Origin of the sequence: Bradyrhizobium sp. SZCCT0231 (genome assembly GCF_018130245.1) — a bacterium.
GTDB lineage: Bacteria > Pseudomonadota > Alphaproteobacteria > Rhizobiales > Xanthobacteraceae > Bradyrhizobium > Bradyrhizobium japonicum_F.
Map to the genome: position 1 here is coordinate 1 of NZ_JAFCKP010000002.1, position 56,256 is coordinate 56,256.

A 56,256-nucleotide genomic window follows, 5' to 3' on the forward strand; every position below is an offset into this window, starting at 1 on the left:
CTGGAATTTGGCGCCGCCGCACGAAAGCCGTCGTCTGGCGCGCACTCGTCTCAAGCTGCTCAGCTCCACCCAGCTGCGCAACCACTCTCGTCCAGTCCTCGTTCAGAAGCGATTCGTCTGCCATGCCCCTTGGAATCACGTGTGATTCCAACACTCAAGAATAAACTTAACGCCTATGCGGCCTTCCCTGCGCCCTCTTTCAATCGGGGGTGAGGCGACGAAGAAAAGCTCGGGCGAAAGATGCCGCGAGGATGCGAAGGTGTATCTGCAATGAAGATGCGAATGAATGGAGCGACGCCGTCACCACGCACTCCGTCATTGCGAGCGCAGCGAAGCAATCCAGAATCTTTCCGCGGAGGGATCCTGGATTGCTTCGCTGCGCTCGCAATGACGAGTTGGAGACAGATACGTCTGCAATGACGGGGCACCCAGACATGAGAAAGCGCCCGTGGGGGGCGGGCGCTTTCTGTAGTCGACTTGGGGTTGGGGTCGTCTACATATCCACGTGGCGACTTTGGGGGGCTGGTAAAGAGCCGCGTGAATTCACAAAACTCGTCAGATCTCCTCAGCGAACGAGGGACGCGTTCGAACTGGTGACAACGACCGGCTTGCCGGCCTTGATGACGCGGGCAGTCTGGGTCAGGCCTTCATCCGAACCCGAGCGCGCCGTCATGCTGAAGCCCGCTACCGCGATCCCTGCGACGAGCGCCACGACCACAATCTTCAGATGGGTCGAGCGATCTGCGCTGTAGATCGAGTGGTTCATGGAAGCCTCCTGCCGCCATCTACCCGAAGTAGTCGCCCGCCCGTTCAGGCAGGTTCAAGCTTCCGGTGCCCAACAACCTAGTATTGGGGGGATTCGTTCCCAAGGGGCTATCACAAGAGCGTGATATGACGTGAAAGGTCGCGATCAATAGCGACCCTGGATCGTGCTTTTTTATAATTATTTCAAAGCAGTAATGTGCCTGTCACCCGCTTTCTGGGTCCTTGGTCGACAAGGCGCCAGGAACCCAAAAACCATTTGCCTGTGACCGAAAAACACACGGCTTCTTAAGGCAAATCAGATGCTTCCGACCGTTTTCAACCTCGCCCTAGGGTGGATTTCAGCCTGCGACAGCACGGTGGTCTGGGCCCGGAACCGCTCCACCAAGGACCGCACGAACGGACGAATTGCCGCAGAGGTGACCAGCACCGGCGCCTCGCCTTCGCGGGCGGCGCGCTCGAACGCCTCGCGCACGGCGGTCATGAACTCCGACAGTTTCGAGGGCTGCATCGCGAGGCTGCGCTCCTCGCCCTGGCCGATGATGGACTCGGCGAAGGCCTGCTCCCACTTCGCCGACAGCGCGATCAGCGGCAGGTAGCCGGCGTAGGAGGTGTTTTGGGCGCAGATCTGCCGCGCCAGACGCGCGCGGACGTGCTCGACCATGGTGGCGGGGTTGCGCGAGAAGGCGAGCGAATCCGCGATGCCTTCGAGGATGGTGGAGAGGTCGCGGATCGAGATGCGCTCGGCCAGCAGCAGCTGCAGCACGCGCTGGATGCCGGAGACCGTGACCTGGCCCGGGACGATGTCCTTGACCAGCTCGCTCTGCTCCTTCGGCAGCTCCTTGAGCAGCTTCTGCACCTCGCCATAGGACAAGAGGTCCGACATGTTGGCCTTGAGCAGCTCGGTGAGATGGGTCGAGAGCACGGTCGCGGCGTCGACGACGGTGTAGCCCTTGAGCGAGGCCTCTTCCTTGAGGCTGGCGTCGACCCAGGTCGCGGGCAGGCCGAAGGTCGGCTCGGTGGTGTGGATGCCGGGCACCTGCACCTGGGCGCCGCCGGGGTCCATGACCATGAACTGGTTCGGCCAGATCTTGCCGGTGCCGGCGTCGACCTCCTTGATCTTGATGATGTAGGTGTTGGCCTCGAGCTGGACGTTGTCGAGGATGCGCACCGCCGGCATCACGAAGCCCATCTCGATCGCGAGCGAGCGGCGCAGCGCCTTGATCTGCTCGGTGAGGCGGTCAGTGCCGTCGGGGCCGTTGACCAGCGGCAGCAGCGCATAGCCGAGCTCGATCTTGAGGTCGTCGATCTTGAGCGCGGCCGAGATCGGCTCTTCGGTCGCGGCAGCGCCCGGTGCACCCGGCATGCCCGGCGCCGGCGCGGCCTTGGCGGCTTCCTCGGCCCTGACGGCGGTCCTTTTGTGGTTGCGGGCGTTCCAGGCCAGCGCACCGGCGCCGGCGCCGAGCGCGAGGAACGGAATGGTCGGAATGCCCGGCAGCGCCGCCAGCACCAGCATCACCGCCGAGGACATCGCGAGCGCCTGCGGATAGCCGGAGAACTGCTTCATCAGCGCCTTGTCGGCGGCGCCGGAGACGCCGGCCTTGGAGACGAGCAGGCCGGCCGCGGTCGAGACGATCAGTGCCGGTACCTGGGTGACGAGGCCGTCACCGACCGTCAGCAGCGTATAGCTGCGCCCTGCGTCGGCGAAGGACATGCCCTGCTGCGCGACGCCGATGATCATGCCGCCGACGACGTTGATGAAGACGATCAAGAGGCCGGCGATGGCATCGCCCCGGACGAACTTGGAGGCACCGTCCATGGCGCCGAAGAAGCCGCTCTCGTCCTCCAGCTCCTTGCGCCGCTCCTTGGCGACCTTCTCGTCGATCAGGCCGGCGGAGAGGTCGGCGTCGATCGCCATCTGCTTGCCGGGCATGGCGTCGAGGTGGAAGCGCGCGGCGACTTCGGCGATGCGGCCCGAACCCTTGGTGATGACGACGAAGTTGACGATGATCAGGATGGCGAAGACGATGATGCCGATGACGAAATTGCCGCCCATCACGAAGCTGCCGAAGGCCTCGATGACGTGACCGGCGGCGGCCGTGCCCTCGTGCCCGTGCGACAGGATCAGGCGGGTCGAGGCCATGTTGAGCGACAGGCGCAGCATGGTCGAGATCAAGAGGATGGTCGGGAAGGCCGAGAATTCGAGCGGCGCCTGGATGAACAGCGACGTCATCAGGATCAGGATCGACAGCGTGATCGAGATCGCCAGGAACAGGTCCAGCACGATGGCGGGCAAGGGGAGGATCAGCACCACCAGGATGGTGAGGATGCCGAGCGCCAGCGCGATGTCGCCGCGCTTGAGGATGTTGACGATCTCGTTGAGGGAGGGGATGCCGGGCTTCGCGCTGCCTACGCCCTGTCCCGCCGTGACGTCGACCATGGTAGCTGCCTCCCCGCGCGACTGCCGTCCGCGCGCCCCAAACGTCTGCGCGGCGGCCGAAGGGCCGCCGTTCCGAAAGTGAGGCACCGCACTGGCGTCCACGGGGTTCCTCCCGTTCTACGCGGCCGACGACACTCGACTTCACCCGGCAATTTTTGCCCGGTGTATGGTTAGCAAAGGGTTAACGAAGGGGGTGGGAAGGGGTGCGGGACGGGTGTTTTGCCCGTCATTCCGGGGCGCGCGCAGCGCGAACCCGGAATCCATCGTGCGGCAGGTGACGTGGAGACATGGATTCCGGGCTCGCGCCAAGGGGCGCCCCGGAATGACGGCTGAAGAGCGGCCGCCTACTTCGCCTTCTGCATCTTGGTCACCGTGTACCCCGACGCCGCCTCCTCGGCCTCGAAGGTCACCTTGTCGCCGACCTTCACCTGCTTGAGCATCGCCGCGTCCTTGACACGATAGACCATGGTCATGGGGTCCTCCATGCCGAGGCTCTTCGCCGGACCGTGCTTGAGCGTGATCTTGCCGGCGCCTTCGTCGATCTTCTTCACCTCGCCGCTGATCGCGGCGCCCTCGGCTGCGAGAGTCCCGGTTGCAAGGCCGACAGTCAGCGCCAGCGCAGCGGTGATACGGATGATGCGGTTCATGGCAGTCTCCTTCGTTACTTCACGGTGACGTGGCCGATCATGCCGTTGTCGCGGTGGTCGGGAATGAGGCACGAATATTCGAACGTGCCGGCCTTGCTGAACTTCCAGAGGATCTCGGCCGTCTTGCTTGGGGCGAGGCGCACACCGTTGGGATCGTCATGCTCCATGTGCGGATGCTTCTTCATCTCGACCGCATGCGCGAGATTCTCCTTGGTGGTGGCGAGCAGGAATTCGTGGTCCTCCTTGCCGACATTGCGCAGCACGAAGCGGATCTGCTCGCCACGCTTGACCTCGATCCGGGCGGGTGAGTAGTCCATCTCGTTCAGCAGGATCTCGATCGTGCGCGCGGGCTTCTTGGGGTCGCCGGGCTCGCCGGCCGAAAAGCTCGCGTGGGCGTGCTTGTCGTGGGCGAGGGTCGGCGCGGTCGAAAGTGCGGCCAGCGCGAGGCCGAGTTTGATAGCTTTCATCGTCATCTCCAGTTGGTGGTTCATCGAAACGCTCACATCTTGTGCTTCATCGGCGGACTGCCGGATTTGTGCCGGGCCGGCTCCGAGGCGGGTGCGGCCACCTCGTAGGCGACGGTGCCTTGCGGGAATTTGTACGGACCGGGATCGCGGTAATCGTCGCGCGCGAGGTCCTCACGGATCTTCATCACCGTGAACATGCCGCCCATCTCGATCGGCCCGAACTGGCCGGTGCCGGTCATCATCGGCAGCGTGTTGTCGGGCGCGGGCATCTCCATGTTGCCCATCGCCATGCCGGTCGAGCCCATGGCCATGCCGTCAGGCGCGAGCTTGCCGACGGCCCTGGCGAGATCCTTGCGCGACACGCCGATGAGGTTGCGCACGTCGTGCCCCATCGCGTTCATGGTGTGGTGCGACTTGTGGCAATGGAACGCCCAGTCGCCGGGATTGTCGGCGAGCACGTCGAACACCCTGATGGCGCCGACCGGGACGTCGGTGGTCGTCTCCGGGATCTGCGCGCTCTCCTGAATCCAGCCGCCATCGGTGCAGGTCACCGCAAAGCTGTGGCCATGCAAATGGATCGGATGGTTGGTCATGCTGAGATTGCCGATGCGCACGCGCACCTTGTCGCCGAGCCTGACCGGCAGCGGATCGATCCCGGGAAAGACCCGCGCATTCCAGGTCCACATGTTGAAGTCCGTCATCTCGTTGACATGCGGCAGATAGGTGCCGGGGTCGACGCGATAGGTGCTCATCACGAACACGAAGTCGCGGTCGACGGCGCGGAAATTCGGATCGCGCGGGTGCACGATGAACATGCCCATCATGCCCATCGCCATCTGCACCATCTCGTCGGAATGCGGGTGGTACATGAAGGTTCCGCTCTTCTTCATCTCGAATTCGTAGACGAAGGTCTTGCCCGGCTCGATGTGCGGCTGGTTCAGTCCGCCGACGCCGTCCATGCCGCTCGGAATGATCATGCCGTGCCAGTGCACGGTGGTGTATTCGGGCAGCTTGTTGGTGACGAAGATGCGGACCTTGTCGCCCTCGACGGCCTCGATGGTCGGGCCCGGCGATTGCCCGTTATAGCCCCAGAGATTCACCTTCATCCCCTCGGCGAATTCGCGCACCACCGGCTCGGCGACGAGATGGAATTCCTTCCAGTCGCCGTTCATGCGGAACGGCAGCGACCAGCCGTTCAGCGTGACCACGGGGCGATAGTCCGGGCCGCTGCTCGGATGCAGCGGCGGCTGCATCACCACCTTGTCCATGGTGGGTGCTTCCGGAATCGAAGCGGCCTGAACGCGGCCGCTGATGGCCGACGCGCCGGCAAGCGCGGCGCTGCCCAAAAATCCTCGGCGGGAAAACATCTTGGCCTCCATCTCAGTGGCCGCCGCCATCGGCAGGTGCTGCCGCGGCGATGGTGGTTGGATTGTCGCTGCCGGCCGCCGGCGCGCCGCCGCCATTGACGGCGGTCTGCAAGTCGGCCTGGGCGAGGAAGAATCTCTGCCTGGCGTCGATCGCGCCGCGCAGCGCCGCGAGGCGCTGCCGCGCTTCGGTGAGCAGCGCGAAGATATCGACCTGCATGCTGGAGAAGCGCAGCTGCATCTCCTCGGTGATGATCTTGCGCAAGGGGATGATCTCGCGCTGGTAGTGGCCGGCGATGTCGTAGCTGGAGCGATAGACGCGATAAGCATCGCGCGCCTCGGAGCGCACGTTCACGGCGCGCTCGGTCAGGCGGTTGAAGGCGAGATTGTAGGTCTCGGCCGCCTGGCGCACGCGCACCTCGCCGCCGTCGAAGATCGGGATCTGGAACTGCACGTCGAAGCCGCGTTCGCGGAACGGCGGCCCTTCCGGATCCTGGGTGCGGCGGGAAATGCCGGCGAGATCGAGCAGCGTCACGAAACGCGTCGCCTCGGTGAGGTTCAGGGCCTTCGCCAGCGCCGCCAGCTCCAGCCGCGCGATTTGCAGATCGATGCGATGCGCCACGGCATCGGCCTCGATCGAGGGCAAGGCTTGCGGCCTGCGCGGCAGCGGCGGCAGTTGATTGGGGAGGCGGAAGTCGAGACCGTCGTCCCACAGCCCCATCAGGCGCGCCAGCCTTTCGCGCGCGCTCGTCGCCGTCTGCCGCGCGGTGGCGAGGTCGGCAGTGGTCTCGGCGTAAAACACCTGCTCGCGGGCCTGGTCGAGCTTGTTGAGCGAGCCGGTCTCGCCGAGCTTGACCGCGAGCTGTGCGGTCGATTCCGCCGTCGCCTTCGCGTCGGTCAGCAGCACCACCATCTCGTTGCCGGCAACACTGCGCCAATAAGCGCGGCGAACGTCGGCGGCGAGCCGCAGCGTCGCCAGGGCGGCGCGCAACTGCGCGCCGCGGAAGCGGTCGCGGGCGATGTCGGAGCGGAACGGCAGGGTGGCGAGCGCGAGGATATCGCCGACCACCTGGCGCTCGATCTCGCTGGCGCCATTGCCCGATATCCGCGAGACCGCGAACACCGGATTGGGCGGCAGGCTCTGCTCGACGAGATCGGTCTCGGCCAGCGCCAGCTCGTTATAGGCGGCTTGCAGTCCCTTGTTGTTGAGCAGCGCGATCTGCACGGCGGCGTCTGCGCTGAGCGTGCGCGAGAGCAGCTGGCGGACGCGCGCGTCGACCGCGCTGGCGCCCTCGGCCGTTCGCACGAAGGCGACGTCCTTGTTGATGGCCTGGCTCGTCAGATCCGAGACACCAGTCATGCCGCTGTCGGGCGAGAACGCGGCGCAGCCGGAAACGCTGAGCGCAGTGATGACGAGGAGGCCTCGCGCAAGATGGCGTGTCATGGCGCGCTCCTACCGGTCTTGCTTCGGCTGCGGCGTCACCGCGTCGTTGCGGCCGCGCCACGGCGCCGGCGTCGCGGGCCGCAGGCTGGTATAGGGCGCAATGGTCGAGCGATAGCCGATGCGCGCCACCTTCGCCGCCGGATCGGCGGGGTCGGCACTGGCGACCTGTGTCGTTGCCGGCATGCAGCCGGACAGCGCCAGCGCGGCAAAGGCGAGCAGCGGCCAATTGAATCGAAAATGTCGTCGACCCACCGCAGATGCGGCGGACTTCGCCCCGGAAAGCGTAAACATGACCAGTCCTTGATCTGAAGACCACAGGTTCGCGCGCGCAGAAGCGCGCTCGAAACCGACGCCGTCGTATCAGATCAGGCGATGGGGGGGCGGTAGTGCTGGGGCGGCGCGGCGCTGTGCAGGCTGGGCACGATCTCGGGCGCGCAGGTCGACGTCGGCTGGACCGGCGTGGCGACGCTGGGCAGATCGGCCGGCAGCGCGCTGACGCACATCATTGCACAGCACGGGCCCACTGTTCCCTTGCCGCCGTGATGATGCGGAGCGGGTGCGTCCTTCGCGGCGGTCTGGGAATCAGTTCCCGCATGCTCGTGCGGGGCATCGCCATGGCTCGCAGCCATGTGGTGATGCGCCGGAACGAGATCAGCCAAGGCGTCGTCGCCAAGGCAGGGCGCAGCACTGCCCCAGGCAAGGCTTGCGGCTGGCGCGAGCACGCAGAACAGATAGGCGAGGGCGATGATTCGCCCCACCCTGATCCGCACCGATCGCGTCAATCGCAACAACATACCGCCGATAGGCTCCTCGCGCGGCAATGTCGCACGCACTTATTGCAAACTAATGGCAAAAGACGCGTTCGCCAAGAGCTTATTACCGCAGTGCACCGCGCATGCCCAATATCGCGGCACGCTGGTTGACCATGTGGCGGTCCGCGAACATGGTCCGGCCCGTGCACGCGCCAAATCATCCAGGACAAACACCTGACACCTTCACCCCTGATTCCCGTCAGGCCTGGGTGCGACTCGTCATTGCCCTTGTGATCGGCTCGATCGGCGCCGTCGGCATGTGGGCGGTCGTGGTCGTGATTCCCGTGGTGCAGGCCGAATTCGCTGCCACGCGCGGCGCGGTGTCGCTGGCCTTCACCCTCATGATGTTCGGCTTCGGGCTTGGCGGCGTGATCGCCGGCAAGATCACCGACCGGTTCGGCATCGTGCCGGCGATGGCGATCAGCATCGCCTTCCTCGGCGTTGCCAATGTGCTCGCGGGCCTGTCGGGCCAGCTGTGGCAGTTCGTGGCGGCTTATTTCCTCATCGGGCTCGGCACCTCCGCGACCTTCGCGCCGCTGATGGCCGAAGCCTCGCACTGGTTCGAGCGCTATCGCGGATTGGCCGTGACCATCGTTGCCAGCGGCAATTATGTCGCCGGGACGATGTGGCCGCCGATCGTGAGCTGGGGCACGCAGGAGATCGGCTGGCGCTACACCCATATCGGCATCGGCATCGTCTGCGCGAGCACGATGGCGGTGCTGGTGCTGATCCTGCGCGCGCAGATGGGCAACGACCATATCCGCGATCATGCCAACGCACCGCCGCCGCGGGTCGATCTCAAGCTGTCGACGAATACGCTCACGGTGCTGCTCTCGATCGCCAGCATCTCCTGCTGCGTGGCGATGGCGATGCCGCAGGTTCACATCGTCGCCTATTGCGGCGATCTCGGTTATGGCGTCGCGCGCGGCGCCGAGATGCTGTCCCTGATGATGGGTTGCGGCATCGTCAGCCGGATCGGCTCCGGCTATCTGGCCGACAAGATCGGCGGCATCCGCACGCTGCTGGTCGGGTCGCTGGCGCAGGGATTTGCGCTGGTGTTCTATCTGTTCTTCGACAGCCTCGCCTCGCTCTATCTGATCTCCGCGATGTTCGGCCTGTTCCAGGGCGGCATCGTGCCGAGCTACGCCATCATCGTGCGCGAGGCGATGCCGGCGCGCGAAGCGGCGACCCGCGTCGGCATCGTGATCTTTGCGTCCGTGTTCGGCATGTCCTTCGGCGGCTGGGTGTCCGGCGTCATCTTCGATGCCACCGGCTCGTATGCCGCGGCATTCGCCAACGGCGTGGCGTGGAACGCGCTGAACATCGGCATCGTCGTGTTGCTCTTGATCCGCGCGCGGATGGGCTCGGTCAAAACCGGCCCGGGTTTTGCGACTTAAACGGATTGTCCCGCCTTCAGCAGCGAGCAGCCGGTGATCTTGTAGCTGCCGTCGCCCTGCTGCTCGAGCGTGTAGAGCGCCTCCCAGGCCTCGCCATTGGCATCGACGATATGGACGCGCTGGGCGATCCAGCCGCCATCGGTCTTGCTCTCGCCAAATTCAAAACTCTTGTGACGATAGACCGGCGCGTAGCCGTTCTGCACCATGGACATGAAGATGTCGGGTGCGGGAAAGATTTCCTTGATCGAAGGTGCCGCATAGGAATAGGCCGCCGCCGCATCGTCGCGAACGAACGCCTGCTCCTGGGCGCGGATGACGCTCTGGGCCGTCGCGACATCGCCGGCAAACGCTGCGTGATGACAGACAACAATGAGAGCGACCAGCAAGGCTGCGATGCGCATGACAGGCTCCGCGTTGAGATCCCGGCGGAGGCGATCCTAGCACATCTGCGCCGCCAGGGCGTGCACTCATAAATCACGCGCTCGGCTTGGGTGCTCCAGATGCCCGCTCATCCCGCAACGGCGGCACAAACAGCAGACATCGTTGCAGGTCGCCGATGGGCTACTTGGTGACATCAAGCTCAGTCTGATATTAAGGAGGTCGCCCGCACGAGAGCGACCATGCAGACGATACAACTCGATGCCAGCAGTTGGACAACTGCTAACGATTTTCGATCAGCCCTCAAGACAGCAATAGGAGCGCCGGAATGGCATGGTGATGGAGTAGGTGCCTTTTTGGATTCAATTTTCGGCGGTGGCATGAACGTCCTCAAGCCTCCTTACATCATCAAGGTCGTGAATACGGCGCACCTCGCACCAGAGCTTAAGGAGTTGATCTGCGATCTTTCGGCGGCGATGGAGGGGACGCGAATGCGTCGGCTTGCCCGTACAGGTGAGGACGTTTCGGCTAGTCTTGAGATCGCGAACTAGGGCACTCATGGCCAACGTCGGCCGTTTGGTCCGCTTCGGGTCACAAGCATTAATGCTCTGGCCGATCAGCAGATTTCCGCTCGGCCCTCAGGAGCCGACATTTCTTTTGCGAGTACACGTCGCTACCGCTTTCGCTTCGTGGCCGGCTTCGTGGTCTTGGACGCGCGCGCCTTGACCTTGCTGGGCGGCTGCACCCTCAAGCCGTCCACGAACACATCGAGCATCCGCAGCACCGAGGATTGCCAGCCGGGCTGGTCGTGCATGTAGCACATGCCGACAAGCGCCCGTAGCAGGTCCTCCGGGCTGATATCGGCGCGCATCTGGCCGGCCGCGACCGCGCGGTCGAGCAGCGAGCCGATCGCCTTGGTCAGGCGGTCCATCGAGAACGCCGCGAGCTCCGACGAACTCTGGAACGTCAGCGCCAGCGCGGCCGACATGCCTTTCTTGGTGGCGACGAATTCGACGTTCGAGCGTAGCCAGCGCCTGAGCGCATCGACCGGGTCCTTCGCATTCTTCAATTGTTCGGCAAGTTCGCTGAGCTGCTCGACCTCGCGGCGGTACACCGCCTCGAACAGATCCTCGCGCGTTGGAAAATGCCGATAGAGCGTGCCGATGCCGACGCCGGCGCGTTTGGCCACCGCCTCCAGGCTCGCCTCGGGTCCGCCGGCGTTGAACACGGCCTTCGCCGCTTCGAGCACGCGCTCGCGATTGCGCACGGCATCGGCGCGGGGCTTGCGGGTCTGGTCGGTGTGGTCGTCCATATCAGGCAATGTAGATCACGAATTGGTTAGATTGAACCCTTGCTTGAACCCTTGTGGGCTGCATCGCGTTGGTGACGCACGGGCTTTTGACGAATTCCAAATATTTCCTGGCGGCCCTTGTTAAGCGGAGGGTGCCTCCGTATCTTTGCCCCACGCGTCGGCCACATCCTGTTCGGGCGGCGCGGTATCGACGGCGGCCACGGCGGTGGCGCACCGCGCGATCACTCATGTCCATATCTGATCGGAGCCTTGTATGAACCACTCCATCAGCCTCACCGTGAACGGTGCGCGGCGCGACTTCGTCCTCGACGATCCGCGCGTCACGCTGCTCGATCTCCTGCGTGAGCGCCTCCATCTGACCGGAACCAAGAAGGGATGCGACCGCGGCCAGTGCGGTGCCTGCACCATTCTCGTCGACGGCAAGCGCATCAACTCCTGCCTCGCGCTCGCCATCAGCCATGACGGCGCCGACATCCTCACCATCGAAGGCGTCGCGCGCGGCGACCAGCTTCATCCCGTTCAGGCCGCCTTCATTGCCCATGACGGCTTCCAGTGCGGCTTCTGCACGCCCGGCCAGATCATGAGCGCGATCGGCATGATGCGCGAAGGCCAGGCCGGCAACGATCCCGAACGCGTCCGCGAATGCATGAGCGGCAATCTCTGCCGCTGCGGCGCTTATGCCGGCATCGTCGATGCCGTGCTGGAAGCGCAGGCCGGCATGGATGAAACCAATCAGAGGCGCTCCGCATGAAACAGTTCGATTATGTCAGGCCCGGCACGATCGCTGAAGCCGTTGCTGCCGCGGCCCGGCCGGGCGCCGTCTATCTCGCAGCCGGCACCAACCTGCTCGACCTGATGAAGGGCGGCGTCAGCCGCCCGGATCGGTTGGTCGACGTCACGCATCTCGATGGGCTCGATGGCATAGAGACTCTCGCGGACGGGTCTTTGCGCATCGGCGCGCTCGTCGGCAACGCCGATCTGGCGCACGATGCCGAATTCGCGAGATCCTATCCTGCGGTCACCGAAGCGCTGCTCTCCGGCGCGTCGGCTCAATTGCGCAATGCCGCGACCGTCGGCGGCAATCTCCTGCAACGGACACGCTGTGCGTATTTCTACGACACCGCCAGCCGCTGCAACAAGCGCGAGGCCGGCAGCGGCTGCGACGCCCGCGACGGCGAGAACCGCAGCCATGCCGTGCTCGGCTGGAGCGAGAGCTGCATCGCCACGCATCCGTCCGACTTCTGCGTGCCCTTGGTCGCGCTCGACGCGGTCGTGGAGATCGAGGGCAGGAGCGGCCGGCGCGAGATCGCGCTCGACGAGCTGCACCGCCTGCCGGGCGATGCGCCCGAGCGCGAATCGGCGCTCGAGCCCGGCGATCTCATCGTCGCGGTGCGCCTGCCGCCCGCCGCGCGCGGCTTTGCCGCGCATGCGCGCTACCTCAAGGTTCGCGAGCGCACCTCCTACGCCTTCGCCGTGGTCTCGGCCGCCGCTGCGCTGCGGATCGAGAACGGCAGGATCGCGGAGGCGCGGCTTGCACTCGGTGGCGTCGCCGCAAAGCCCTGGCGCGCTCGCGCAGCAGAGGACGTGCTGAGGAATGTTGTGCCCACGGCAGACGCGTTCCAGGAGGCGGCCTGGCGTGCGCTCGAGGGCGCAAAGCCGTCCGGCGACAACGCCTTCAAGATCGAGCTCGCGCGCCGCATCGTCGTGCGCGCGCTGCTGCTCGCCGCCGCCGGTACGCCTGCGCGTATGCCCGCGCTGCCGGCCTCTCCCTTTGCCTCGACCTCCGGAGCCATCCATGCCTGAGCTCAACTTGACCAGCGCTCCCGCCCATCTGCGGCACGGCTCGAATATCGGCCAGCCGCTGACCCGCCGCGACGGCATCCTCAAGGTCAAGGGGCAGGCGACCTACGCCGCCGACAATCATCCGCCCGGCATGCTCTTTGCCGTGATGGCTGTCTCGAGCATTGCGCACGGCCGCGTGGTCTCGCTCGATGTCGCAGCAGCCAAGCGCCATCCCGGCGTGGTCGACGTCATGACGCCCGACCACAAGCCGCAGCTCGCGATCGACCCTGACATCAAGACCAATCCGTTCGTGTTCCGGATGGAAGTGTTGCAGAGCAATGAGGTCCGCTACGCCAACCAGCCGATCGCCGTTGTGATCGCTGAGACGCTGGAGGGCGCGACCGAAGGCGCGGCGCTGCTGGCGCCGCGCTATGAGGTGCTGCCGGCGCTGGTCGGCCTCGATGCCGGCGAGAGCTACGTGCCGCCGGTCGTCGGTGTCGGCAACCCCGCGGAGCATCACCACGGCGATGTCGAGGCGGGCCTTGCCTCGGCCGAAAGGCAGATCGAGGCGGTCTACGAGACACCGCCGCAATATCACAACGCGATGGAGCCGCATGCGATCGTCGCATCGTGGGACGGCGACAATCTGTCCGTCGACATGCCGACCCAGGGCTTGATGCTGTCTTTGGCGCGCATCGCCGAACTGTTCGGCGTCACGCACGACAAGATCCATATCCGCAGCCCGTTCCTCGGCGGCGGCTTCGGCTCCAAGGGGCTGATGGCCGGCCCGCCGACCCTCGGCATCATGGCTGCCAAGCTGGTCGGCAGGCCAGTCAAGCTCGTGCTGCGCCGCGAGCAGATGTATGGCCCGGTCGGTCATCGCGCGCCGACCCGCCAGCGGCTGCGCCTCGGCACCGATGGCGAGGGACGTCTGACTGCGCTCGATCATCACGCCAGGACGGTGTCGAGCATCTTCGACGATTTCTACGAGCCCGCCGCCGATGCTTCGCACACGCTCTATGCGGCGCCTGCGATCCGGACCTCGCACGATGCCGTGCGCGTCAACACCGGCACGCCGCTGTTCATGCGCGCGCCGGGCGAGGCAACGGGCTCGATCGCGCTCGAGAGCGCGATCGACGAGATGGCCTCAGCCTGCGGCATGGATCCGCTCGCGTTCCGCCTCAAGAACTACGCCGAGGTCGAGCCGATGACGGGAAGACCCTTTTCTTCAAAGGCGCTGCGGGCCTGTTACGAGCAGGGCGCCGCGCGCTTCGGCTGGGCGAAGCGTCCGGTTCAGCCGCGGCAGATGCGCGACGATGCCGGCCTTCTGGTCGGCTGGGGCATGGGCACCGCGACCTTCCCGGCGCTGATGTTCCAGGCCGAAGCGCGCGCGGCGATTCGCCGCGACGGCTCGGGTGTGATGGAGATCGGCGCGCACGACATGGGGCAGGGCGCCTGGACGGCGCTGGCCCAGATCGCGGCCGATGCCGTCGGTCTCGATATCGACCGCGTCGAATTCAAGGCCGGCACGTCCGATCTGCCTGACGCCGGCATCGCCGGCGGCTCGGCGCACACGGCAACTGCAGGTGCGGCGATCCACAGCGCCGGCGCGGCCGTGATCGCTGAGCTCGCCGATCTCGCCACCAATGACGAACGCTCGCCACTGTTCGGTGCCGGCAATGCCGGTGTGATCGCGCGGGAGGGCAGGCTGATCCGCCGCGACGACGAGAGCCGCAGCGAGAGCTATGCCGAGATCCTGGCGCGCGCCGGCGTTGCCGAGATCGAGGCCCGCGGCACCGGCGCGCCGAATCCTGCGGCGATGGAGCAATATGCGATGCATGCCCACGGCGCGGTGTTCGCGGAGGCGAAGGTCGATCCCGAGCTCGGCCAGGTCCGCGTCACCCGCATGGTCGGCGCCTTCGCCGCCGGGCGCATCGTCAATCCGCGCTTGGTGCAGAGCCAGCTGTTCGGCGGCATGATCTGGGGCCTGTCCTTCGCGCTGCACGAGGAGGCCGTCACCGACCGCCGCAGCGGCCGGATCATGAATGCCAATCTCGGCGAGTACCATATCCCCGTGAATGCCGACGTGCCGCCGCTCGACGTCATCACGGTCGAGGAGCACGATCCGCATGTGAATGCGCTCGGCATCAAGGGCGTCGGCGAGATCGGCATCACCGGCAGCGCCGGCGCGGTTGCCAACGCCGTCTGGCACGCGACCGGCGTGCGTGTCCGCCGCTTCCCGATCCGGATCGAGGAGTTGCTGACGCAGCGTTGAGGCAGCAGGCGGGGCGAGATCTTCTCGCTCCGCCGCGCCTCGTCAATGCAGCTTCTTGCGGAGCGCCCTGAGCGCCTCGCGCTGGATCTCGATGTAGTCGGCGATGGCCTTGCGCAGCTCGCGCGAGTGGAGCTTCTCGGCATCGCGCTGGACTTCGTCGAGCGCGGCTTCTGCATTGGCGAGCGTGATCTTCATCTGCGAGCCCTTTAACGAAGCGGCCCCGGAGTGCCCAAGGAAATCTCACGGGTCCGGGGCCATAACCTCAGCACCTTTGCGCGAGGCTGCTCGGCTACGGTTCGCAATATATAGCGGTTTGGCCCGCGGAAATTGAGGTGGCTCAAGCTCCGTAAGATATCGGTGGCTCCGTAATATCCCGGATGCGCCGACCGCGCCTTCAGAACGTCGGCGGCGTGCAGGCCGAGATCACCTCGCACGGCTTGCCGCCGACGCAGCGGAAGCGGTGCGGGCGGCGGCTCTCGAAGTAATAGGCATCGCCCGGGTTGAGGATGCGGCGCTCGTCCTCGACGGTGACTTCGAGCTTCCCTGATATCACGATGCCGCCTTCCTCGCCGTCATGGACGAGAGGCACGCGTCCGGTGTCGCTGCCGGGCTCGTAGCGCTCCTTCAAAATCTGCAGGCTGCGGCCGAACAGATTATCGCCGACCTGGCGATACGAGATCGGCTTCTTGCCGACCTCGGTCAGCTCCTCGGCGCGGTAGAAGATCTTGCGCCTCGACTCCGGCTCCAGCGCGAAGAACTCGGCGAGGCCCATCGGGATGCCGTCGAGGATGCGCTTGAGCGCGCCGACCGAGGGGTTCATCTGGTTGGATTCGATCAGCGAGATCGTCGAATTGGTGACGCCGGCACGCTTGGCCAGCTCGCGCTGGGACAGCTTGTGGCGCGCCCGGATGAATCGAAGCCGTCCACCGATGTCGACGCTCATAGCCCAAGCCCTGTTGCAGGTGTTGCGGATCGCGCAAATATGGACCGGCAGCCCCAGTTAAATCAATGGTTTGCAGGTCGCCAGAAAAGGACTTGTTGCGGTTTCGAAGCCGTGGCTCAGCTATGGAGTCAGCAAAGGAGCGCGGCCGTGACCCTTCATCAGATTCCGAACACCATCAAGACCGATTCGTACTGGATGCCGTTCACGGCCAACCGGCAGTTCAAGAAGGCGCCGCGCCTGTTCTCCTCGGCCGAGGGCATGTACTACACCAGCGTCGACGGTCGCCAGGTGATCGACGGCTCCGCCGGCCTCTGGTGCGTCAATGCCGGCCACGGCCGCAAGCAGATCGCCACCGCCGTCGAGCGGCAGCTGATGACGCTGGACTTCGCGCCGTCGTTCCAGATGGGCCATCCGCTGGCGTTCGACTTCGCCGAGCGTCTCGCCGAGATCGCCCCGAAGGGCCTCGACCGCGTCTTCTTCACCAATTCCGGCTCCGAATCGGTCGATACCGCGCTGAAGATCGCGCTCGCCTATCACCGCGCCAACGGCCAGGCGAGCCGCACGCGGCTGATCGGCCGCGAGCGCGGCTATCACGGCGTCGGCTTCGGCGGCACCTCGGTCGGCGGCATGGTCGCCAACCGCCGCGCTTTCACGACCCTTCTGCCGGGCGTCGACCACATCCGCCACACCCATGATCTCACCCGCAATGCCTTCGCCAAGGACCTGCCCGAGCATGGCGCCGAGCTCGCCGACGATCTCGAGCGTCTGGTCGCCCTGCACGGCGCCGACACCATTGCCGCCGTCATCGTCGAGCCGGTGCCGGGTTCGACCGCGGTGCTGCCGCCGCCGAAGGGCTATCTGCAGCGCCTGCGCGAGATCTGCGACAAGCACGGCATCCTCTTGATCTTCGACGAGGTCATCACCGGCTTCGGCCGCCTCGGCACGCCGTTCGCCGCCAATTTCTTCGGCGTCACGCCGGACCTGATGACGACGGCCAAGGGCATCACCAACGGCACCGTGCCCTGCGGCGCCGTGTTCGCGAGCCGCAAGGTGCACGACGGCATGATGACCGGCCCGGAGAACCAGATCGAGCTGTTCCACGGCTACACCTATTCGGCACATCCGGTCGCCTGCGCCGCGGGCATCGCGACGCTCGACATCTACAAGGACGAAGGCCTGCTCACGCGCGGTGCTTCGCTCGCCGAATACTGGCGCGATGCGCTGCATTCGCTGAAGGGTCTGCCGAACGTGGTCGACATCCGCAATTGCGGCCTGATGGGCGCGGTCGAGCTCGCACCGCGTAACGGCGCGGTCGGCGCACGCGGCTACGACATGCTGGTCGAATGCTTCAACAACGGCCTCTATCTGCGCACCGGTGGCGACTCCGTTGCGATGTCGCCCCCGCTCATCGTCGAGAAGAGCCACATCGACCAGATGATCTCCATCCTCGGCGACGCCATCAAGAAGGTGGCCTGATAATTGCTCTCGCCGTTGCGAGTTGTGTCCTTGCAGCGGCGAGCGCCGCGGGAGTTTGACGAAGCGTGAAAGTTCTGATCCTCGGCAGCGGTGTCATCGGTGTCACCTCTGCCTACTACCTCGCGCGTGCCGGTCATGAGGTGACGGTCGTCGACCGTCAGCCGGAGCCGGCACTGGAGACCTCTTTCGCCAATGCCGGCGAGGTGTCGCCCGGCTATTCCTCGCCCTGGGCCGGTCCCGGCGTGCCGGTGAAGGCGGTCAAGTGGCTGTTGATGAAGCACGGCCCGCTGGTGATCCGGCCGAAGCTCGATCCCGTGATGTGGGTCTGGCTGCTCAAGATGCTGCGCAACTGCACCAGCGAACGCTACGCGGTCAACAAGAGCCGGATGATTCCGATCGCGGAATACAGCCGCGATGCCTTGCGCGATCTGCGCCGCGACATCGGCATCCAGTATGACGAGCGGTCGCAAGGCACGCTGCAGCTTTTCCGGCACCAGGCCCAGCTCGACGGCACGGCCGAGGACATCGCCGTGCTCAAGCAATACGGCGTTCCCTTCGAGGTGCTGAGCCGCGAGGGCTGCATCGCGGTCGAGCCGGCGCTATCAGGCGTGAAGGAGAAGTTCGTCGGCGGGCTTCGCCTGCCGCAGGACGAGACCGGCGACTGCCATATGTTCACGCAGTCGCTGGCCAAGCATGCCCAGGCGCTCGGCGTGCGCTTCATGTTCAACACCGGCATCGACCGCATCGTCACCGAGGGCGCGCGCGTCAGCGGTGTCGCGACCGGCGCCGGCCTGTTGCAGGCCGACGCTTACGTGCTCGCGCTCGGCAGCTGGTCGCCGCGGCTGGCGGCGCCGCTCGGCATCTCGCTGCCGGTCTATCCGGTGAAGGGCTATTCGATCACGGTGCCGATCAAGGACGCCTCCGGCGCGCCGGAATCGACCGTGATGGACGAGAGCTACAAGGTCGCGATCACCCGGCTCGGCAATCGCATTCGCGTCGGCGGAACCGCGGAAATCTCGGGCTATTCGGACAAGCTCTACGATGCCCGCCGCGCCACGCTCGATCATTCCCTGACCGACCTGTTCCCGCGCGGCGGCGATCTCGCCAAGGCGACGTTCTGGAGCGGCCTGCGCCCGATGACGCCGGACGGCCCGCCGGTGATCGGCCCGACCCAATACGCCAACCTCCACCTCAACACCGGCCACGGCACGCTGGGCTGGACCATGTCCTGCGGCTCTGGGCGCGTGCTCGCCGACATGCTGTCGGGCAAGAAGCCGGACATCGACGTCAGCGCGCTGACGGTGGATAGGTACAATCACCGGTTCGGGTGATTTCTTCGCCTCTCCCTGCGTGCGGGGAGAGGCCGGAATTTGCGCAGCAAATTCCGGGTGAGGGGGAGCCTCCGCGAGTTCCGCTGTCACCGTTTTTGCGGAAGCGGCCCCTCACCCCAGCTCTCTCCCCGTAAGCACGGGGAGAGGGAGGGCATTCACCCCGCCCCCGTCACGCAATTCACCCACAGCACCACGGCTTTCGCATCCTGCGCCGGATTCGAAAACCGGTGCGGCCTTCGGCTCGCGAAGCGAAAACTGTCGCCCGTCTTCAGCGACCACGTCTGGTTGTCCACCGTCAGCATCATCTCGCCTTCGAGCACGAGCCCGGCCTCCTCGCCATCATGGGTGTAGAGCTCATCGCCGGTGGAGCCGCCGGGCTCCAGATGCACCAGGAACAGGTTGAGCTTGTTGTCGCTACTCGCCGGGCTCAGCAATTGTTTTGAGACGCCGGTGCGCCAGAGCTTCAGCTCCGGCCGCTGCAGGCCGCGCGTCACCACCTGATCAGAGGAGCCGTCGCTGCTCGGGCTTGCGCCGAACAGCGCGGCGATGCCGACGCCGAGCACATCGGCGAGCGTTGCCAGCACGCGCAGCGAGGGCGACGACAGCCCGCGCTCGATCTGGCTGAGAAAGCCGATCGACAGCTCCGTGCGCGCCGCAACCGTCTCCAGCGAGAACTGCCTGATCCGCCTGAGATCCCTGATGCGGCGGCCCACCGCGACGTCCATCGCCGGCTCGGCCGGCTTGGCTTTGGCTTTCATCTTCCTGGCCGGCTTTGCGGCGGCCGGTTTGCGCATTCTTTTGCCACCGCTCACGTCAAACCGCTTCCTTCATGTGCATGAAAACCGCTTGCATCGTCGGCGAAAGTGTGACCAAATTTTCATATTGGTGAAAATAGGCCGAAACGGCCCGGCCCGCAACGTCTGATCACGACATGCGCGACCGCCGCCACCGGCCAGGCCCAAAGGGGGATGCGATGAAGCGTTTTGTTCAGGCCGCAGTTGCGGCGCTCGCCATTGCCGCAGCAGCGCCGGCTTCGGCGCAACAGGTGCTGAAGGTCGGCTCGACCCCGACGGGCATTCCCTTCACCTTCCTCGACACCAAGACCAACACCATCCAGGGCATCATGGTCGATCTCATCACCGAGGTCGGCAAGGATGCCGGCTTCAATGTGCAGATCGAGCCGATGCAGTTCTCGGCGCTGATCCCGTCGCTGACCTCGAGCAAGATCGACATCATTGCTGCTGCGATGTTCATCACGCCGCCGCGCAAGGAGGTCGTCGACTTCTCCGACCCGATCTACACCTACGGCGAGGGCCTCGTGGTGCCGAAGACCGACACCAAGGCTTACGCCACGCAGGACGATCTGAAGGGGGCGACGGTCGGCGCCCAGGTCGGCACCGCCTTCGTCGACGCGCTGAAGAAGACCGGTCTGTTCGCCGAGGTGAAGGCCTACGACACCATCCCCGACATCCTGCGCGACGTGAACACCGGCCGCCTCAAGGCCGGTTACGCCGACTATCCGATCCTCGCCTACAATCTGAAGCAGGGCGGTTTCCCCGAGGTGCGCCTGGTCGACGGCTACAAGCCGGTCACCGTCGGCTCGGTCGGCATCGGCGTGCGCAAGGGCGAGACCGCGCTGCTCGGCAAGATCAATGCCTCGCTGGCGAAGCTGAAGGCCAACGGCACCATCGACAAGATCCTGGATAAATGGGGCCTGAAGGCCCAGGGTTGATCGATAGAAGCTGATCGAAGGCTGCCCGATGAAAGGCTTCTGGCGCGACGCCGTCGAGTTCTTCCCGATCCTGATGAACGGCGTCGCGCTGACGATCGTCGTCACGGTCGGCTCGCTGCTGCTCTCGACGGTGCTGGGCCTCGTCTGGGCGATGATGCGGGTCTCCGGCATCAAGGCGCTGTCGATGCTCAGCGCCAGCCTGATCAACGTGATACGCGGCATCCCGATCATCGTGCTGTTGTTCTACCTCTACTTCGTGATGCCCGATCTCGGCGTCACGCTCAGCGCGTTGCAGGCCGCGATCCTCGGGCTCGGCATCGCCTATTCGGCCTATCAGGCCGAAAACTTCCGCGCCGGTATCGAGGCCATCGACAAGGGCCAGATCGAGGCGGCGCAGTCGATCGGCATGGGCTGGTGGCTCACCATGCGCCGCGTGGTGCTGCCGCAGGCGGTGCGCATCGTGCTGCCGCCCTACGGCAACGTCATGATCATGATGCTGAAGGATTCCTCGCAGGCCTCGACCATCACGGTCGCCGAGCTCGCGCTGCAGGGCAAGCTGATCGCCTCCTCGACCTTCAAGAACACCAGCGTGTTCACGCTTGTCGCGCTGATGTATCTCACCATGAGCATCCCGCTGATCCTGCTGGTCCGTCACTTCGAGAAGCGGGCCGGCAAGCGATGATCGAGCTGAACGACGTCCACAAGAGCTTTGGCAAGGTCGAGGTGCTCAAGGGCATCAATGCGTCGGTGCAAAAGGGCGAGGTGGTCTGCATCATCGGACCTTCCGGCTCCGGCAAGTCGACCATCCTGCGCTGCATCAACGGGCTGGAGAGCTATGACCGTGGCGAGATCAGCGTTGAAGGCCTGAAGGTCGATCGCGACGCGCCGTCGATCGTGAACATCCGCACCCAGGTCTCGATGGTGTTCCAGCGCTTCAACCTGTTCCCGCATCGCACGGCGCTGGAGAACGTGGTCGAAGGGCCGCTCTATGTGAAGAAGGAATCGCGAGCCGCCGCGCTGGAGCGCGGTCGGACGCTGCTCGCGCAGGTCGGGCTTGCGGAAAAGGCCGACGCCCATCCGCCGCAGCTCTCCGGCGGCCAGCAGCAGCGCGTCGCGATCGCGCGGGCGCTCGCCATGCAGCCCAAGGCGATCCTGTTCGACGAGCCGACCTCGGCGCTCGACCCTGAATTGGTCGGCGACGTGCTCGGCGTCATGCGCAAGCTCGCCGACGACGGCATGACCATGGTCGTCGTCACCCATGAGATGGGCTTTGCCCGCGACGTCGCCGACCGCGTGCTGTTCATCGACGGCGGCGTCATCGTCGAGCAGGGGCTGGCCAAGGCGCTGCTCAACCAGCCGCAGCATCCGCGCACGCAGGACTTCTTGCGCCGCGTGCTGCATCCGCTCTGACCGGACTTCGCCATGACGCGCCTGCCTCTGCCGCCCTCGGTCTATGCCGATACTGCCGTTGCGCCGGTTGCCACGCCGCCGCTCGACGTCGACAAGAACGTCTCCGTCGCGATCGTCGGCGGCGGCTACACCGGCCTCTCCACGGCGCTGCATCTGGCCGAGCAGGGCGTCGAGGCGCTGGTGCTGGAGGCGCAGGAACCCGGCTGGGGCGCGTCCGGCAACAATGGCGGCCACACCAATCCCGGCCTGAAGAATGATCCTGATCAGATCGAGGCGGATTTCGGCGCAGATCTCGGCCGCCGCATGATCGCGTTCTCGTACGGCACGACCAACTTCACGCACGATTTGATCCGCCGTTACCAGATTCCCTGCGAGGCGCGGCAGAACGGCACGTTGCGCGCGGCTTACAATGAGGCCAGCGCCGCCGCGATCGAGAAGACCGCGCAGCAATGCATCCGCCGCGGCATGCCGGTGACGTACCTCAACCGCGCGCAGCTCCGCGAGATGACGGGCACCGACCGCTATATCGGTGCCATGCTGGACACGCGCGGCGGCGATCTGCATCCCCTGAGCTACGCCCGCGGCCTTGCGCGCGCTGCGATCTCCGCGGGGGCGAAGGTCCATGGCGAGACACCGGCATTGTCGCTACGTCGCGAGGGAACGCGCTGGCGCATCGAGACGCCGCGCGCGGTGGTTCATGCGGACAAGGTCCTGCTCGCCACCAACGGTTTCACCGACGATCTCTGGCCCGCGCTCCGCCGCACCATCGTGCCGGTGTTTTCCTCGATCGCCGCGACCGCGCCGCTCTCCGACGCGGTCGCGCAGTCGATCATGCCGACCCGCCCCGTCCTCTACGAGAGCGGCCACATCACGGTCTATTACCGCATCGATCAGCAGAACCGTCTCTTGATGGGCGGTCGCGGCCCGATGCGCTGGATCAAGTCGCCGCATGATGTAGCCTATCTCATGCGTTATGCGGAGCGGCTCTGGCCGCAGCTCAAGGGCGTCGCCTGGACTCATGGCTGGAACAGCCGGCTCGCCATCACCGGGGACCACTATCCGCATGTGCATGAGCCCGCGGAGAACATCCTGATCTCGCTCGGCTGCAACGGCCGCGGCGTCGCGCTCTCGACCGCGATGGGCGCGCAGCTCGCCCGCCGGCTGATCGGCGGCGCCAAGGCCGAGATCGACATGCCGATCACAGGCATCAAGCCGATCCCGCTGCACGCGTTCTGGCCGGTCGGGGTGACGACCGCGGTGATTGCGGGCCGCGTGCGGGACCGGCTCGGCATATGAAAAAGGCGCCGCCTTGTGCGGGCGGCGCCTTCTCAGGAATTGCAGATGGCGTCAGCAGCGGCCCTGCTTCCACAGCCCGGGCGGGCAGCCGTGACCGCGCCAGCCGACCTTGCGCCCATGATACCATCCGGGCGGCGTGCCATGGTGATGATGGCCCATCGCGTGGCCATAGCCATGACCATGACCATGTCCGCCGCCGTGGCCGCCCTTGGCCAACGCGGGGCTGGTGAGTGTGAGGCCAGCCGCAACGATCAGCGACGCGGCGAGCGCAAGTTTCTTCATTGTGTCCTCCAGTGGGGCGAGCGCACTTGTCCGTTCAATGAACGAACGATGTGCAGCTAAATTCCCTGCAAATGTGGAGGAGTCGTGACGCTCGCGCAGATGCGCAAGCGCGCATCGGCTCAACGCGTGCTGGCACATCCTCGCTTGCGACGTGCCCGCGGTTCACCGCTGGCACGCTCTCTCGTCAGCGGACTCAGAGCTCCGCCACCGCATCGGCCCAGGGCTGGAAGATCTCGACCGCGCCGGAATTGACCTCGCCCTCGCGCATCACCACGCTCGGGCAGGCGAACTTCTGCGGCAGCGCCTGCACGCGGCTCTCTTCATAGTCGAAGCGCGCGGCCAGGGCTTTGCGCACCTCCGCCGGCAGGCGGGCGTCGCCGATCACCACCGCGCCCTCGCTCGCATCGATCCGCGGCTGGTGGATGGCGGCATCCAAGTCCATGCCGAAATCCATCGCAAAGGAGACGAGCTGCATCACCGAGGGCAGGATGCGGCGTCCGCCGGAGGCGCCCACGGCGAGGCGCTTGCCATCCTTCGTCTCGGCGATGACAGGCGTGTAGTTGCAAAGGCAGCGCTTGCCGGGCGCAAGCGAGTTGGTGGTGCCCGGCGTCGGGTCGAACCACATGATGCCGTTGTTCATGGTGATACCGGTGTGCGGTGTCACATATCTCGAGCCGAAGGACGAGAGCAGCGTCTGCGTCACCGCCGCGATGTTGCCGTGACGGTCGACGACGGAGAAATGCGTGGTGCAGGCGGGCGCGAGATATTCGGCGCCGAGCGAGCGCTTGCCGTCGGCATCGCCCATGTCCTTGAGCCGCTCGCGGAAGGCTGCTTGCAAGGCGAGCGCATATTCGACATAGGCGGCGGCATCCGGCGCGCCTACGGGCGTCAGGCCCTGCTGCAACAGGCGCAGCGCATGCGCCATCGTCGGCCCCGCGGTGAGCTCCGGGGTCGCGAACACCTTGCCCTCGCGATAGGGGATCGCCAGCGGCGCGCGCAAATGGGCGCGGAACGCGGCGAGATCCTCCACCGACAGCGAGCCGCCGTCGGCGTTGATGTCGGAAGCAATGCTCCTGGCGAGATCGCCCTGGTAGAAATCGCGCGGGCCGGCCTCGGCGAGATGTGACAGCGTCGCCTTCAGGGCGTCCTGCGGCAGCCGCGTCTCGGACTTGATGCCCCATGGTGCGGTCGGCGGCAGGCCGTCCTTCAGGTAGGCGCCCGCACTCGCGGGATAACGCCTGAGATCGGCAGCCGAGCTCGAGATCGTCACCGTGGTCCACCAATCGACCAGCAGGCCTTCTCCGGCGAGCGCGGCGGACGGGGCGACCAGATCCTTCCACGGCATTTTGGCGTGGCGGCGATACGCCTCTTCCATTCCGGCAACGACGCCGGGTACGGCAATCGAGCCCGGGCCATGGATGTTGCGGTCATCCTTCACCCGCGGCCAGGGAAACAGGTCGGAAGCCGCGCCTTCGCCACTGAGCGGATAGTCGGCCGCGCGCAGGCTCTGCGGCGCGCACATGCCGTAGTCGATCACCTCGGTGCGATTTTCCTTGGCGCGGTAGAGCACCATCGCACCGCCGCCGCCGATGCCACTATTCCAGGGCTCCAGGACGTTCAGGGCAAAAGTGGTCGCGACGATCGCGTCCACGCAGTCGCCGCCCGCGGCAAGCACCTGCGCCCCGACTTCAGCCGCCCGCCGCGATTGCGAGGCGACAATGCCGCCCTTGGATTTGACGGCGGGTTTGCGGACGGTTTGGTTGAGGCTGAACTGGTGAGGCATGATGTGGTCTTGATGTTTGCGTCTGTTGTCTTGGCTTCGCTGCGTTGAATTCGAGGCTCCGCAATTGGCGAAGCCCGCGGACAATGGCACATTGCGGCCAACGAGAACATCGAAAGGGAGGCGCGACATGGCTGGTGTGAAACAGGCGCGGGATGAGAGCTTTTCCCTGCGGCCATCCTTCGAGACGCCCGCTTGAGGCGGGCTCCTCAGGATGAGGGCGGAGTGCGTGGGGCAGTTTCAACGGACACTGACGCCGATGAGCCTCATCCTGAGGAGGCGCGTCAGCGCCGTCTCGAAGGACGAGGCGTGCGCGCAGGCCGCCGCCGCGAGTCATATGCGATAGTCTTGGCAAGTGAGGTGCGGGGCTGCTCCCCAATCTCGTCATGCCCGGGCTTGACCCGGGCATCCACGTCTTTGGACCCGGCTACAAAAACGTGGATGGCCGGGACAAGCCCGGCCATGACGAAGGATAGATAGAGATCGGTGGGGAAGCGGCAAAGCCTCAGCGCTCAGCGCATGCGATCCAGCCGACTGGCCTGATATTTGGCGCGCCATTTCGGGCCAGGCCCGCGCATGTAGTGCAGCTCGGGGCGGTAGGGGTTGCCCGCGACGCGGATCAGCGTCTGCCATTTGGTGGCGACAAAGCTCAGGGGCTGGCGGAGCAGGCTCAAGGAAGCGAGCAACATGGCATCACCTCAATGCGGCTTGCCGAGCATGGCGGCGAAGGGGAGATCGAAAATCTCCTCGCCATCGTCGTCGCTGACATGGATCACCCAGTCGCGCCAGTCTTCGGCACCGGGCGTCTGGATCATCGAGGTCATGATCTGGGTGGCGCGGTCGCGCGCCTCGGTCAGACTGGCGACGGCGGCCCCGTAGCGGTCGATCAGCGTGCCCTCGGTGTTGGAGCAGTGAAAATAGACCTGGACCATAAGCGCCTCCTGTAGAAAGCGATTGGGACGGCAAATCGATACCACCCCAAGCCTTCGCGAAACATTCGGGTCGAGCCCGGTAAGGGAATTTACGGAGGTTGGTCGCCACCAAGATCGTGACAGGTTTGATCACAGGCGGGTGATGACTGGACGGCGCCCGGGCGGCATGGAACAACGTCCGCGGGAAGTCGGGGGCGGCCGTGAACCAGTTCACATTCGAGAGCGGACGGCGAAATCTGCGCTTGCTTGCAGCTGTCGTCCTTGCCGCGGTCTTGGCCGCCGCGCTGCTCGGCTTCGCCCCGGCTTCGTCCGAGCCAATCAGGAAGAGCGGCTACGCGATCGGCACGGAATCCTGCGGCAGCGGCGATCTCGCCTTCCCCAGGATCCAGGTCGACATGAAGGCGGGATTTTGCGCCGGCCTCGTCGCCAGCGAAGCGGACCGCCTCAAATTCCCGCGCTCGATCGTCCAGGTGCCCGGCCGCGACCTGTTCGTGGTCGCCGACATGGGCGGCTGGGGCCACACCGACGGGCGGCTGCTGCTGCTCGATCCGCGCGCGCCTCAAGGCCAGCGGTTCAAGGAGCTGCTGACTGGGCTCGAATACCCGTTCGGCCTCGTCACCGGTCCGGACAAAAAGCTCTATGCCTCGACCGCGGAGACGATCTTCCGGCTCGATCCGCTCGCCGACAATCCACGCAGCACTGTCGAGACCATCATCCGCCACATGCCCGGCCGCCGGATCACGCTGCCGGATGGCACGAGGCTCGATGAGAGCGCGCATCCGCTCAAGCAGTTCGTGTTCGATCGCGACGGCCGGCTGTTCGTCAATGTCGGCTCCCACAGCGACGACTGCATCACGCCGGCGCCGATCACAAAACCCTGTGCGGCGGCCGAGGGCGCGTCCGCGCTGGCATCGATCTGGCTGTTCTCGCCGCCCGCTGGCGGTGTCTTTCCGGCATTGAAGCCTGGCGAACCCGACCCGCCGCACGCCGTCTATGCGCGCGGCTTGCGCAACTCGATGGCGCTCGCGCTGCATCCGAATTTTCCGGATGCCGGCTACGCCTTCCTGCAGGGCGAGAACGCGCGCGATCTGCCCGACATCTTCAAGCCGAACGAGGAGATCAACGCGATCGAGCAGGGCAGGCACTACGGCTGGCCTTATTGCTACGATCTGTCGACGCCAAGCCCCGAATTCAGGCTCGTGCTGCAATCGGGGATCTACAAGTCGCTCTGCTCGGCCAATGCGCTCTACAAGGCGCCGCTCTCGCTGATGCCGCCGCATGGCGCGCCGCTCGCGATGCTCTATTACCACGGCGGCAAATTTCCGGAGCTGGAAGGCAAGCTGCTGGTGGGCCTGCACGGCTATCGGCCGACCGGCAGCCGTCTGCTGGTCTATGACGTCGACGATCACGGTTTCCCCAAACCTGCCCCGGCACCAGTGCGCTATCATGTCAGTTGCGCGGCTGACCCGACCCGCAGTTTCCAGACCGACGCCGGCGAGGTCGCTGCCGCGCCGTTCGAGGAGCTGATTGCAGGCTGGCACCGCGTCAACGGCGCGCGGCCGCAAGGCGCCCCGGTCGGCATGACGGTGGCCGAGGACGGCGCGATCTGGCTGGTCGAGGACAAGAACAAGACCGTGATCCGCATCGATCGCGCCGCGGGTGATCCGCCGTCACCGCTGCCCTGCGAGGCGCGCGGCCAGGCGATGATCGATCAGCTTGCGGTTTTCGTCGCCAGGGACGCACAGAACAGTGCCCGGCTGACCACACTGCGCAACGGCCTCATCGAGAAGCATTGCGTCGGCTGCCACTCGGATTTCGGCTTGAAGCCGGGCCAGTCGGAGGCAGAGAAGGACGGAGCCGTGCTCCGTTTCATGCTGTCGCAGGACGGCTGGATCTATCCCGGTGATCCCGACGCCGGCAAGCTGCGCACGCGCCTGCGCGGCCTTGGCGCCGAGAAGCTGATGCCGCCGGGTGGCGAGAGCCTGCCGAAGACCGAGCCTGGCTACAAACGTCTGCTGGATGCGGCGGATCTGCTCGTCGCGAAGATGGTTCCGGGCACGCGGATGCGGATCAAGCCCGGTCCGCCGCAGCGCAAATTCTATGGCAAGACCAACAAGGAATGCGGCGAAATACCGGCCGCCAAGGTCGTTGTCGTGACACAAAGGAGCGCTGTAGACAAACCCGGCTTCAGCCGATTCTTCCGGCCAGCCGATCCCTATCTGAATGGCGAGTGCACCGACGGCGATGGCTATTACATCCGGCAGGAATTTCTGGTGCCTGTGCAGTAGCATCTTTTTCGTCATCGCCACGGCGCCCGCCTGGGCCGAGACCAAGCTGTTCGAAAGCGCCCAGGTGACGCCCGCCGGCGAATACACGTTCGGCATCGAAGGGCCCGCCGCCGATCTCGACGGCAACCTCTTCGTGGTCAATCTCGGCAAGCCCGGCACGATCGGCAGGCTGCCCGCCGGCGGCGCCGCTTCGGAGCTGTTCGCGACACTCCCCGAAGGCAGCGTCGGCAACGCGATCCGTTTCGATCGCAGCGGCACGATGTTCATCGCCGACTACAAGAAGCACAACATCTTCGCGATTGCGAAGGGCGCGACCGAGCCGTCCCTCTGGTTTCACTCCGACGAGATGAACCAGCCCAACGACATCACCATCGCGCGCGACGGCACGATCTATGCGAGCGATCCGAACTGGAAGGGCAGGGAAGGCCACATCTGGCGCATCGCCAGGGGAGCCGGCGGCACGGTGCAGGGGCAGATCATGCCGGCGCCGCGCGCGATGGGCACCACCAACGGCATCGATCTCAGCCCGGACGGCAAGACGCTCTATGTGGGCGAATCCAGCAGCGGCCAGATCTGGTCCTATGCGATCAGCGGCAACGAACTCACTGCGGCAAAACTGGTCAAGGCGTTTCAGCCCGACACCGTCGACGGCCTGCGCACGGACGTTGCCGGCCGCCTCTATGTCGCGCGCATTCTCAAAGGCACGATCGCGCTGATGAAGCCGACCGGCGCGGTCGAGCGAGAGATCCCGCTGAAGGCGAAGGAGCCGACCAACCTCGCCTTCGGCGGCAGCGACGGCAAGACCGTCTTCGTCACCCAGCGCCAGGGTGGCTTCATCGAGGCCTTCCGCACTGACCAGCAAGGCCGCGAGCACTGCCTCCAGCGCGGGCGTTGCTGAGCTTCGCGAGCGGTCTGCTTTCGGCGCAGGGCAGCACGACGAGGGCGGCATTCTTCTTGCTTGCATCCGGCGGCCGTGGCGATCAAGACTCTGCGGCACGTCCAGTAGCATGCGACCCACGGAGTGTTTGAGTGAAAGCCGTCCATACCGAACTGCACCGCAGCCACGATCCGCAATTCTTCCTGGTTCGCGGTGTCGTCAAGCGCACCACCGAGCAGCCCGAGCGCGCCGACCGCCTGCTCAAGGGCCTGAAGGACGGCAAGCACCAACTGGTCGAGCCGACCAAGTTCGGGCAGGGGCCGCGCGCGCGCATTCACAGTCCGGAATATCTGTCGTTCCTGAGCGAAGCCTGGGAAGCCTGGACCGCGCTCGGCGATTCAGGCCCGGAGATGATCGGCAACATCCATCCCGTGCGCCATGCCGCAACCTATCCCACCCACATCGTCGGCAAGCTCGGCTGGCACACCGCCGATACCGCGGCGCCGATCGGCCCCGGCACCTGGGCTGCGGCCTGCGCCGCGACCGACGTTGCGGTGACCGCCGCGCAGATGGTGATGGACGGCGAGGACGCGGTGTATGCGCTCTGCCGTCCGCCCGGCCATCACGCCTATCGCGACATGGCCGGCGGCTTCTGCTTCCTCAACAACAGCGCGATCGCCGCGGCGCATCTGCGGCAGAAGCACGAGCGCGTCGTGATCCTCGACGTCGATGTCCATCACGGCAACGGCACGCAGGGCATTTTTTACGCGCGACCGGATGTCTACACGATCTCGATCCATGCTGACCCCGTCGCGTACTATCCCTACGTGTGGGGCTATGCGCATGAGCGCGGCGAAGGACCGGGCCTCGGCACCAATCTCAACATTCCGCTTCCCATCGGCACCGGCGATGACGGCTACATCCAGGCGCTGGACCTCGCGCGCAAGGCGATCGAATCCTTCGCCCCCGGCGCCCTCGTCATCGCACTCGGCCTCGATGCCTCCGAGCACGATCCGCTGAAGGGCCTTGCCGTCACCACACCCGGCTTCCGCCGCATCGGCCATGCCATCGCGAAGATGGGCCTGCCGACCGTGTTCGTGCAGGAGGGAGGTTATCTCTCGGATATTCTGGGTGCGAACCTGACCTCGGTGCTGGCGGGCTTCGAAGAAGCGCGGTGAGATTTCTTCGCCTCTCCCCGCAAGCGCGAAGACGCGCCGTGCCGTCATTCAGCCGCTTCCTGGAGCGGCCAGGCATGGCGGCTGATGGGAAGGCCGCCATCCGCTCGGGAGCCATCGGCGATCGCGAGGCGATGCGAGGGCGATGGCGAGCACAGCGAGAAGCGCCAGCCGTCCGGATCGTCGGCGATGCCGGGCTTGAAGCTGATCTCGATGGCCTCGCGCGACACCTGCATCGCGAAGGCGTCGAGCGGCAGATTGAGCCCGAAGCCCCGGGCCTTCAGATAGGCCTCCTTGAGCGTCCAATAGTCGAAGAAGCGCTCGATCGCCGCCGGCTCCGGCAGTCCGCGCAGCGTTTCGACCTCCTCCGGCGCAAAGAAACGATGCGCGGTGGACAGCGGGGCGACACGCCGTGACACGGTTTCGACGTCGACCCCGACGGCCTCATGCCGCGACACCACGCAGGCGACGCAGCCGTCGGCATGCGACAGGCTGAAATGCAGCGCTGTCGAGGTGACGGGCGCTGCGACGAACGGCCGCCCATAGCGGCCCGCGCCGAACGACCAGTCGGAGGGTGCGACGTTGGAGGCGACCTGCGACAGCGCCAGGCGCAACATGGCATGGGCGAAGGTGTACTGCCGCCGATGCCGCTCGAACACGAAGCGATCGGCCCGGGCCCGTTCGTCGATCGAGAGCAGGCGTCGGCACGCCTCGACCGCGCCCGGCGCGTCAATGGTCTCGATCAGCCCGACAAAGAGTTCAATTCTGTCGTCTGCCATCAATTGGGCCCATGGCGTCAGGCGAGGCCAAATCCCCGGTCCCGACGGAAGAATCAGCTGAGCAGGAATCAACCAGGAGGACCTCTCCTAACGGTCCACCCAGGCGAATTCTTGTCGATTTGCAGGCCGGTTTACAGGCGCAAGCTTGTGCGAGACCCCAACTCGACGAGCGAGCGGCCGCTCTGCGAAGACTCGTACGGCGTCCCCGACCGACGAATTTACTTCTTCTTCTTGGACTTCTTCTTCTTGGACACGCGCAGAGCTTTGAGGCTGTCTTCGACATCCTTCAGCTCGTCCTTGAGTTTCTGCTTCTCGAAATTGAGCAGGTCTTGCAGCGCCTTGCGGTCCTCCTCGCTGAGCGAGGTCTTCTTCGTAAATTTGATGAAACCCATAACACTCCCCCGGTTGAAAATAATCGTCCAAATCAAAAGGTGAGAATAATCTTGCGCGGTGACGCCAAATAATCAAGACGCAACTTGATCATTCACAGCTTTGACGCGCGAATCCGTACTCGTCCGCGATGTATCCCGCTCTCTAGGCCGCCCTGCGCGCGAGTAACCGGCCGAGCGGTGCATTGGGTTGGGCGACGGCTGCCGTCAGCAGCGCGACGAGGTCCTCCATCCACTCGCCGACCATTCGGCCCTCGAGCAACTTGCGCTTGTAGTTGCACGAGCCGGTGATGCCGGTCGGGCGCTCCTTGAGCATCAGCGACAGCCAGGTCTGGTCGATCGGCAGCACCGGCTGGCCCTCGCGCGCGATGTTGCCGATCGATCCTGTCGCCAGATCCGGGAGATCGAGCGGCTGGCGCAGCGGGTTCTGCAGCGTGAAATAGACCTGGAGCAGCGAGGCCGGATCAATCCCCTCCTGCTCCAGATGATCGGCCAGGACGTTGAACGGCAGCTCCTGCCGCGCATGCGCGTCGAGCACGCTCTGACGCACCCGCGCCAAGGCCTGCACGAACGACAGATCCGGCGTGATCGCCGTGCGGACGATCACCGTGTTCTCGAACGGGCCGATGATTCGGTCGGTGTCCGGCTGGGCACGATTGGCCATGGCGGTCGCGACCGCGATGTCGGTGCGGCCCGTCCGGGCCAGCAGCATGGCCTTCAGGCCGGTGAGCAGACACATGAACAGCGTGCAATTGTGCTGGCCGGCGAACGCCGTCAGCCGACTGATCAGCTCGCGCTCGATGGTGACCGGATGATGCCCGGTAGAGGCGCCCGGGCTTGATTCGCCGTCGAAGACGGGACCCGCTCCGCGCAAATTCTCGGTCCAGTCGGCGGCCTGACGGCGCGCGGCGTCGGTGCCGCACCACCAGCGCTGCCAGCGTGCGACATCCGAAAACGCCGGCGGCGGCTTCGGCAACGGCGCGGACGGATATCCGGCCAGCGCCGCATAGCGGCTCGACAATTCCTCGAACAGCACGCCGATCGACCAGCCGTCGACAACGGCGTGATGCAGCGTCAGCAGCAGCACGTGATCGTCGTCGTGGAGCCGCAACAACCGGGCGCGCAGTAGCGGCGCGCGCGTGGTGTCGATCGGGCCATAGGTCTCCTGCTCGATCAGGAGATTGATCTTCCTGAGTTCGAGCGCCTTGCGCCGCTTGTTGTTGTGGGGATGACCGTCGCCGATCGTCTCGACGGTCATGACGCGGCCGAGAGTGCGCGGCGCGACGATGCGGCTTTCGGGCTCATCGCCGTTCCAGGCGAACGCGGTCCGCAGCGATTCGTGCCGGCGCACGACATCATCGATCGCCCTTGCCAGGGCGGCCGAATCGAGTGGGCCCTGCAGCCGGAGGGCGAAGGGCAGGTTCAACAGCGGCAGCCCCGGCAGATTCCGATCGATCCGCAGCATCTGGTCCTGCGCGATGGAAACCGCAGGAGGCCCGCCTGCAGCCAATCGCGGCACGCTTGCGGCGGGCTTGTGCGGCTTCGCCGCCACGGCCTCGTCGACCCGCCGCGCGAGCGCTTCGATCGTCGGTGCCTCGAAGATGGTCTTGATCGGCAGCGACACGCCGAGCGCGCGCGCGATGCGCGCCATCACCTGGCCGGCCAGCAGTGAATGGCCGCCGAGATCGAAGAAATTGTCGGCGACACCGAGGCTCTCGACCTTCAGCAGGTCGATCCAGATGTCGGAGAGCACCTTTTCGGTGAAGCGCCGCGCCGGCACGGCCGCATCCGGCCCGGACGTTTCCGGCTGAGGGGGCACCAGCAGCGCGGAGCGGTCGATCTTGCCATGGGCGTTGAGCGGCACCTGATCCAGGAACAGGAAGGCGGACGGGATGGCGTGGGCCGGCAGCCTGCCTTTCAGGAACTCGCGCAGCTCGCTGGCGCTGCTCCGGCTGTCGGGCTTGGCGACGATATGGGCGATCAGCCTGATATCGCCGCTCGCCTCGCGGCGCAGCTCGACGATGCCGGCGCGCACGTCTGGATGCTCGGCCAGCGCGTTCTCGATTTCCTTGAGCTCGATGCGGTAGCCGCGGACCTTGACCTGTTGGTCGGCGCGGCCAAGGCATTCGATGGTCCCGTCGGCGCGGCGCCGGGCAAGATCGCCAGTCCGGTAGAGCCGGCTGCCGGCCTGGCGCGAGAACGGATCGGGCTGAAAGCGCTGCCGGCTTTGCGCGGGGTCGTTGACGTAGCCGCGGCCGATTCCGGCGCCGCCGATGCAGAGCTCGCCGGTCACGCCGATCGGTTGCGGCTGGAGGTTTGCGTCGAGCACGTAGAGCTGGGTGTTCGGCAGCGGCGCGCCGACCGGTACGTTGCCCGTCGCGGTCGCCGGCGCCTTGGTCAGGCGGTGCAGGGAGACGTCGTCGGAGCATTCCGATGCGCCATAGGCATTGATCAGCGGCACTCTCGGACAGCGGGCGAACCAGGCGCGGCAGAGATCGACGGGCAACGGCTCTCCGGTCGAGATCAGCAGCCGCAATCTGGAGAAGGCGCCAAGCATCGGCGCCTCGTCCATGCGATCGAGAATGACGCGCAGCAGCGAAGGCACGATCTCGAGCACCGTGATGCCCTCGCGCTCGATCTCCCGCGCCAGCAGGATCGGGTCCTGCACGATCGCGTTGCCGCAAACATGCACGCGCGCGCCGACCATGGGTCCGGCGAGGAATTGCCAGACCGAGATGACGAAGCTCTGCGGCGCGGTTTGCGCGATCACATCCCTGGCCGAGAGCCCGAGCTCGGAGATCAGCGAGGCCAGATGGTTCGACAGGCCGCGCTGCTCGATCATGACGCCCTTCGGTGCGCCGGAGGAGCCGGAGGTATACACGAGATAAGCCAGGCTGGAGGCGGCGCGCCGCGGCGCACGCGCCGGCTTTGTCGATCCGGATGCAAGAGCGTCGTCGAGCCCGGCCACCTGGATGCGCTCGACCAGCGGCTCGAGCAGGGCCTCGACCATGGCGGACTGCGCCCGCCCGGTCAGCAGCACGCGGGCGCAGCTCGATCCGAGCATGGTCGTGAGCCTTGCCGGCGGCTGGTCGGGATCGAGATTGAGGAAGGCCGCGCCGACGCGCTGCACCGCGATCATCGCGGCGAGCAGGTCAGGTCCGCGCTCCGCGAGCAAGGCGACGACGCTCTCGGCGCCAACACCTTCGCGGGCCAGCCAGCGTGCGGCCGCCTGGCTGCGGCGCGCCAGCTCGCGATAGCTCAGCGATGCGCGGCCGTCCGACACCGCAACGGCGTCCGGTGTCTTCTTCGCCTGGCGGTCGAAGCGTTCGCTTAAGTTGCCGCGTGTGCTGAAATTGGCCGGCACGCCCCGGCCTTTCGCCAGCAGCCGTTGGCGTTCGGCCTCGGTCAGGAGCGGCAGGCGCGAGATCCGCTGCTCCGGATTGGCGATGACGGCCTTGAGCAGCGTCTTGAACTGGCCAGCCATGCCTTCGATCGTCGCGGCGTCGAACAGATCGGTGGCGTATTCGAAGAAGCCGGTGAAACGGCCATCGGCCTCGACCAGTTCGAGCGTGATGTCGAAACGCGCCACCTCTGGATCGACTTCCAGCCGCCGCGTCGACAGGCCCGGGAAGCGCGCCGTCTCGATCGAGGCGTTCTGGAGGATGAACATGATCCGGAACAGCGGATTGCCGTCGCTCCGCCGTGGGATCTGGAGCGCGCGCAATATCTCCTCGATCGGGAGGTCCTGGTTGCGGTAGGCGTCCAGCGTGACCTGCCGCACCCGCCGCAACATCTCGCCGAAGCTCGGATCGCCACCGAAATCGTTGCGCAGGATCAGAGTGTTGGCGAACAGCCCGATCAGGCGCTCGCTCTCGATCTGGTTGCGGTTGGCGATCAGCGAGCCGGTGGCGACATCCTCATGCGAGGTGTGACGGAACAACAGGCACTGGAAGGCGGCGAGCAGCGTCATGAACGGCGTGACGCCCTGGTTCTGGCTCAGCGCGCGCAGTTGGCCCGACAGCGTCTTGGAGAATTCGAGATAGTGGCGCGCGCCGTGACCGCTCCAGGCCTCCGGCCGTGGTCGGTCCGTCCGCAGCGGTAGCGTGGTAACGCCGTCGAGCTGGGCCCTCCAATAGTCGAGCTGCTCCTTCGCCGCCGGCGTCTGCGCCCAGCTCTGCTGCCAGCGCGCAAAGTCGCGATACTGGAAGGCAGGCGCAGGCAGTGCGGCCGGGTGCCTCTTGCGCGCCGCGGCGTAATGGATGGCGAGCTCTTCCCAGAACAGCCGCTGCGACCAGCCGTCGGTGACGAGGTGATGGACGTTGATCACCAGCGCATGGCTGTTCTTGTCGAACGACAGCAGTGAGACCTTCAGCGGCGGCTCGTGGGCCAGGTCGAACTTATGTTGCGCGAGCTTGAGCGCCTCGCGCCTGATAACCGCGGGCCGCTTCTCCGCAGGGCAGGGCTTGAGCTTGATGCGCTCGAACCGCGGCGGCGATGACAGCACAAGCTGTACCGGCTCGCCCTGGCGTTCGATGAAGACCGAGCGCAGCGCCTCATGGCGCGTGCAGATCGCCGTGAGGCTCGCGGAAAGCGCGGCAGCGTCGACCGCGCCAGTGAGAAGCGCGACTTCGACGACATTGTAATTGTAGCGGGTCGGGTCGAGCCGCGAGAGCACGTACATCCGCTGCTGCTGGAATGACAGCGGTGCGTCTGTGCCCGCAAGCCGGCGCCAGGCCGGCAGCGCCGTCTCGCGCCGGCTTGCGGCAGTCTCAATCCGGGCCGCGAGTGCCGTGACGGTGGAGCAATCGAAGATGTCCTCGAACGAGAAGTCGACTTGGAAGCGTTCGCGCAGGCGCGAGCGCATCTGAGTCACCGCAAGCGAGTCCGCACCGAGCGCGAAGACATCCTGGTCGACGCCGACCTGCGGCAGCTCCAAGAGGCCGGCCCAGATCTCGGCGAGCTGCGTCTCCAGCGCGCTGCGCGGCAGTCGCGTCGCGCCGGCATCTGCCGCCTCCACGATCAACCCGGCCAGTGCGTTGCGCTTGACCTTGCCGCTGGCGCCTTTCGGCAGCGCCGCCACGCTGCGGATCAGGCTCGGTATCTTGTAGGCTGCAAGCCGCTTTCGCGCGAACTGGCGCAACTGGTCGGAGGTCGCCTCGGAATTCGGCCGCAACACCACGACGGCGGCGACGTTCTCGCCGAGCTTTTCGTGCGGAACGGCGAACACGCCGGCCTCCAGCACCGCGGGATGGCTGAGCAGAACCTCTTCCACCTCCAGCGGCGAGATTTTCTGCCCGCCGCGGTTGATGACGTCCTTGATACGTCCGACGATGAAGAGATAGCCGTCGGCATCGAGATAGCCGAGATCGCCGGTCCGGAACCAGCCGTTGCGGAACGCGGCCTGCGTCGCCGCATCGTCATTGTAGTAGCCGCGGCTCATGTTCGGACCGCGCAGCATGATCTCGCCGTGCGTGCCGCTTGCGAGCGTGCGGCCGGCCTCGTCCGTGATCGCGATCTCGGGACCCGCGGCACGGCCGACCGATCCGACCTTGCGCAGCTCGAACGGATTGGCCGCGATCTGCGAGGCCGCCTCGGTCATGCCGTAGGTCTCGAGCACGGGAACGCCGAACGTCGCCTCCAGCCCTGCGAGAATCGCCGGCGCGAGCGAGGCCGAGGCCGAGCGGATCACGCGCAGCGACGACGGTCGGGCGCGGTCCGGGTTCGCTTCCGCTGCGGTCAGCAATGCGCGATGAATGGTCGGCACCGCCGTGTACCAGGTCGGTTGCAGCTCCCGCATCCAGCCGAAGAAGGAGGATGCGTCGAAACTGTCGGTGCAGATCACGCTGGAGCCCGCGGCCAGCGCCGTGAGAAGACCGGAGATCAAGCCATGGGCATGAAACAGCGGGAGGACGTTGAGCAGGCGATCGTGCGACGCGAGCGACAGCACATGGCCGGCATTGTAAGCGGACAGGCAGACATTGCGATGGGTCAGCGGCACCATCTTCGGCCGCGCCGCCGTGCCTGACGTCAACAGGATGAACGCATTGTCGTCGCCGCGCGCGCCGCCGCTGGCATTCGCCGGCCCGATCGTCGGCGCGATGAATGCGCAGCCACCGAGATCGTCGACCGGCCCCGCCACGAAATCGATGACCGCGATATCGAGCGCCCTGGCGACGTCGCGGCTCGCCGAGTTCATGTCGGCCCGGGTCACGAGCGCCGTCAACTTCAGTTCGCTGAAGTAACGTTGCAGCTCGTCCGCGGTCAGATCGGGATTGACGGGGACGCAGGCGCAGGCTGAGGCGACCGCGACCAATGCCAGTGCACTGTCGGCGCCGCGCGGCAGCGCAACCGCGATGCGGTCTGCGGGGCCGACGCCGAGTTCACGCAAGCTACGGACCAGTTGCCGGATCGATTCGTCCAGCGCGCCATAGCTGAGGACCGGCCTGCCAGGGGCGAGGAGTGCGGGCGCCGCCGGTGTCTTGCGGGCGTAAAATTCGAGAAGGCCGCCGATATGCGCGAATATCTTGGTTTCGGCCGTCGTACCGGCTGATCCCTCTTCCGCTCCGGATGCAATGTCCGACAACGCCATTCCCTTTTGATCTGATTGAGCTATTCTTCCTAGAAGTTAGGGAACGCGTCCAGTCCGAGGTGAAGTTTGGGCCCCAAAATCTGTGGTTGAGGGGCCCCTAAAGCCCTTCGACGGAGTGAGGGTCGGGCAGAATCACCATGCTGGAGAATGAGCCGGGCACGGAATCGGAAGGCGGGCTGAAGCGCTGGCTCGAAGGTATCGGCCTCGGGCACTACACCGATCTCTTCGCGCAGCACCGTCTCGATCTCGATGTCATGGGGGACCTGACCGAATCCGATCTGGTCGAGCTCGGATTACCGCTCGGCGATCGCAAGCGGCTGCAGCGGGCGATGGCGGCGCTGTTTCAAGCGGAAGCGGCGGAGGCGCCAACCGCGGCGGTGCGTCCGCAAGCACGGGCGGAGGTCGGTGCCGAACGGCGCCAGCTCACCACCATGTTCTGCGACATGGTGGATTCCACCTCGCTTTCCGCGCAGTTCGATCCGGAAGACGTCCGCGACCTGATCGCTGGCTTTCGCGAAACCTGCGTCCGCGTGGTCAAGCAGTACGAGGGCTTTGCCGCCCGTTTCGTCGGCGACGGTATCCTGGTCTATTTCGGCTATCCGACCGCACATGAGGACGATGCTGAGCGTGCAGTGCGCGCCGGGCTCGAGATCGTGCGGCTGCTGTCGACGGCGCGCGCGGTCGAGCCGCGGGGCGCGCTCAGCCATTCACCCGCCGTCCGCATCGGGATCGCGACCGGCCTCGTCGTGGTCGGCGACCTCGTCGGGCAAGGCACCGAAGAACGCGACTCCGCGGTCGGAGAAACCGTCAATCTCGCGGCGCGCCTGCAAGCCCTGGCGCCGCCCAACGGCGTGGTGATCTCCGCTTCGACGCAGTCGCTGCTGAAGGGGAAGTTCGACTACCGCAATCTCGGCGTCCATGCCTTGAAGGGGATCTCCGAGAAGGCGCAGGCCTGGCACGTGGTGCGCGCCTCGCGGGTGGAGACCCGCTTCGCCGCCGCCATGGGCACGCGGCTGACGCCGCTCGTCAACCGCGAGGAGGAGATCGCGCTGTTGATGGGACGCTGGCAGCAGGCCAAGGACGGCGACGGCCAGGTCGTGGTCAAGTTCGGCGAGCCCGGCATCGGCAAGTCGCGCATCATCCAGGAGATCTTCGAGCGGATATCCGGCGACCGCCATGGACAAGTCTCGCTCCAGTGCTCGCCTTACTACACCTCCACGGCGTTCCATCCGTTCGTCGAGCAGCTCAAATTCTCCCTCGGCCTCGATCGCGAGGATCCGTCAGCGCTGTCGCTGGCGGGCCTCGAGACCGCGATCGCCGCCGCTCATGGCGACATCGAGCAGGTCGCGCCGCTGTTTGCCGCGCTGCTGTCGATACCGACCGGAGACCGCTATCCGCCGCTCGAACTGTCGCCGCAGCAGCAGAAGGATGCGACCGTTGCGGCGCTGGTGAACCATTTCCTCGGCCTTGCGCGCGAGATGCCGCTGGTGATCGCGTTCGAGGATCTGCACTGGATCGACCCGACCTCCCGCGAGGTGATCGACCTCCTGGTCGACCGGGTGCAGAACCGGCCGATCCTGGCCATCATGACCGCGCGCTCGGAATTCCAGCCGAGCTGGAACGCCCATTCACACATCACCACCCTGGTCCTCAACCGCCTGAGCCGGCAGCTCCGCACGACGCTGGTCGAGCGTGTTGCGGGACGCGAGCTGCCCAAGGAGGTCGTCGAGGAGATCATCGTCAAGACCGACGGCGTGCCGCTGTTCCTGGAAGAACTGACCAAGACGGTTCTCGAATCCAACCTCCTGACCGAGCGGCACGGGCGCTATGTGTTGTCGGGACCGTGGCGGCAGCTCGCAATCCCGGCAACCCTGACCGATTCTCTGATGGCGCGGCTCGACCGGATGGGGCCGTTCAAGCGGATCGCGCAGATCGGCGCCACGATCGGCCGCGAGTTCTCCTACGAGACGTTGCACGCCGTCGCCAATACGCCGGCCGAGCAGATCGAGGCGGCACTCAATCATCTGGAGGAGGCGGGGCTGATCGTGCGCCGCGGCCATGCGCCGGACGCGCTCTACTCCTTCAAGCACGTGATGATCCAGAACGCCGCGCATGCGAGCCTGTTGCACAGCGAGCGGCGCAAGCTGCATTCCCGCATCGCCCAGGTGCTCGCCGAGATGTATCCGGAGAAGACCGAGCGTGAACCGGAGCTGCTCGCCCATCACCTGACCGAATCCGGCCAGAGCGAGGGCGCCGCCAGCTTTTGGCTCAAGGCCGGCAAGCAGGCGGCCAGGAGCGGCGCCAATCTGGAGGCGATCGGCCATCTGCGCCGCGGCCTCAGCGTCGTGCAGGCCAATGCCCGCATGCAGGGCGCGGACGAGATGGAGCTCGAGCTGCGCATCGCGCTGGGTAATGCGCTGATCGCCGCCAAGGGCTATGCCGTGCAGGAGGTCGAGGAGAACTACATCCGCGCGCTGGAACTCGGCCATCAGCTCGATGATCACGAAAAGGTCTTCGCTGCGACTCGCGGGCTCTGGGTGTGCCACTTCATCCGCGCCGATCTCACACGCGCGCACGATCTCAGCGTCGAGCTGTTGAAGTTCGCCAAGCGCGAGCGGCTGAACGACCGGACGCAGCCGGCGCAGCAGACCGGCTATCTGATCGAGGCGCACCGCGCGATTGCGATGACCATGCTCTACCGCGGCCGCTTCGCAGCCGCGCAGCACCATCTGCATCGCTGCATCAACCTGTTCAGTCCCGATCTGCACTCCAACCTGATGGAACGCCACGGCATCGACCCGGGCGTCGTCTCGCTGTCTTATCTCGGCTACCTCCTGTGGTTCCTCGGCCGGCCCGACGCGGCGCGCCAGCACAGCGAGCAGGCGATCGCGAATGCGGAGAAGATCCGTCACCCCTTCACCCTCGCCTTCGCGCTCGTGTTCGGGGCATATCTCTGTCAGCATTTGCGCGACGTCGAGGGCACGCGCGACCATGCCAACCGCGCCATGATCATCGCCACCGAGCACAATTTCCTGCATTGGAAGCAGCAGGCGACGATCCTGCGCGGCTGGGCGCTGGCTCAGCTCGGCGAAGCCGACGAAGGCCTCAGCCAGATGCGCTTCGGCCTCGACGAGTACGAGGCGATGGATTCCTGGCTCGCCGGCTGCTGGTTCCGCTGCCTGCTCGCGGAAACCTACGCCAAGCTCGGGATGCGCGACGCCGCCTTGCGCGCGCTCGACGGTGCGCTTGCGACGGCAAGACGGACCGGCGATCACTCTTACCTCGCCGAGGTCTATCGCCTGCAAGGCGAGATCACGCTGTCGGATGGCGACCCGGCCTCGGTACAGGAGGCCGAGGACCTGTTCGGCCTGTCGCTCGAGATCGCACGCAAGCAGGGTGCGCTGTCCTGGGAGCTTCGCACCGCCGTCAGCCTCGCGCGCCTGTCGCATCAAGCCGGCAAGCGCGAGCACGCAAGTCTGCTGCTCGTGCCGATCGTGAACAAATTCAGCGAAGGTTTTTACACCCCGGACCTGAAGCAGGCGATGCAGCTCGTCAACGAGCTCGGGACGGACGCGCCCGTTCGCGAGCAGGCCGATCTGTGACATGAGCGATCTTGCCGCCGCGCGTGCGCGCTACGTGGAGTTGATTGCCAGGCGCGAGCGGATTGCCTCAAAGCGCCTGCTCGACGCGCTTGCCGCCATTCCGCGCGAGGATTTTCTGCCAAGGGGACCCTGGCGCGTCAAGAGCGAGACGGCGCGCAGCTATCGGCTGACGCCCGATGCAGATCCCGTTCATCTCTACGACAATGTGCTGGTCGCGATCGACGCACGCCGCAAGCTCGATACCGGCCTGCCGAGCCTGTGGGCGCATTTCATCGACATGCTCGACATCAGGGAGAAGAACCGTGTCGTGCAGATCGGTTGCGGACTGGGTTATTTCTCCGCGGTGCTGTCGAAGATGGTCGGCCCAAAGGGCGGCGTGCACGCGATCGAATGCGACGAGCGGCTCGCGGCCCGAGCGGCGAGCTGCTTGCGCGGCTATGGTAACGTCAGGGTCGTCAACGGCGACGGATGCAAGGACGTCGGCGAACCCGCCGACGTGATCATCGTGCATGCCGGCTTCTCGCAGCCTCACCCGCTCTGGCTCGAGGCGCTCCGTCCGCGCGGCCGCCTGCTGGTGCCGCTGACCCAGCGGGACCGCGAGGGCGCGGCGATCAAGATCACGCGCAAGGGCAGGGGGTTCGAAGCCGAGGCGGTGCAGCAGATCCGGATCTTCCCCGGTCTCGGCCGCGGTGTGACCGCGCTCGACGACCGCGTCGCCGACTGGTGGCAGCGCGCCTCAGCCCTGGCACCGCTGCGCTTTCGCGGCCTCGCGCAGGGGCTGCCGGTGGATAGCTAACGCTTCGTTTCATTTTACCTTGATTCCGGTTGTGAGTTTCCAGCATCTCGCATTGCGGCTATGAGTGCGGCCTGATCGCCATGCGAGCGCGCCCATGCATTCCGTTGCACTGCTGACTGCCAGCTACGCCAAGGATATCGAACGCTTTTCGCTGCTCAGCGAGAGCATCGACGCCTGGCTGACGGGATACACGCGGCATTATGTTCTCGTTAACGATGAGGACGTGCCGCTGTTCGCGCGGTTCGCCTCCGACAAGAGGGTCATCGTCCCGGCCTCGCGCTATTTGCCGAAATGGCTGTTTGCGCTGCCGCCCGCCCTCCAGTTCGGCAACCGGCGCGTCTGGCTGTCGCTGCTGTCGTCGCCGGTGCACGGCTGGCACATCCAGCAGATCCTGAAGATCGCCGGCGTCCTCAACGCGCCGGAGCAGCGCGTCTGCATCCTGGATTCGGACAATCTGTTCTTCCGCGAATTCGACGTCGGCCAATATGCCGGCGCCGAGACGACGCCGCTGTTCGTCACGCGCGAGGCGATCGGCGCCGATCACCCGTTGCATGGCCTCTGGCTCCGCACCGTCGATCAGCTTCTGGGCATCAAGGAGCGCTCGTTTCCGGCGGACGATTATGTCGGCAACGCGCTGGTCTGGGACAAGGACACAGCCCGTGCGATGACCGACGCGATCAGGTCGGCGACGGGTTTGAGCTGGGCCCTGGCACTGTGCCGGAAGAAGAAATTCTCCGAGTATCTGCTTTACGGAAACTTCGTCGCGACCTCGCCGGAACATCTGGCGAGACATCGGATCACCGAAGACAGCATCGCGGTCTCGCACTGGGACGACACGCCGCTCGACCGTCCGGCCATCGAAGCGATGATGCGCACGGCCTCGCCGGAGCGGGTCGCGCTCTGCATCCAGTCCTATTCGTCGACCTCGATCGACGACATCCGCGACGTGTTCCGTCTCGCCTCGCGCGATCGTCGAAGCCCGAGCCTGGCTCCCGATCACATCGGAGATGCGGCCGCGTTCGAAGCGCCCAAGACACGCTAGTTTCAAGACACGCTAGTTTTCAGGCATCCTTCGTGAACTTGCTGATGACGTCCATGAACGGCTTCGGCTTGAACTCGCCGTCGAGCGGCAGGGGGCGGTTCGGCTGCTTGTCCGCGCGGGCGAAGGTGCCGTTGATCCAGCTGTAGCGATCCGAAAGGCCCCAGGTCAGGATCGAGCGCACCGGGCCGCTGGTTGAGACGGCCGTCAGCAGATCGTCGACGCGCTTGGCGACGATGGCGTCGCGCTCTGCCGGATTGCCCGTCAGCTTCTGGTCGTCGACGTCGAGCTCGGTGATGAGCACCTCGAGCCCCCAGGAGCGCAGCTCGGTCACGAATTCGGCGAGCCCGTGCGTATCGATCTCGAGCTCGGCGTGCAGATGCGATTGCAGCCCCACGGCGTGGAGCGGAACACCCTGGTCGAGCAGATCCATGATGAGGTTGCGATAGGCCGCCCGCTTGGCGATGAACGAGTCTTTCGCCGATTCGATGTCATATTCATTGATCGCGAGCTTGACGAAGGGATCGGCCGCAGCCGCCGTGCGGAAAGCGAGCGGAATCCAGCTATGACCCAGATGCTGTGTCCAGAACGTGTCGCGCCGGTCTTTCGGTCCGCGGGGGTTGTCCGGGATCGGCTCGTTGACGACGTCCCACGACGTCAGCTTGTTCTTGTAGTAGGAGACGACGGTGCCGATGTGGTCGAGATAGGCGCGCTCGACGCCCCTGGTGCTCTTGATCCGCTTGGTCCAGTCCGGAATGTCGTGATACCAGGCGAGTGCGTGGCCACGCATCGTCAGATCGTTGTCTCGCGCGAAATCCAAGATCGCGTCGGCGCGCTCGAAAGCGAACGTATGGGCGTCCGGCCGCAGCATCGGCCATTTCAGCTCGAGCACCGGCACCATCTGGGTGCAATAGGTGCTGATGGCCTCGCCGAGCCGCGGATCGGCTTGCAGGTCCCAGAGCGTCGCCGCAGCGCCAAAGCCGGGACGGCGCTGGGCGCGTTTCGACGCCGGCACCGCGGACGCAGATGTGCCTGCCGCGAGGGCTGCGGCGCTGCCGAGGAGAAATTCGCGTCTGTCGAGCCTGGTCACGGCAGTCCTCATCGAGCCAACGCGGCATCGTACCAAGCGGCGCCTTGCCACGCCGGGGTTTTGCCTTGTTGGGTTAACCTCTGCCGTCCGCAAGTCATGGTTGCGTTCCATGATCAGGCCTTGCCGCTCGAGGAAGGGCAAATTTAACGCTAACGCGCGAAAGCGACTTCAAAGCCGCATTCGCCGCCCGATCTGCAGACTTATGTGACACTCTCGAGCGATGCTGCGGCGCAGTTCGCCCGCCAGGATCCAATTGGATCAACCGTCGCCACACTCGCAAGACCGCTGCCGGTCCCGTGCTCGCATGCTGAACCGCCATTTCTCGATCTATCTGGTCGCCTATATCCTGCCTGCGGCGGTGGGCTTCTTCGCTGTCACGGCCTATACGCGGCTCCTGAGCCCGGCTGAGTACGGCGTCTACGTCGTCGGCATCAGTCTTGCGGGCATTCTGGGCGCGATCTTCTTCGCCTGGATCAAGCTGTCGGTGTCCCGTTATCAGGCGATGTCGGCGGAGGTCGATTTTCGCGGCACGGCGATGGTCGCCTTCGCCCTCACGGTCGCGGTGCTCTGCGCCACCACCCCGCTGGTCGTCCTGTTCCGCAGCGACGTCAGTGTCGAGCTGCTGCTCGCCAGCATGTTCGTCGCGATCATGGCCAATGCGGTCGATGTCGGCCAGGAGTTCGAGCGCGCCAAGTTGCGGCCCTATCGGTTCGCAGCGATCTCGATCGTGCGCAGCGTCTCCAGCGTCGGCTTCGGTCTGCTCGGCATCTGGCTCGGCTGGGGTGGATTGGGGCTGCTGGCCGCGTTTGGCCTGGGATCGCTCGCCGGCATCATCCTGAATCTCGCAGGCGACCGTACCAGGATCGCGCGCTTCCAGCGCAGCCAGTTCATGCAGCTGGCGCGCTACGGCCTGCCGCTGACCTTGGCAGGATTGTCCGTTGCCGTCTATTCGGCCTGCGACCGGCTCATTGTCGCCTATTTGCTCGGCAAGGATGCTGCCGGCATCTTCGGCGTTGCCGCCGATCTGCCGCGCCAGTTCATGGTGATGATCGCATCCAGCGTTGCTGCGGCGACCGTGCCGCTGGTGTTCCGGTCATTGTCCGAGAACAGCAACGAGACGACGCGGGAGCGGCTGACCGAAAGCCTCGAGCTCCTGCTGGTCGTCGTGGCACCCGTCGCGGTGTGGCTCGCGCTTGCGGCGGACCAGGTCGCCGGCACGCTCGTCGGCATCGACTTTCGGGACGGCGTCTCGGCGCTGCTGCCGACGCTGGTGCTCGCCCGCTTCTTCGGTATCGCCAATCAGTTCTACGTGCAGATCAGCTTTCAGCTCGCCGAGCGGCCCTTCATGCTGGCGGCGCAATCCTTTCTCACGCTGGTGATCAGCGTGATCCTGATGTTCGTGCTGATTGCCGCTTACGGCCTCTACGGCGCGGCGCTGGCGACGCTGGCGACCGAGGCGATCGGCTTCCTCGTTGCCGTCGTGCTGATGCATCGCGCCCACCCGGTCCCGTTCGAGCTCAATCGTCTCGGCGGCGTTGCCGCCTCCGCAGCCGTGATGGCGGCCGCGATTCTGGTTGCCCGATCGCAAGCGGGCGGCACCGGCCTCGTCTCGCTCGTCATCGTCAGCCTCGCCGGCGGCCTTGCTTATGCCGCTGCGGCCTGGCTGCTGAATGTTGCGAACGTGCGAACCTTGTCGCTGCGATTTCTTCGCACGTTCAACCGCAAGGCGCTGGGCGTTTAGTTGCGCGCCGGTGGGCGTCGCCGTCACGACGCATCCCCCGGGCAGCTAACCGGACATTCTGCCGCAGCGCTCGGGGCCAGCTTCGGGCCAGCCTCGCCTGAAGGCCGCCTTTCGCGGGCGCGAACCGTCGTATATGAAAGATTTGTCGCCGGAACGTGCCGAATCTCGCCACAGACGGAACGTAAGGCGGCTGCGATTTCTTAATGCAATGATTCCAATCTGACGCGTGATCGGCACAGGCGGACTGGCATTTCGACCGAGGATGGCATGAAAAACCTGATGACAACGGCGCAATCCACCGTGGCGATGCGGCGTTGGGGGCCTCCCGGAATTGTGGCGTTGGCGGCGATGGTCGCATTGACGGCGGCGGCCCCGGCAACCGCTGCCAAGCAGCCGCGCCAGGCGGCCGAGGCGGTGGCGCCGCGTGTGGCCGGCGAGCCGATCATGGCGATCGTGTCGATCAAGAGCCAGCAGGTCACTTTCTATGATGCCGATGGCTGGATCCTGCGCGCGCCGGTGTCGACCGGCACCACGGGTCGCGAGACGCCGGCCGGCGTGTTCGCGATCATCGAGAAGGACAAGGACCACCGTTCGACCATGTATGACGATGCCTGGATGCCGAACATGCAGCGCATCACCTGGAACGGTATCGCGCTGCATGGCGGACCGCTGCCCGGCTATGCCGCCTCGCACGGTTGCGTGCGCATGCCGTTCGGCTTCGCCGAGAACCTGTTCGACAAGACGTATATCGGGATGCGGGTGATCATCTCGCCCCACGATACGGTACCGACCGATATCTCTCATCCCTCGCTGCTCGTGCCGAAGCCGGAGGCCATCGCGGCAGCGCCCGGCCGCGCCGACAAGCTCTCCGCCGAGGCCGAGGAGGCCACAAGGGCGGCCGACGAGGCCAAGAAGGCTGCTTCCGCCGCCGCAAAGGAAGCCGCCTCGCTCCCCGCCGCGCTGCGCAAGCTGGAGCAGCAGAAGGCCCGCGCAGATGCCGAGCTCGCCTTCGCCGACAAGACGCTCGCGAACGCCAGGAACGATCAGGCCCGCGCCAAGGCCGAGGAGTTGAAGCAAAAGACGGCGGCGAAGGCCGCCGACGCGGCGACGCAGCTCGACGCCGCCAGGGCCGCCGCGCAGCCGAAGCGCGATGCAGCGGCCGCCGCGAAGGAAACCGCGAAGGCGGCCGCGGCCAGGAAGGCCGACGCCGTCAAGGCGGCGACCGACGCAAAGCTCGCGGGCGAGCCGGTCTCGGTTTACATCAGCCGTGCGACACAGAAGCTTTACGTGCGGCGGAACACGCACAAGCCGGCGCCCGACGGCGGCGGCGAGGTGTTCGACACCAGCATCGAGGTTCCCGTCACGATCCGCAATCCCGACCAGCCGCTCGGCACGCATATCTTCACGGCGATGGCGAAGACCGATACGGGCCTGCGCTGGAGCGTCGTCTCGATCGAGAACGGCGACGAGGCGCGCAATGCGCTCGACCGGGTCACGATCCCGCAGGACGTGTGGGATCGCATCGGGCCAACCGCGTTGCCGCGCTCCTCGATCGTCATCTCCGATGAGCCGCTCAGCAGCGAGACCAATTACCGGACCGAGTTCGTCGCGGTGCTGAGCGATCAGCCGCAAGGCGGCTTCATCACGCGCAAGCCGACCGCGCCAGCCATGATCGCGAGCGATGACGGCTGGGACAACGGCGGCAACGGCTTCGGCTTCTTCTTCCAGCAGCGCGATCCGTACGTCCAGCCGGCCAACCCACGCCGGCGTAGCCAGTACCAGTATTATCAGCCGGCGCAGCCGATGCAGCGGGGCTTCTGGTAAGGACGTGCTGCGTCGCCTGGCGCCCGCAACTATGGGCGCGCCTCGATCACGATCGCCTGGATCTTGCCCTCGACCGGTCCGGACCCATGGCGCCTCCGGATCGCCTCGGCAACGATATCGGTTGCAGCCTGAAGCTTGCTGGCATCCCTTGCCTCGATCTCGCTGCGCAGCGGCGTGCCCTGGCAGAGCGCGGTGGCGGCATATTCGGCCGACGGCGCGCGGCTGATTTCAGATCGCGTTTCGATCGATATGTCATGGAAGCCCGCTCGTTCGAGGTCGCCTCTGATGACGGCCTTGTCGCAATAGCCGTGCGGCGTCCGGATCATGAAGCGCGGTGGATCGTCGGGAAACAGCTTTTCGAGCGCGACCGTGGCTTCCTGCGTCAGCACATTGTCCTCGATGCGATCCCAGACGTTGAAGACGAACGTGCCGTCGCCCTTCAGGACTCGCTTCACCTCTCCGTAAGCCTTGACCCGGTCCGGAAAGAACATCGCGCCGAACTGGCAGCAGGCCATGTCGAACTCGGCGTCACCGAAGGGCAGGGCCATTCCGTCCGCCTGGCGCCAGGTGATGCGATCATCACCCGCCTGGCGCTGCGCGGCAACCGCGAGCATCGGTTCGTTGAGATCGGTCGCAACGTAGCGGATGCCGCTCGGCAGCGCCGCCGCGACGGCGCGCGTCACCGCGCCGGTGCCTGCCGCGATCTCCAGCAGCACGGAGGGAGATCGCGCGGCGACGCGCCGAGCCATGTCCTCCGCATAGACGGCGAAGATCATCGGCACCAGATATTCGTCGTAGAGTTTTGGGATCGAGCCGGCGAAAACCTTGTCAGTGTCGGACATGCTCAGCCTCGCTGAAGGTTCGGATGCGGCCTTACGTTAACATGGTTTTCTCTCTGTCGCGCCGGCAACGACGTAAATCCTGCCGGCGATCGGCCCTATGATCTGCCGCTGCCGACCTCGCGGATCGGCCGCGTGCCGTCCCAGCTCATCGCGGCCTGCCGCACCTTCTCGAAGAACGGGCCCTTGGTGCCGCTGATGTCGGAGATCTCGATCACCGTGCCCGGATGCGCCTGCGTGTCGAAATAGGCAAAGCGCCCCTTGTCGCCGCCGATCTGGCCCTCATGGCCGATCCTGTAGCCGAGCCCGAGCGCCTTGTCGTAGAGCGCCTGATAGTCATGGCTCCAGTACGACATGTGCTGGAGGCCTTCGTGCCCGGCATCGAGAAACTCCTTGTAGAGCGAGGGTGCGTCGTTGCGCTGCTGGATCAGCTCGATCTGGAGGTCGCCGGAATTGGCCAGCGCAATGCTCATCTCGACGGCGGAATCCTGGCCGCGATGGCGGAACCAGTCGGTCTTGACCCGGTCCATGTAGTACCAGGGGCCGACGCCCATCACCTCGATCCAGTGCCTCATCGCGGCGTGGATGTCCCGCACCACATATCCGTTCTGGCGCACCGCGCCGAAGATGCGGCTCATGCCCGCGCTCCTCTTGTCACGTTGATCACTTGACCTCGATGCCTGCGTCCTTGGCAACCTGCTTCCAGGCCGCGATGTCGCGGGCGTTGATGTCGCGCTGTTCCTCGCCCGGGACGAATTGCGCCGTGATGCCGAGCTTCAACAGCTTCTCCTTGACCTCGGCATCGCCGAGTGCGTCCTGCAGCGCCGCTGACAGTTTCTTCGCGATCGGCGGAGCAAGCCCCGCGGGCGCATACATCGCCCAGGACAGGCTGCGGTCGAATGCCACGCCCTGCTCCTTGTAGCTGGCGACGTCAGGCAGGCTCGGCGAACGCTCGCCGCAGGCGGCCAGCGCCTTGATCGAGCCGTCCTTCACCAGCGGCGTTGCGGTGGCGACGTCGAGCGTTGCCAGCGAGATGTGGCCGCCGAGCAGGTCGCCGGCCAGCTTTGCGATGCCGTTGAACGGCACGTGGTCCATCCTGATGCCGGTCTGCTGCATCAGGATTTCGGCGCAGAATTGCCCGGTCGAGCCGACGCCCCAGCTGCCGTACTGGATCGGCTCGCCCTTCCTGGCCAGCGCGACCAGGCCCTTGATGTCATTGGCGGCAAAGTCCTTGGTCGCGACCAGCATGATGGAGGAGACACCGACGCGCCCGATCGTCGTAAAGTCCTTGATCGAATCGTAGGGCAGCTTCGGATAGATCGCCGGCGCCAGCACATGCGTGGTCATGCCGCCGACGGTGATGGTGTAGCCGTCATTCGCAGATGTCGCGACCATCTGCGTGCCGAGCGTGCCGGCGGCGCCGGTGTGGTTCTCGATATAGATGCTCTGTCCGAGCGTTTTGGCCATCCTGTCCGCAAGCAGCCGGCCGACCACGTCGCCGCCGCCGCCGGCCGCATAGGGCAGCAGCATCTTGATCTTGCGGGTGGGGTAGGCGGCAGGATCCTCGGCGCGTGCCGGCAACATCGCCGACAGCAATGCGAGCAGTGAGAGCGTGACGGTGCGCAGCATCATGATGTGTTTCCCCCTAATCCTCGAAACGAAATCTGTAGGCATCGCCATGCCTGATCACGCGCCCCGCAGTCGGTGCGGGAAAATGGCCGGTCAGCAGATAGCTCGGCGTGTCCGCGAGCTCCTCCAGCAGCGCCAGCCGCGTTGCGACTGCCGCGGCCGGATCGACATCGGCGGCATTCGACAGCCACGGCGCGGCGCACTGGATCGGATGATGGATGACGTCGCCCGACATCACCGCGTGATCATGCCCGCCATTGAGGTGGATCTGCATGTTGCCGGCGGTGTGGCCCGGCGCCGGCGCGAAGCGTAAGGCGGCGTCGCCATCGTCGGACAGACGGTGGTCGGTCTCGACGAGTTCGGCGAGACCGGCGGCGACCACCGGCAGCACGGAGTCCTCGAACGAGCCATGGTTCACCGGGCTCCTCGGCGCCGCATTGTGCGCGGCTTCGAAATGCCGGTACTCCTCGCGCCCCATCAGATAGCGCGCGTTGGGGAAGGTCGGCACCCAGCGGCCGTCGAGGAGCCGCGTATTCCAGCCGACGTGATCGACATGTAGATGCGTGCACATCACGAAGTCGACCTGTTCGGGCGCGACACCCAGCGCTTGCATGTTTTCGAGATACGGCTGATTGAGATTGTTCCATGCCGGCACCCGTGGTCGCTTCTTGTGGTTGCCGCAGCAGGTGTCGACGATGGCGGTCCAGCGCGGCGTGCGCACGAGATAGGAGTGATGGCTGAGGAGGAAGCGGCCGGTCTCCGGCTCGATATAGCGGTGATCGAGCCAGCTGCGGTTCTCCGCAATCACCGCGTCGGTGACGTTGGCGAACAGCCAGGTCTTCTCAAAAACGAGCGCTGGGATCTCGCTGACGAGATCGACCCGCATGCTGCCGATCTTCACCTGCCGCATCGGCTCAGTTCTTCAGGAGATCGCCGAACGGCACCCAGCGCGTGCCGTCAAAACGGATGAGCTGGAGGCTCGTCATCGGCGTGTAGCGCTCGGGCGAGTTGCTCACCGCGGTGCCGTTGATCAGCATCGGCAGGCGCACGTCCTTCATGGTGGTCGCCTGCTTCATGACGTTGGCGCGGGTGAGGTCGTTGCCTGATGCCTTCAGCACCGTCACCAGCGTCTGCGCGATGGTGTAGCCGTAGACGTTGAGCCAGTCGCTCTTGTTGGCGTCCGGCATGTACTTGTCCATGAACGCGGCCCATTCCTTGTAGCCGGCATCGTCCTTCAGCGCGGGATCGGTCGCGTCCTTCAGGTACTGGCTGGAGATGACGCCGGTGGAATTGTCCTTGCCGGCCGGCTCCAGCACGCCGCTGATCGAGGCCGAGACGTTGGAGATGATGGTCACGGGCTTCCAGCCGATCTCGCCGATCTTGCGGATCGCCTGGGCCGCGAATTTCGGCGTCGCCGCCACCAGCACGACGTCGGCCCCGGCGGTCCTCAACTGCAGAATCTGGGTGTCGACGGTCGGTGCGGACGTCTCATAAGCGGCGCGCGCGACGATGGCTTCGCCGCTGCCGAGCCCTTCCTCCAGCGCCTTCAGATAGTCCTTGCCGAGGTCGTCGTTCTGGTAGAGCACGCCGATCTTCGCATTGGCGTGGCTCGCCTTGATGTGCTTGGCGTAGGCGATCGCCTCGTCGCGATAGGTCGGCTGCCAGCCGACGGTCCACGAAAAATTCTTCGGGTCGTCCCACTTCGCCGCGCCCGAGCCCAGGAACAGCTGCGGCACCTTGCGGTCGTTGAGATATTTGTGCACGGCGCTGTTGGTCGGCGTGCCGACACCGCCGAAGATCAAAAGCACTTCCTCGCTCTCGACCAGCCGCCGCGTCTGCTCCACCGTCTTCGGCGGGCTGTAGGCATCGTCGGCGATGATCATCTGGATGCGCCGTCCGTTGACGCCGCCCTCGTCGTTCACTTTGCGGAAATAGGCCTCCGCCGATTTCGCGATCTGCGCGAACGCCGACACCGGGCCGCTCAGCGGCGCGGTGGTGCCGATCTTGATGGTCTTGTCGTCGGCGCCGGGATCGTATTTCGCGGTTTGGGCAGAGGCGCTGCTGCTTGCGAGCAGCGGCAACAGGATGCAAGCCACGGCCAGGCGAGGGCGGGCAAAGCGCGCCATGGGTCGTCTCCCAAAATTGCTCTCCGCCTCTCGATGGAGCGGAGTTGAAACGCGAGAACAGCGCCCGAAAGCGAGCTTGCGGGCCGCGCTCGTCGCCATCACTCTGGCAAACGAACGATCGTTCGTACGGTTGACTAGCGAACGATCGTTCGTTAGTCAAGTCCTCATGGCTGTCCACACAACAAGCGCGGCGGAAGCGGCTGCGCCCACGACGCGCGAGCGCATCCTCACCGAAGCGCTCAATCTGTTCGCGCAGAGCGGCTATGGCGGCGCCTCGATGCGCGAGCTCGCGCGGCGCGTCGGCATCCGTGAGAGCAGCCTCTACAATCATTTCCCCGGCAAGGCCGCGATCCTCGAGGCGATCGTCAGCGAGCACGGTCCAGCCAGCTCGGCGAGCCGGCTGGAAGAGCCGCGCTACAAGCAGCTCGCGCGGCAACCCGCCGCGTTCTGCCGGCAGTTCGCGCTCGACCTCGTCGAGCAATGGTCCGATCCGCGCGAGCACCAGTTCCAGAAGGTGATCACCGCCGAGCGCAACCGCGTCCCCGGCATCCGCGCCAAATTCGCCGACCATTTCTATGCGCGCGAACAGAGCATGATGACGGACTATTTCCGCGGCTTTGCGCTCGCGGGCCTGATCTCGACCACCGATCCGCGCGAGACCGCGCGGCTGTTCGCCGCCGGCCTGATCTACATCCGCCTCGAGCATTTCGTGATGGGCGCGGTGCCGTCGCCACGGCCGAAGGTGATCGAGGCGATCGACCGCTATCTCGCCTTCTTCCTGTCGCTGATCGCGGCAGGCAATGACGCCGACAACAAGAAACGAAAGCCCAAGGGAGAAACGCGTGGCAAGGTTGCCCCTGATTGATCCGGAGACGACGAGCGGCGACATCCGCGCCTCGTTCGACCGCATGCCGGTCAAGCTCAACATCTTCCGCATGATGGCCCACGCCGAGGCCAACATGATCCCGGCGATGCGGCTCGGCAATTCGATCCTGCACAAGCAGAAGCTCAGCGCGGTCAACCGCGAGCTTCTGATTCTCCAGGCCGCTCAGCTCGAAGGCGGCGCCTATGAGTGGCGCCAGCACGTGCCGATCGCGCTCGGCGTCGGCTGCACGCAGGCGCAGATCGATGCGGTCGAACGCGCAGATTATGACGCCGCCTCGTTGAACGAGGCCGAGCGCGCGCTGCTCAAGTTCGGCCGCGAGGTGGTCGAGAACGTCCGCGTGGCGGAGGCGACCTTCGCTGCCGTGCGAAAACAGTTCAGCGACCAGGAGATCGTCGAAGCCATCGTCACGCTCGGCTTCTACATGATGATGGCGCGCCTCACCGAGGCGACCGAGACCGATCTCGATCCCGCCGCCGGCATGAAGGTTTATGACGGCGGCAAGAAGCAGGTCGGCTGAGATGACGGACATTGAGAGCAGGCCGGAGCGTCACGTCCGTCCGCCGAGTGCGGAGTCGCTGGGCGAAGCGCCGGGCCGGGGGCGCCTGAAAGGGCGCCGCATCCTGATCGTCGGCGGCGGCCAGCGCGTGTTCGACGCCTTGACCGACCCGATCGGCAACGGCCGCGCCATGAGCATCCTCTGTGCTCGCGAAGGTGCGAAGGTCGCGGTCGCCGACCTCAATCGCAGCTCCGCCGAGCAAACGGTGAAACGCATCACCGATGAGGGCGGCGAGGGTTTTGCTATCGCGGCGGACGTCACGAGCGAAGCCGATGTTCGGCGCATGATCGAAGAAGCCCGCGGCAGCATGGGCGGGCTCGACGGCCTGGTGCTGAACATCGGCACCTTCGGCAAGGTCGGGCTCGATGCCGTCAGCCCCGAAGAGTGGAACAAGATCTACGACGTCAACGTCCGCGGGCCCATGCTGTGCTGCCGCGCCGCGATGCCGAGGTTCGACGATGGCGGCGCCATCGTCTTCATCTCCTCCATCGCCGCGCTGAAGGCGGGCTCGCAGATGGCGGTGTATGATTCTTCGAAGGCCGCGCTCGGCGGCCTCATGCGCAACATCGCCCATCTCGGATCGCGCCGCGGCATCCGCGCCAACCTCGTCTATCCCGGCCTCGTCGACACCCCCAACGGCCGCGAAGCCGGCGCCGGCCGCCCGAACCGCGGCAAGGGCCACATCCCCTTCGGCCGCCAGGCGACGGCGTGGGAGATCGCCTATGCGGTGCTGTTCTTCCTCTCGGACGAAAGCGTCTACGTCACCGCGCAGACGCTCGCGGTCGATAGCGGCTTGAGCGGGATGTGAGTGCTTTCCTGTAGCCCGGATGGAGCGCAGCACAATCCGGGAACGCTGCCTCGTCGTGCGAGCTGCCCCGGATTACGCTTCGCTCCATCCGGGCTACGGACTGAGCGGAATGTAGGACCTGTAGCCCGGATGGAGCGAAGCGTAATCCGGGACCGCTGCCTCACCGCGCAACCTGCCCCGGATTGCGCTACGCTCCATCCGGGCTACGGATGCGACAGATCAGATGGTCGAGCGAGATGAGCCCCGGTCCGTAAGCCATGAGGGCAAGCGCCATCGCCGCCCAGGTGAGGTGAATCGGCCAGCCGTCGGGCACCGTGAGCTCGACGATGACAGTCATGAACAGCAGCCCGAGCGCGGCGAACCGTGTGCCGAGCCCCAGCACCAGCAGGATCGGGAACATGATCTCGCCGGAGCCCGACAGGAAGGCCATCACCGTCGGTGCCGGAAAGTGATAGGGCCCGCCCGGCAGATGCAGCATGAACTCGTCGCTGAACAGCGTCACCGCGGTGTCGTTGAGCTTGAGGAAGCCGCCCCATTTGAGCAGGCCCGAGCGCCAGAATGGCACGGCCAGCGCGAGGCGCAGCACCAGCTGGACGAGCGATGGCATCGCGAGCGTCTGCACCAGATGATTGGCCCTGTCGAGGAGCGCGCCGGGCGACGGCAGGCCGCTGCCGGTGCTCATGTGTTGGTCCGTGATCATGATGGGTCTCCGCAACAGAGCGAGGTGAAGGCGCCGGCTTCGATCAGCCCGGCGATGCTTGCGGCGATGTCGAACTCGCTCGCAGCTTCCAGCGCCGCCGCCGCGGCTTCGCCGAGTGGCCGCCCCGACATGAGATGGTCTGCGAAGACCGCGCCGCCGGGCGGAAGGCGGCGCACGGTGACGTCGAATTCGCCTCGCGTGATCAGGGCATCCTCCGGCGTGGAGGCATCGATCCGCATGACCGGTGCATCGTCGCGGTTG

The 56,256-nt window shown here is 65.7% G+C and carries 51 protein-coding genes (1 of these 51 only partly in view); 23 read left to right on the forward strand and 28 right to left on the reverse strand.

All coding sequences use genetic code 11. The annotated features are described in order from the left end of the window. Positions 1–565: 565 nt before the first annotated feature. From JQ566_RS07425 to JQ566_RS07460, 8 genes are all read right to left on the reverse strand, one after another. The gene (locus JQ566_RS07425; RefSeq protein ID WP_212371542.1) at positions 566–766 is read right to left on the reverse strand and encodes a hypothetical protein; all 201 of its coding nucleotides are present in this window, start codon (positions 764–766) and stop codon (positions 566–568) included. 294 nt (positions 767–1,060) lie between these two features. After that, the gene (gene flhA, locus JQ566_RS07430) at positions 1,061–3,202 is read right to left on the reverse strand and encodes a flagellar biosynthesis protein FlhA (RefSeq protein WP_212371544.1); all 2,142 of its coding nucleotides are present in this window, start codon (positions 3,200–3,202) and stop codon (positions 1,061–1,063) included. Between the two features lie 344 nt (positions 3,203–3,546). Next, a complete protein-coding gene (locus tag JQ566_RS07435; protein WP_212371546.1) occupies positions 3,547–3,849 on the reverse strand; it encodes a copper-binding protein in 303 nt (100 codons plus the stop codon). Between the two features lie 14 nt (positions 3,850–3,863). After that, positions 3,864–4,316, reverse strand: a complete 453-nt coding sequence (locus JQ566_RS07440) for a cupredoxin domain-containing protein (RefSeq protein ID WP_212371548.1) — start codon at positions 4,314–4,316, stop codon at positions 3,864–3,866. A 32-nt stretch (positions 4,317–4,348) separates the two neighbouring features. Next, the gene (locus tag JQ566_RS07445; protein WP_212371551.1) at positions 4,349–5,683 is read right to left on the reverse strand and encodes a multicopper oxidase family protein; all 1,335 of its coding nucleotides are present in this window, start codon (positions 5,681–5,683) and stop codon (positions 4,349–4,351) included. A 13-nt stretch (positions 5,684–5,696) separates the two neighbouring features. Further along, positions 5,697–7,124 (reverse strand): TolC family protein, encoded by a 1,428-nt coding sequence (locus JQ566_RS07450; RefSeq protein WP_212371553.1) that lies wholly within the window; start codon positions 7,122–7,124, stop codon positions 5,697–5,699. A gap of 9 nt (positions 7,125–7,133) precedes the next feature. Continuing rightward, a complete protein-coding gene (locus JQ566_RS07455) occupies positions 7,134–7,415 on the reverse strand; it encodes a hypothetical protein (RefSeq protein WP_212371555.1) in 282 nt (93 codons plus the stop codon). 74 nt (positions 7,416–7,489) lie between these two features. Next, positions 7,490–7,882, reverse strand: a complete 393-nt coding sequence (locus JQ566_RS07460; protein ID WP_349643308.1) for a hypothetical protein — start codon at positions 7,880–7,882, stop codon at positions 7,490–7,492. Between JQ566_RS07460 and JQ566_RS07465 the strand changes: the two genes are divergently transcribed. Beyond that, positions 7,869–8,114, forward strand: coding sequence for a hypothetical protein (locus JQ566_RS07465; protein ID WP_212372149.1), 246 nt, complete (start codon positions 7,869–7,871; stop codon positions 8,112–8,114). The two genes, JQ566_RS07460 and JQ566_RS07465, sit on opposite strands and share 14 nt — an antisense overlap. Next, on the forward strand, positions 8,068–9,333 hold the full coding sequence (locus JQ566_RS07470; RefSeq protein WP_212371559.1) for an MFS transporter: 1,266 nt from the start codon (positions 8,068–8,070) through the stop codon (positions 9,331–9,333). The genes JQ566_RS07465 and JQ566_RS07470 overlap by 47 nt, the downstream gene beginning before the upstream one ends. On the opposite strand, the gene JQ566_RS07475 is transcribed toward JQ566_RS07470, so the two are convergent. Further along, positions 9,330–9,734: a DUF4864 domain-containing protein gene (locus JQ566_RS07475; protein WP_212371561.1), complete on the reverse strand. Its 405-nt coding sequence runs from the start codon at positions 9,732–9,734 to the stop codon at positions 9,330–9,332. The two genes, JQ566_RS07470 and JQ566_RS07475, sit on opposite strands and share 4 nt — an antisense overlap. 219 nt (positions 9,735–9,953) lie before the next feature. On the opposite strand from JQ566_RS07475, the gene JQ566_RS07480 reads away from it, so the two are divergent. Next, entirely contained in the window at positions 9,954–10,262 is a 309-nt protein-coding gene (locus JQ566_RS07480) for a barstar family protein (protein WP_212371563.1), read from the forward strand. Between the two features lie 122 nt (positions 10,263–10,384). On the opposite strand, the gene JQ566_RS07485 is transcribed toward JQ566_RS07480, so the two are convergent. After that, complete coding sequence (locus JQ566_RS07485) at positions 10,385–11,023, reverse strand: TetR/AcrR family transcriptional regulator (RefSeq protein ID WP_212372116.1); 639 nt, start codon at positions 11,021–11,023, stop codon at positions 10,385–10,387. A 253-nt stretch (positions 11,024–11,276) separates the two neighbouring features. Between JQ566_RS07485 and JQ566_RS07490 the strand changes: the two genes are divergently transcribed. The 3 genes from JQ566_RS07490 to JQ566_RS07500 are packed head-to-tail and all read left to right on the forward strand — an operon-like array spanning position 11,277 to position 15,080. Beyond that, complete coding sequence (locus JQ566_RS07490) at positions 11,277–11,774, forward strand: (2Fe-2S)-binding protein (RefSeq protein WP_212371565.1); 498 nt, start codon at positions 11,277–11,279, stop codon at positions 11,772–11,774. Further along, a complete protein-coding gene (locus JQ566_RS07495; RefSeq protein ID WP_212371567.1) occupies positions 11,771–12,826 on the forward strand; it encodes an FAD binding domain-containing protein in 1,056 nt (351 codons plus the stop codon). The genes JQ566_RS07490 and JQ566_RS07495 overlap by 4 nt, the downstream gene beginning before the upstream one ends. Continuing rightward, positions 12,819–15,080: a xanthine dehydrogenase family protein molybdopterin-binding subunit gene (locus JQ566_RS07500; protein ID WP_212371569.1), complete on the forward strand. Its 2,262-nt coding sequence runs from the start codon at positions 12,819–12,821 to the stop codon at positions 15,078–15,080. The genes JQ566_RS07495 and JQ566_RS07500 overlap by 8 nt, the downstream gene beginning before the upstream one ends. Positions 15,081–15,122: 42 nt before the next feature. Here JQ566_RS07500 and JQ566_RS07505 read toward each other — a convergent pair whose 3' ends face one another. Together JQ566_RS07505 and JQ566_RS07510 are read right to left on the reverse strand one after the other, a co-directional pair. Continuing rightward, positions 15,123–15,275, reverse strand: coding sequence for a hypothetical protein (locus JQ566_RS07505; protein WP_212371571.1), 153 nt, complete (start codon positions 15,273–15,275; stop codon positions 15,123–15,125). 199 nt (positions 15,276–15,474) lie between these two features. Beyond that, positions 15,475–16,023, reverse strand: coding sequence for a cupin domain-containing protein (locus JQ566_RS07510; protein WP_212371573.1), 549 nt, complete (start codon positions 16,021–16,023; stop codon positions 15,475–15,477). A 147-nt stretch (positions 16,024–16,170) separates the two neighbouring features. Between JQ566_RS07510 and aptA the strand changes: the two genes are divergently transcribed. Next, positions 16,171–17,499, forward strand: a complete 1,329-nt coding sequence (gene aptA / locus JQ566_RS07515; protein ID WP_212371575.1) for an omega-aminotransferase AptA — start codon at positions 16,171–16,173, stop codon at positions 17,497–17,499. Positions 17,500–17,564: 65 nt separating this feature from the next. Continuing rightward, positions 17,565–18,830 (forward strand): D-amino acid dehydrogenase, encoded by a 1,266-nt coding sequence (locus JQ566_RS07520; RefSeq protein ID WP_212371578.1) that lies wholly within the window; start codon positions 17,565–17,567, stop codon positions 18,828–18,830. 155 nt (positions 18,831–18,985) lie between these two features. On the opposite strand, the gene JQ566_RS07525 is transcribed toward JQ566_RS07520, so the two are convergent. Then, positions 18,986–19,624: a helix-turn-helix domain-containing protein gene (locus JQ566_RS07525; protein ID WP_212371579.1), complete on the reverse strand. Its 639-nt coding sequence runs from the start codon at positions 19,622–19,624 to the stop codon at positions 18,986–18,988. A 179-nt stretch (positions 19,625–19,803) separates the two neighbouring features. Between JQ566_RS07525 and JQ566_RS07530 the strand changes: the two genes are divergently transcribed. Genes JQ566_RS07530 through JQ566_RS07545 form a run of 4 tightly spaced genes read left to right on the forward strand, consistent with a single transcriptional unit; the run spans position 19,804 to position 23,268 of the window. Beyond that, complete coding sequence (locus JQ566_RS07530) at positions 19,804–20,562, forward strand: ABC transporter substrate-binding protein (RefSeq protein ID WP_212371581.1); 759 nt, start codon at positions 19,804–19,806, stop codon at positions 20,560–20,562. Between the two features lie 28 nt (positions 20,563–20,590). Further along, positions 20,591–21,244, forward strand: coding sequence for an amino acid ABC transporter permease (locus tag JQ566_RS07535; RefSeq protein ID WP_212371583.1), 654 nt, complete (start codon positions 20,591–20,593; stop codon positions 21,242–21,244). Then, positions 21,241–21,972 carry an amino acid ABC transporter ATP-binding protein gene (locus JQ566_RS07540; RefSeq protein WP_212371585.1) on the forward strand — a complete coding sequence of 244 codons (732 nt, stop codon included), beginning with the start codon at positions 21,241–21,243 and terminating at the stop codon, positions 21,970–21,972. The genes JQ566_RS07535 and JQ566_RS07540 overlap by 4 nt, the downstream gene beginning before the upstream one ends. Before the next feature lie 12 nt (positions 21,973–21,984). After that, entirely contained in the window at positions 21,985–23,268 is a 1,284-nt protein-coding gene (locus JQ566_RS07545) for an NAD(P)/FAD-dependent oxidoreductase (RefSeq protein ID WP_212371587.1), read from the forward strand. A gap of 51 nt (positions 23,269–23,319) precedes the next feature. Here JQ566_RS07545 and JQ566_RS07550 read toward each other — a convergent pair whose 3' ends face one another. The 4 genes from JQ566_RS07550 to JQ566_RS07565 form a co-directional block, all read right to left on the reverse strand. Further along, positions 23,320–23,550, reverse strand: a complete 231-nt coding sequence (locus tag JQ566_RS07550; RefSeq protein ID WP_212371590.1) for a hypothetical protein — start codon at positions 23,548–23,550, stop codon at positions 23,320–23,322. 193 nt (positions 23,551–23,743) lie between these two features. Further along, positions 23,744–25,333 (reverse strand): gamma-glutamyltransferase family protein, encoded by a 1,590-nt coding sequence (locus tag JQ566_RS07555; RefSeq protein ID WP_212371592.1) that lies wholly within the window; start codon positions 25,331–25,333, stop codon positions 23,744–23,746. 509 nt (positions 25,334–25,842) lie between these two features. Next, on the reverse strand, positions 25,843–26,019 hold the full coding sequence (locus tag JQ566_RS07560) for a hypothetical protein (RefSeq protein ID WP_167406711.1): 177 nt from the start codon (positions 26,017–26,019) through the stop codon (positions 25,843–25,845). A 9-nt stretch (positions 26,020–26,028) separates the two neighbouring features. Beyond that, positions 26,029–26,262: a DUF6894 family protein gene (locus tag JQ566_RS07565; RefSeq protein WP_212371594.1), complete on the reverse strand. Its 234-nt coding sequence runs from the start codon at positions 26,260–26,262 to the stop codon at positions 26,029–26,031. 200 nt (positions 26,263–26,462) lie between these two features. On the opposite strand from JQ566_RS07565, the gene JQ566_RS07570 reads away from it, so the two are divergent. The 3 genes from JQ566_RS07570 (at position 26,463) to JQ566_RS07580 (ending at position 30,605) form a co-directional block, all read left to right on the forward strand. Further along, a complete protein-coding gene (locus tag JQ566_RS07570) occupies positions 26,463–28,550 on the forward strand; it encodes a PQQ-dependent sugar dehydrogenase (protein WP_212371597.1) in 2,088 nt (695 codons plus the stop codon). Beyond that, complete coding sequence (locus tag JQ566_RS07575) at positions 28,507–29,448, forward strand: SMP-30/gluconolactonase/LRE family protein (protein ID WP_212371599.1); 942 nt, start codon at positions 28,507–28,509, stop codon at positions 29,446–29,448. Before JQ566_RS07570 ends, JQ566_RS07575 begins: the two co-directional genes overlap by 44 nt. A gap of 131 nt (positions 29,449–29,579) precedes the next feature. Further along, positions 29,580–30,605 (forward strand): histone deacetylase family protein, encoded by a 1,026-nt coding sequence (locus JQ566_RS07580; RefSeq protein ID WP_212371601.1) that lies wholly within the window; start codon positions 29,580–29,582, stop codon positions 30,603–30,605. 44 nt (positions 30,606–30,649) lie between these two features. On the opposite strand, the gene JQ566_RS07585 is transcribed toward JQ566_RS07580, so the two are convergent. The 3 genes from JQ566_RS07585 to JQ566_RS07595 all read right to left on the reverse strand — a co-directional run bounded on the left by JQ566_RS07585 (position 30,650) and on the right by JQ566_RS07595 (position 38,359). Further along, positions 30,650–31,381 (reverse strand): 4'-phosphopantetheinyl transferase family protein, encoded by a 732-nt coding sequence (locus tag JQ566_RS07585; protein WP_212371604.1) that lies wholly within the window; start codon positions 31,379–31,381, stop codon positions 30,650–30,652. A gap of 218 nt (positions 31,382–31,599) precedes the next feature. Beyond that, positions 31,600–31,773, reverse strand: coding sequence for a hypothetical protein (locus JQ566_RS07590; protein ID WP_212371606.1), 174 nt, complete (start codon positions 31,771–31,773; stop codon positions 31,600–31,602). A gap of 142 nt (positions 31,774–31,915) precedes the next feature. Beyond that, entirely contained in the window at positions 31,916–38,359 is a 6,444-nt protein-coding gene (locus JQ566_RS07595; protein ID WP_212371608.1) for a non-ribosomal peptide synthetase, read from the reverse strand. 137 nt (positions 38,360–38,496) lie between these two features. On the opposite strand from JQ566_RS07595, the gene JQ566_RS07600 reads away from it, so the two are divergent. From JQ566_RS07600 to JQ566_RS07610, 3 genes are all read left to right on the forward strand, one after another. Further along, entirely contained in the window at positions 38,497–41,961 is a 3,465-nt protein-coding gene (locus JQ566_RS07600) for an ATP-binding protein (RefSeq protein ID WP_212371610.1), read from the forward strand. Position 41,962: 1 nt separating this feature from the next. Next, entirely contained in the window at positions 41,963–42,757 is a 795-nt protein-coding gene (locus tag JQ566_RS07605; RefSeq protein ID WP_212371613.1) for a protein-L-isoaspartate O-methyltransferase family protein, read from the forward strand. 94 nt (positions 42,758–42,851) lie between these two features. Further along, positions 42,852–43,799, forward strand: coding sequence for a DUF6492 family protein (locus JQ566_RS07610; protein WP_212371615.1), 948 nt, complete (start codon positions 42,852–42,854; stop codon positions 43,797–43,799). A gap of 19 nt (positions 43,800–43,818) precedes the next feature. On the opposite strand, the gene JQ566_RS07615 is transcribed toward JQ566_RS07610, so the two are convergent. Continuing rightward, complete coding sequence (locus tag JQ566_RS07615; protein ID WP_212371617.1) at positions 43,819–44,886, reverse strand: endo-1,4-beta-xylanase; 1,068 nt, start codon at positions 44,884–44,886, stop codon at positions 43,819–43,821. A 304-nt stretch (positions 44,887–45,190) separates the two neighbouring features. Here JQ566_RS07615 and JQ566_RS07620 point away from each other — a divergent pair, with 304 nt between their 5' ends. Then, positions 45,191–46,627, forward strand: a complete 1,437-nt coding sequence (locus JQ566_RS07620; protein WP_212371619.1) for a lipopolysaccharide biosynthesis protein — start codon at positions 45,191–45,193, stop codon at positions 46,625–46,627. 267 nt (positions 46,628–46,894) lie between these two features. Further along, positions 46,895–48,451, forward strand: coding sequence for a L,D-transpeptidase (locus JQ566_RS07625; RefSeq protein ID WP_212371621.1), 1,557 nt, complete (start codon positions 46,895–46,897; stop codon positions 48,449–48,451). Positions 48,452–48,480: 29 nt separating this feature from the next. Here the strand turns inward: JQ566_RS07625 and JQ566_RS07630 are convergent, their stop codons facing one another. The 5 genes from JQ566_RS07630 to JQ566_RS07650 all read right to left on the reverse strand — a co-directional run bounded on the left by JQ566_RS07630 (position 48,481) and on the right by JQ566_RS07650 (position 53,045). Beyond that, complete coding sequence (locus JQ566_RS07630) at positions 48,481–49,293, reverse strand: class I SAM-dependent methyltransferase (RefSeq protein ID WP_212371624.1); 813 nt, start codon at positions 49,291–49,293, stop codon at positions 48,481–48,483. Between the two features lie 95 nt (positions 49,294–49,388). Continuing rightward, positions 49,389–49,928, reverse strand: coding sequence for a VOC family protein (locus JQ566_RS07635; protein WP_212371626.1), 540 nt, complete (start codon positions 49,926–49,928; stop codon positions 49,389–49,391). 25 nt (positions 49,929–49,953) lie between these two features. After that, positions 49,954–50,922 (reverse strand): Bug family tripartite tricarboxylate transporter substrate binding protein, encoded by a 969-nt coding sequence (locus JQ566_RS07640; protein ID WP_212371628.1) that lies wholly within the window; start codon positions 50,920–50,922, stop codon positions 49,954–49,956. 13 nt (positions 50,923–50,935) lie between these two features. Next, positions 50,936–51,829 (reverse strand): MBL fold metallo-hydrolase, encoded by an 894-nt coding sequence (locus JQ566_RS07645; protein WP_212371630.1) that lies wholly within the window; start codon positions 51,827–51,829, stop codon positions 50,936–50,938. 4 nt (positions 51,830–51,833) lie between these two features. Continuing rightward, positions 51,834–53,045 carry an ABC transporter substrate-binding protein gene (locus JQ566_RS07650; protein ID WP_212371632.1) on the reverse strand — a complete coding sequence of 404 codons (1,212 nt, stop codon included), beginning with the start codon at positions 53,043–53,045 and terminating at the stop codon, positions 51,834–51,836. A 166-nt stretch (positions 53,046–53,211) separates the two neighbouring features. Between JQ566_RS07650 and JQ566_RS07655 the strand changes: the two genes are divergently transcribed. From JQ566_RS07655 to JQ566_RS07665, 3 genes are read left to right on the forward strand one after another with little or no spacing between them, the layout of a single operon-like run. Further along, a complete protein-coding gene (locus JQ566_RS07655) occupies positions 53,212–53,910 on the forward strand; it encodes a TetR/AcrR family transcriptional regulator (protein ID WP_212371634.1) in 699 nt (232 codons plus the stop codon). Continuing rightward, positions 53,888–54,448, forward strand: a complete 561-nt coding sequence (locus JQ566_RS07660; RefSeq protein ID WP_212371637.1) for a carboxymuconolactone decarboxylase family protein — start codon at positions 53,888–53,890, stop codon at positions 54,446–54,448. The genes JQ566_RS07655 and JQ566_RS07660 overlap by 23 nt, the downstream gene beginning before the upstream one ends. Before the next feature lies 1 nt (position 54,449). Beyond that, positions 54,450–55,295 carry an SDR family NAD(P)-dependent oxidoreductase gene (locus JQ566_RS07665; protein ID WP_212371638.1) on the forward strand — a complete coding sequence of 282 codons (846 nt, stop codon included), beginning with the start codon at positions 54,450–54,452 and terminating at the stop codon, positions 55,293–55,295. 187 nt (positions 55,296–55,482) lie between these two features. Here JQ566_RS07665 and JQ566_RS07670 read toward each other — a convergent pair whose 3' ends face one another. Then, on the reverse strand, positions 55,483–55,995 hold the full coding sequence (locus tag JQ566_RS07670; RefSeq protein WP_212371640.1) for a DoxX family protein: 513 nt from the start codon (positions 55,993–55,995) through the stop codon (positions 55,483–55,485). Further along, positions 55,992–56,256, reverse strand: partial view of an HvfC/BufC N-terminal domain-containing protein gene (locus JQ566_RS07675; protein WP_212371641.1) — the end only. Its footprint extends 518 nt past the window's final position; only the last 265 of its 783 coding nucleotides appear in the window; its start codon lies off the right edge, out of view — the gene reads right to left on this strand; the stop codon is at positions 55,992–55,994. Before JQ566_RS07675 ends, JQ566_RS07670 begins: the two co-directional genes overlap by 4 nt.

What these genes read in the sequence shown, in the direction of transcription:
- JQ566_RS07425 (WP_212371542.1), bottom strand. Translation starts at nt 766, where the DNA reads ATGAACCACTCGATCTACAGCGCAGATCGCTCGACCCATCTGAAGATT.
- flhA (WP_212371544.1), bottom strand. Translation starts at nt 3,202, where the DNA reads ATGGTCGACGTCACGGCGGGACAGGGCGTAGGCAGCGCGAAGCCCGGC.
- JQ566_RS07435 (WP_212371546.1), bottom strand. Translation starts at nt 3,849, where the DNA reads ATGAACCGCATCATCCGTATCACCGCTGCGCTGGCGCTGACTGTCGGC.
- JQ566_RS07440 (WP_212371548.1), bottom strand. Translation starts at nt 4,316, where the DNA reads ATGAAAGCTATCAAACTCGGCCTCGCGCTGGCCGCACTTTCGACCGCG.
- JQ566_RS07445 (WP_212371551.1), bottom strand. Translation starts at nt 5,683, where the DNA reads ATGTTTTCCCGCCGAGGATTTTTGGGCAGCGCCGCGCTTGCCGGCGCG.
- JQ566_RS07450 (WP_212371553.1), bottom strand. Translation starts at nt 7,124, where the DNA reads ATGACACGCCATCTTGCGCGAGGCCTCCTCGTCATCACTGCGCTCAGC.
- JQ566_RS07455 (WP_212371555.1), bottom strand. Translation starts at nt 7,415, where the DNA reads ATGTTTACGCTTTCCGGGGCGAAGTCCGCCGCATCTGCGGTGGGTCGA.
- JQ566_RS07465 (WP_212372149.1), top strand. Translation starts at nt 7,869, where the DNA reads ATGATTCGCCCCACCCTGATCCGCACCGATCGCGTCAATCGCAACAAC.
- JQ566_RS07470 (WP_212371559.1), top strand. Translation starts at nt 8,068, where the DNA reads ATGGTCCGGCCCGTGCACGCGCCAAATCATCCAGGACAAACACCTGAC.
- JQ566_RS07475 (WP_212371561.1), bottom strand. Translation starts at nt 9,734, where the DNA reads ATGCGCATCGCAGCCTTGCTGGTCGCTCTCATTGTTGTCTGTCATCAC.
- JQ566_RS07480 (WP_212371563.1), top strand. Translation starts at nt 9,954, where the DNA reads ATGCAGACGATACAACTCGATGCCAGCAGTTGGACAACTGCTAACGAT.
- JQ566_RS07485 (WP_212372116.1), bottom strand. Translation starts at nt 11,023, where the DNA reads ATGGACGACCACACCGACCAGACCCGCAAGCCCCGCGCCGATGCCGTG.
- JQ566_RS07490 (WP_212371565.1), top strand. Translation starts at nt 11,277, where the DNA reads ATGAACCACTCCATCAGCCTCACCGTGAACGGTGCGCGGCGCGACTTC.
- JQ566_RS07495 (WP_212371567.1), top strand. Translation starts at nt 11,771, where the DNA reads ATGAAACAGTTCGATTATGTCAGGCCCGGCACGATCGCTGAAGCCGTT.
- JQ566_RS07500 (WP_212371569.1), top strand. Translation starts at nt 12,819, where the DNA reads ATGCCTGAGCTCAACTTGACCAGCGCTCCCGCCCATCTGCGGCACGGC.
- JQ566_RS07505 (WP_212371571.1), bottom strand. Translation starts at nt 15,275, where the DNA reads ATGAAGATCACGCTCGCCAATGCAGAAGCCGCGCTCGACGAAGTCCAG.
- JQ566_RS07510 (WP_212371573.1), bottom strand. Translation starts at nt 16,023, where the DNA reads ATGAGCGTCGACATCGGTGGACGGCTTCGATTCATCCGGGCGCGCCAC.
- JQ566_RS07525 (WP_212371579.1), bottom strand. Translation starts at nt 19,624, where the DNA reads ATGCGCAAACCGGCCGCCGCAAAGCCGGCCAGGAAGATGAAAGCCAAA.
- JQ566_RS07530 (WP_212371581.1), top strand. Translation starts at nt 19,804, where the DNA reads ATGAAGCGTTTTGTTCAGGCCGCAGTTGCGGCGCTCGCCATTGCCGCA.
- JQ566_RS07535 (WP_212371583.1), top strand. Translation starts at nt 20,591, where the DNA reads ATGAAAGGCTTCTGGCGCGACGCCGTCGAGTTCTTCCCGATCCTGATG.
- JQ566_RS07540 (WP_212371585.1), top strand. Translation starts at nt 21,241, where the DNA reads ATGATCGAGCTGAACGACGTCCACAAGAGCTTTGGCAAGGTCGAGGTG.
- JQ566_RS07545 (WP_212371587.1), top strand. Translation starts at nt 21,985, where the DNA reads ATGACGCGCCTGCCTCTGCCGCCCTCGGTCTATGCCGATACTGCCGTT.
- JQ566_RS07550 (WP_212371590.1), bottom strand. Translation starts at nt 23,550, where the DNA reads ATGAAGAAACTTGCGCTCGCCGCGTCGCTGATCGTTGCGGCTGGCCTC.
- JQ566_RS07555 (WP_212371592.1), bottom strand. Translation starts at nt 25,333, where the DNA reads ATGCCTCACCAGTTCAGCCTCAACCAAACCGTCCGCAAACCCGCCGTC.
- JQ566_RS07560 (WP_167406711.1), bottom strand. Translation starts at nt 26,019, where the DNA reads ATGTTGCTCGCTTCCTTGAGCCTGCTCCGCCAGCCCCTGAGCTTTGTC.
- JQ566_RS07565 (WP_212371594.1), bottom strand. Translation starts at nt 26,262, where the DNA reads ATGGTCCAGGTCTATTTTCACTGCTCCAACACCGAGGGCACGCTGATC.
- JQ566_RS07575 (WP_212371599.1), top strand. Translation starts at nt 28,507, where the DNA reads ATGGCTATTACATCCGGCAGGAATTTCTGGTGCCTGTGCAGTAGCATC.
- JQ566_RS07585 (WP_212371604.1), bottom strand. Translation starts at nt 31,381, where the DNA reads ATGGCAGACGACAGAATTGAACTCTTTGTCGGGCTGATCGAGACCATT.
- JQ566_RS07590 (WP_212371606.1), bottom strand. Translation starts at nt 31,773, where the DNA reads ATGGGTTTCATCAAATTTACGAAGAAGACCTCGCTCAGCGAGGAGGAC.
- JQ566_RS07595 (WP_212371608.1), bottom strand. Translation starts at nt 38,359, where the DNA reads ATGGCGTTGTCGGACATTGCATCCGGAGCGGAAGAGGGATCAGCCGGT.
- JQ566_RS07600 (WP_212371610.1), top strand. Translation starts at nt 38,497, where the DNA reads ATGCTGGAGAATGAGCCGGGCACGGAATCGGAAGGCGGGCTGAAGCGC.
- JQ566_RS07605 (WP_212371613.1), top strand. Translation starts at nt 41,963, where the DNA reads ATGAGCGATCTTGCCGCCGCGCGTGCGCGCTACGTGGAGTTGATTGCC.
- JQ566_RS07610 (WP_212371615.1), top strand. Translation starts at nt 42,852, where the DNA reads ATGCATTCCGTTGCACTGCTGACTGCCAGCTACGCCAAGGATATCGAA.
- JQ566_RS07620 (WP_212371619.1), top strand. Translation starts at nt 45,191, where the DNA reads ATGCTGAACCGCCATTTCTCGATCTATCTGGTCGCCTATATCCTGCCT.
- JQ566_RS07625 (WP_212371621.1), top strand. Translation starts at nt 46,895, where the DNA reads ATGAAAAACCTGATGACAACGGCGCAATCCACCGTGGCGATGCGGCGT.
- JQ566_RS07630 (WP_212371624.1), bottom strand. Translation starts at nt 49,293, where the DNA reads ATGTCCGACACTGACAAGGTTTTCGCCGGCTCGATCCCAAAACTCTAC.
- JQ566_RS07635 (WP_212371626.1), bottom strand. Translation starts at nt 49,928, where the DNA reads ATGAGCCGCATCTTCGGCGCGGTGCGCCAGAACGGATATGTGGTGCGG.
- JQ566_RS07640 (WP_212371628.1), bottom strand. Translation starts at nt 50,922, where the DNA reads ATGATGCTGCGCACCGTCACGCTCTCACTGCTCGCATTGCTGTCGGCG.
- JQ566_RS07645 (WP_212371630.1), bottom strand. Translation starts at nt 51,829, where the DNA reads ATGCGGCAGGTGAAGATCGGCAGCATGCGGGTCGATCTCGTCAGCGAG.
- JQ566_RS07650 (WP_212371632.1), bottom strand. Translation starts at nt 53,045, where the DNA reads ATGGCGCGCTTTGCCCGCCCTCGCCTGGCCGTGGCTTGCATCCTGTTG.
- JQ566_RS07655 (WP_212371634.1), top strand. Translation starts at nt 53,212, where the DNA reads ATGGCTGTCCACACAACAAGCGCGGCGGAAGCGGCTGCGCCCACGACG.
- JQ566_RS07665 (WP_212371638.1), top strand. Translation starts at nt 54,450, where the DNA reads ATGACGGACATTGAGAGCAGGCCGGAGCGTCACGTCCGTCCGCCGAGT.
- JQ566_RS07670 (WP_212371640.1), bottom strand. Translation starts at nt 55,995, where the DNA reads ATGATCACGGACCAACACATGAGCACCGGCAGCGGCCTGCCGTCGCCC.